Annotated in this window: 49 protein-coding genes (1 of these 49 running past the window's edge); 26 read left to right on the top strand and 23 right to left on the bottom strand. The window is 60.1% G+C overall.

Annotation, left to right across the window (positions count from 1 at the left end):
- Positions 1-1,263 carry the 5' portion of a tRNA (N6-isopentenyl adenosine(37)-C2)-methylthiotransferase MiaB gene (miaB, locus tag NMA52_RS16615; RefSeq protein WP_254828832.1) on the bottom strand. It extends 180 nt beyond the left edge of the window, so 1,263 of the gene's 1,443 nt are visible here — the first part of the coding sequence; its start codon is at positions 1,261-1,263; its stop codon lies beyond the left edge, outside the window.
- A gap of 194 nt (positions 1,264-1,457) precedes the next feature.
- On the opposite strand from miaB, the gene NMA52_RS16610 reads away from it, so the two are divergent.
- A complete protein-coding gene (locus NMA52_RS16610) occupies positions 1,458-3,437 on the top strand; it encodes an OmpA family protein (protein WP_254828831.1) in 1,980 nt (659 codons plus the stop codon).
- Here the strand turns inward: NMA52_RS16610 and NMA52_RS16605 are convergent.
- Positions 3,421-4,818 (bottom strand): HEPN domain-containing protein, encoded by a 1,398-nt coding sequence (locus NMA52_RS16605; protein ID WP_254828830.1) that lies wholly within the window; start codon positions 4,816-4,818, stop codon positions 3,421-3,423. The genes NMA52_RS16610 and NMA52_RS16605 overlap by 17 nt on opposite strands.
- Before the next feature lie 213 nt (positions 4,819-5,031).
- Between NMA52_RS16605 and NMA52_RS16600 the strand changes: the two genes are divergently transcribed.
- Complete coding sequence (locus NMA52_RS16600; protein ID WP_254828829.1) at positions 5,032-7,779, top strand: putative LPS assembly protein LptD; 2,748 nt, start codon at positions 5,032-5,034, stop codon at positions 7,777-7,779.
- Positions 7,780-7,837: 58 nt separating this feature from the next.
- On the opposite strand, the gene NMA52_RS16595 is transcribed toward NMA52_RS16600, so the two are convergent.
- From NMA52_RS16595 to NMA52_RS16575, 5 genes are all read right to left on the bottom strand, one after another.
- The gene (locus NMA52_RS16595; RefSeq protein WP_254828828.1) at positions 7,838-8,395 is read right to left on the bottom strand and encodes a PRC-barrel domain-containing protein; all 558 of its coding nucleotides are present in this window, start codon (positions 8,393-8,395) and stop codon (positions 7,838-7,840) included.
- A 43-nt stretch (positions 8,396-8,438) separates the two neighbouring features.
- Entirely contained in the window at positions 8,439-9,101 is a 663-nt protein-coding gene (locus NMA52_RS16590) for a hypothetical protein (RefSeq protein WP_254828827.1), read from the bottom strand.
- Between the two features lie 234 nt (positions 9,102-9,335).
- The gene (locus NMA52_RS16585) at positions 9,336-12,611 is read right to left on the bottom strand and encodes a carboxypeptidase regulatory-like domain-containing protein (protein ID WP_254828826.1); all 3,276 of its coding nucleotides are present in this window, start codon (positions 12,609-12,611) and stop codon (positions 9,336-9,338) included.
- Positions 12,612-12,745: 134 nt separating this feature from the next.
- The gene (locus NMA52_RS16580; protein ID WP_254828825.1) at positions 12,746-13,480 is read right to left on the bottom strand and encodes a DUF4197 domain-containing protein; all 735 of its coding nucleotides are present in this window, start codon (positions 13,478-13,480) and stop codon (positions 12,746-12,748) included.
- 78 nt (positions 13,481-13,558) lie between these two features.
- Positions 13,559-14,617 (bottom strand): trans-acting enoyl reductase family protein, encoded by a 1,059-nt coding sequence (locus tag NMA52_RS16575; RefSeq protein ID WP_254828824.1) that lies wholly within the window; start codon positions 14,615-14,617, stop codon positions 13,559-13,561.
- Positions 14,618-14,897: 280 nt separating this feature from the next.
- On the opposite strand from NMA52_RS16575, the gene NMA52_RS19255 reads away from it, so the two are divergent.
- The 5 genes from NMA52_RS19255 to miaA are packed head-to-tail and all read left to right on the top strand — an operon-like array spanning position 14,898 to position 19,867.
- Positions 14,898-16,337 (top strand): chorismate-binding protein, encoded by a 1,440-nt coding sequence (locus NMA52_RS19255; RefSeq protein WP_254828823.1) that lies wholly within the window; start codon positions 14,898-14,900, stop codon positions 16,335-16,337.
- 52 nt (positions 16,338-16,389) lie between these two features.
- Positions 16,390-16,986 (top strand): aminodeoxychorismate/anthranilate synthase component II, encoded by a 597-nt coding sequence (locus NMA52_RS16565; protein WP_254828822.1) that lies wholly within the window; start codon positions 16,390-16,392, stop codon positions 16,984-16,986.
- Complete coding sequence (gene trpB / locus NMA52_RS16560) at positions 16,983-18,185, top strand: tryptophan synthase subunit beta (protein WP_254828821.1); 1,203 nt, start codon at positions 16,983-16,985, stop codon at positions 18,183-18,185. Before NMA52_RS16565 ends, trpB begins: the two co-directional genes overlap by 4 nt.
- A 21-nt stretch (positions 18,186-18,206) precedes the next feature.
- Entirely contained in the window at positions 18,207-18,995 is a 789-nt protein-coding gene (gene trpA, locus NMA52_RS16555; protein ID WP_254828820.1) for a tryptophan synthase subunit alpha, read from the top strand.
- Positions 18,995-19,867 (top strand): tRNA (adenosine(37)-N6)-dimethylallyltransferase MiaA, encoded by an 873-nt coding sequence (gene miaA, locus NMA52_RS16550; protein WP_254828819.1) that lies wholly within the window; start codon positions 18,995-18,997, stop codon positions 19,865-19,867. Before trpA ends, miaA begins: the two co-directional genes overlap by 1 nt.
- A 100-nt stretch (positions 19,868-19,967) precedes the next feature.
- Here the strand turns inward: miaA and NMA52_RS16545 are convergent, their stop codons facing one another.
- Positions 19,968-20,555, bottom strand: coding sequence for a hypothetical protein (locus NMA52_RS16545; RefSeq protein WP_254828818.1), 588 nt, complete (start codon positions 20,553-20,555; stop codon positions 19,968-19,970).
- 214 nt (positions 20,556-20,769) lie between these two features.
- Between NMA52_RS16545 and NMA52_RS16540 the strand changes: the two genes are divergently transcribed.
- The 7 genes from NMA52_RS16540 (at position 20,770) to atpG (ending at position 27,480) form a co-directional block, all read left to right on the top strand.
- Positions 20,770-21,975: a saccharopine dehydrogenase family protein gene (locus tag NMA52_RS16540; protein ID WP_254828817.1), complete on the top strand. Its 1,206-nt coding sequence runs from the start codon at positions 20,770-20,772 to the stop codon at positions 21,973-21,975.
- A 106-nt stretch (positions 21,976-22,081) separates the two neighbouring features.
- Positions 22,082-23,431: a F0F1 ATP synthase subunit A gene (atpB, locus tag NMA52_RS16535; protein WP_254828816.1), complete on the top strand. Its 1,350-nt coding sequence runs from the start codon at positions 22,082-22,084 to the stop codon at positions 23,429-23,431.
- 40 nt (positions 23,432-23,471) lie between these two features.
- Positions 23,472-23,672 (top strand): ATP synthase F0 subunit C, encoded by a 201-nt coding sequence (gene atpE / locus NMA52_RS16530; RefSeq protein ID WP_116105365.1) that lies wholly within the window; start codon positions 23,472-23,474, stop codon positions 23,670-23,672.
- Positions 23,673-23,809: 137 nt separating this feature from the next.
- Positions 23,810-24,322, top strand: coding sequence for a F0F1 ATP synthase subunit B (atpF, locus tag NMA52_RS16525; RefSeq protein WP_254828815.1), 513 nt, complete (start codon positions 23,810-23,812; stop codon positions 24,320-24,322).
- A gap of 7 nt (positions 24,323-24,329) precedes the next feature.
- A complete protein-coding gene (gene atpH, locus NMA52_RS16520; RefSeq protein ID WP_254828814.1) occupies positions 24,330-24,902 on the top strand; it encodes an ATP synthase F1 subunit delta in 573 nt (190 codons plus the stop codon).
- 71 nt (positions 24,903-24,973) lie between these two features.
- On the top strand, positions 24,974-26,560 hold the full coding sequence (gene atpA / locus NMA52_RS16515) for a F0F1 ATP synthase subunit alpha (protein ID WP_254828813.1): 1,587 nt from the start codon (positions 24,974-24,976) through the stop codon (positions 26,558-26,560).
- A 14-nt stretch (positions 26,561-26,574) separates the two neighbouring features.
- Positions 26,575-27,480: an ATP synthase F1 subunit gamma gene (atpG, locus tag NMA52_RS16510; RefSeq protein WP_254828812.1), complete on the top strand. Its 906-nt coding sequence runs from the start codon at positions 26,575-26,577 to the stop codon at positions 27,478-27,480.
- A gap of 23 nt (positions 27,481-27,503) precedes the next feature.
- On the opposite strand, the gene NMA52_RS16505 is transcribed toward atpG, so the two are convergent.
- Genes NMA52_RS16505 through NMA52_RS16485 form a run of 5 tightly spaced genes read right to left on the bottom strand, consistent with a single transcriptional unit; the run spans position 27,504 to position 33,035 of the window.
- Complete coding sequence (locus NMA52_RS16505; RefSeq protein WP_254828811.1) at positions 27,504-28,838, bottom strand: MATE family efflux transporter; 1,335 nt, start codon at positions 28,836-28,838, stop codon at positions 27,504-27,506.
- Positions 28,839-28,862: 24 nt separating this feature from the next.
- A complete protein-coding gene (locus NMA52_RS16500; protein WP_254828810.1) occupies positions 28,863-30,809 on the bottom strand; it encodes a sialate O-acetylesterase in 1,947 nt (648 codons plus the stop codon).
- Positions 30,810-30,838: 29 nt separating this feature from the next.
- Positions 30,839-31,597: a shikimate dehydrogenase gene (locus NMA52_RS16495; RefSeq protein WP_254828809.1), complete on the bottom strand. Its 759-nt coding sequence runs from the start codon at positions 31,595-31,597 to the stop codon at positions 30,839-30,841.
- Between the two features lie 13 nt (positions 31,598-31,610).
- Positions 31,611-32,552, bottom strand: coding sequence for a DUF368 domain-containing protein (locus NMA52_RS16490; RefSeq protein ID WP_254828808.1), 942 nt, complete (start codon positions 32,550-32,552; stop codon positions 31,611-31,613).
- Positions 32,553-33,035 (bottom strand): hypothetical protein, encoded by a 483-nt coding sequence (locus tag NMA52_RS16485; protein WP_254828807.1) that lies wholly within the window; start codon positions 33,033-33,035, stop codon positions 32,553-32,555.
- A gap of 249 nt (positions 33,036-33,284) precedes the next feature.
- On the opposite strand from NMA52_RS16485, the gene NMA52_RS16480 reads away from it, so the two are divergent.
- The 4 genes from NMA52_RS16480 to NMA52_RS16465 all read left to right on the top strand — a co-directional run bounded on the left by NMA52_RS16480 (position 33,285) and on the right by NMA52_RS16465 (position 37,350).
- On the top strand, positions 33,285-34,136 hold the full coding sequence (locus NMA52_RS16480; protein ID WP_254828806.1) for a prephenate dehydratase: 852 nt from the start codon (positions 33,285-33,287) through the stop codon (positions 34,134-34,136).
- A 5-nt stretch (positions 34,137-34,141) separates the two neighbouring features.
- Complete coding sequence (locus NMA52_RS16475) at positions 34,142-35,371, top strand: pyridoxal phosphate-dependent aminotransferase (protein WP_254828805.1); 1,230 nt, start codon at positions 34,142-34,144, stop codon at positions 35,369-35,371.
- Positions 35,365-36,207, top strand: a complete 843-nt coding sequence (locus NMA52_RS16470; protein WP_254828804.1) for a prephenate dehydrogenase — start codon at positions 35,365-35,367, stop codon at positions 36,205-36,207. The genes NMA52_RS16475 and NMA52_RS16470 overlap by 7 nt, the downstream gene beginning before the upstream one ends.
- Before the next feature lie 63 nt (positions 36,208-36,270).
- Positions 36,271-37,350, top strand: coding sequence for a chorismate mutase (locus tag NMA52_RS16465; RefSeq protein ID WP_254828803.1), 1,080 nt, complete (start codon positions 36,271-36,273; stop codon positions 37,348-37,350).
- Positions 37,351-37,459: 109 nt separating this feature from the next.
- On the opposite strand, the gene NMA52_RS16460 is transcribed toward NMA52_RS16465, so the two are convergent.
- The 3 genes from NMA52_RS16460 to NMA52_RS16450 form a co-directional block, all read right to left on the bottom strand.
- Entirely contained in the window at positions 37,460-37,750 is a 291-nt protein-coding gene (locus tag NMA52_RS16460) for a putative quinol monooxygenase (protein WP_254828802.1), read from the bottom strand.
- Between the two features lie 65 nt (positions 37,751-37,815).
- Entirely contained in the window at positions 37,816-38,913 is a 1,098-nt protein-coding gene (gene ychF, locus NMA52_RS16455) for a redox-regulated ATPase YchF (RefSeq protein WP_254828801.1), read from the bottom strand.
- A gap of 87 nt (positions 38,914-39,000) precedes the next feature.
- On the bottom strand, positions 39,001-39,630 hold the full coding sequence (locus NMA52_RS16450; RefSeq protein ID WP_254828800.1) for a rhomboid family intramembrane serine protease: 630 nt from the start codon (positions 39,628-39,630) through the stop codon (positions 39,001-39,003).
- Positions 39,631-39,773: 143 nt separating this feature from the next.
- Here NMA52_RS16450 and NMA52_RS16445 point away from each other — a divergent pair, with 143 nt between their 5' ends.
- Positions 39,774-40,103: a Dabb family protein gene (locus NMA52_RS16445; RefSeq protein ID WP_254828799.1), complete on the top strand. Its 330-nt coding sequence runs from the start codon at positions 39,774-39,776 to the stop codon at positions 40,101-40,103.
- On the opposite strand, the gene NMA52_RS16440 is transcribed toward NMA52_RS16445, so the two are convergent.
- Genes NMA52_RS16440 through pyrR form a run of 3 tightly spaced genes read right to left on the bottom strand, consistent with a single transcriptional unit; the run spans position 40,095 to position 42,774 of the window.
- Entirely contained in the window at positions 40,095-41,282 is a 1,188-nt protein-coding gene (locus tag NMA52_RS16440; protein ID WP_254828798.1) for a 1-acyl-sn-glycerol-3-phosphate acyltransferase, read from the bottom strand. The two genes, NMA52_RS16445 and NMA52_RS16440, sit on opposite strands and share 9 nt — an antisense overlap.
- On the bottom strand, positions 41,282-42,226 hold the full coding sequence (locus NMA52_RS16435) for an aspartate carbamoyltransferase catalytic subunit (RefSeq protein WP_254828797.1): 945 nt from the start codon (positions 42,224-42,226) through the stop codon (positions 41,282-41,284). Before NMA52_RS16435 ends, NMA52_RS16440 begins: the two co-directional genes overlap by 1 nt.
- Positions 42,227-42,234: 8 nt before the next feature.
- On the bottom strand, positions 42,235-42,774 hold the full coding sequence (pyrR, locus tag NMA52_RS16430; protein ID WP_254828796.1) for a bifunctional pyr operon transcriptional regulator/uracil phosphoribosyltransferase PyrR: 540 nt from the start codon (positions 42,772-42,774) through the stop codon (positions 42,235-42,237).
- Between the two features lie 134 nt (positions 42,775-42,908).
- On the opposite strand from pyrR, the gene NMA52_RS16425 reads away from it, so the two are divergent.
- Genes NMA52_RS16425 through folE form a run of 3 tightly spaced genes read left to right on the top strand, consistent with a single transcriptional unit; the run spans position 42,909 to position 45,666 of the window.
- Complete coding sequence (locus NMA52_RS16425) at positions 42,909-44,606, top strand: GNAT family N-acetyltransferase (protein ID WP_254828795.1); 1,698 nt, start codon at positions 42,909-42,911, stop codon at positions 44,604-44,606.
- A 28-nt stretch (positions 44,607-44,634) separates the two neighbouring features.
- Entirely contained in the window at positions 44,635-45,063 is a 429-nt protein-coding gene (locus NMA52_RS16420) for a 6-carboxytetrahydropterin synthase (protein WP_254828794.1), read from the top strand.
- Positions 45,064-45,066: 3 nt separating this feature from the next.
- Positions 45,067-45,666, top strand: coding sequence for a GTP cyclohydrolase I FolE (gene folE, locus NMA52_RS16415; protein WP_254828793.1), 600 nt, complete (start codon positions 45,067-45,069; stop codon positions 45,664-45,666).
- Here folE and NMA52_RS16410 read toward each other — a convergent pair.
- A complete protein-coding gene (locus NMA52_RS16410; RefSeq protein WP_254828792.1) occupies positions 45,663-46,979 on the bottom strand; it encodes an aspartate kinase in 1,317 nt (438 codons plus the stop codon). The genes folE and NMA52_RS16410 overlap by 4 nt on opposite strands.
- 55 nt (positions 46,980-47,034) lie before the next feature.
- On the opposite strand from NMA52_RS16410, the gene NMA52_RS16405 reads away from it, so the two are divergent.
- From NMA52_RS16405 to NMA52_RS16395, 3 genes are all read left to right on the top strand, one after another.
- The gene (locus tag NMA52_RS16405) at positions 47,035-47,538 is read left to right on the top strand and encodes a DinB family protein (protein WP_254828791.1); all 504 of its coding nucleotides are present in this window, start codon (positions 47,035-47,037) and stop codon (positions 47,536-47,538) included.
- Between the two features lie 69 nt (positions 47,539-47,607).
- Positions 47,608-48,954, top strand: a complete 1,347-nt coding sequence (locus NMA52_RS16400) for a (Fe-S)-binding protein (protein ID WP_254828790.1) — start codon at positions 47,608-47,610, stop codon at positions 48,952-48,954.
- A 55-nt stretch (positions 48,955-49,009) separates the two neighbouring features.
- Positions 49,010-49,804: a (Fe-S)-binding protein gene (locus tag NMA52_RS16395; RefSeq protein ID WP_254828789.1), complete on the top strand. Its 795-nt coding sequence runs from the start codon at positions 49,010-49,012 to the stop codon at positions 49,802-49,804.
- Here the strand turns inward: NMA52_RS16395 and NMA52_RS19250 are convergent.
- Both NMA52_RS19250 and typA read right to left on the bottom strand, forming a co-directional pair.
- Entirely contained in the window at positions 49,791-52,307 is a 2,517-nt protein-coding gene (locus NMA52_RS19250) for a gliding motility-associated C-terminal domain-containing protein (RefSeq protein WP_254828788.1), read from the bottom strand. The genes NMA52_RS16395 and NMA52_RS19250 overlap by 14 nt on opposite strands.
- Positions 52,308-52,391: 84 nt before the next feature.
- Complete coding sequence (typA, locus tag NMA52_RS16385; RefSeq protein WP_254828787.1) at positions 52,392-54,197, bottom strand: translational GTPase TypA; 1,806 nt, start codon at positions 54,195-54,197, stop codon at positions 52,392-52,394.
- Positions 54,198-54,596: 399 nt separating this feature from the next.
- Here typA and NMA52_RS16380 point away from each other — a divergent pair, with 399 nt between their 5' ends.
- A complete protein-coding gene (locus NMA52_RS16380; protein ID WP_254828786.1) occupies positions 54,597-55,724 on the top strand; it encodes a tyrosine-type recombinase/integrase in 1,128 nt (375 codons plus the stop codon).
- Between the two features lie 700 nt (positions 55,725-56,424).
- Here NMA52_RS16380 and NMA52_RS19245 read toward each other — a convergent pair.
- Complete coding sequence (locus NMA52_RS19245) at positions 56,425-56,919, bottom strand: transposase (RefSeq protein WP_371930984.1); 495 nt, start codon at positions 56,917-56,919, stop codon at positions 56,425-56,427.
- Positions 56,920-57,671: the final 752 nt, after the last annotated feature.

Raw genomic sequence — 57,671 nt, 5'->3', positions numbered from 1 at the left:
AAAGGTTTTACCGATGTCCTGTTGGTTCAGTTCGTGGCTGATGCCGGTCTGCAGGTCAATGATCTCCTGGAGCCGCCGTTTCTTGACGGCCAGGGGTACGTCGTCGGTGAACTTGCGCGCCGCCGGGGTGCCGGGTCGTTCGGAGTAGTAGAACATATACGACATGCTGTAGCGAGCGTAGTCGATCATCGACAGCGTATCTCGGTGTTCCTCCTCGGTTTCGGTACAGAAGCCGGTGATCACGTCGGAGCTGATCGCGCAGTCGGGCATAATCTCGTAGATACGGTCGACCTTCTTCCGGTACCACTCCCGGTCGTAGGTCCGGTTCATCAGGTCCAGGATGCGGCTGTTGCCGGACTGCACGGGCAGGTGGATGTATTTACACACGTTGGCGTGGTCGCGCATGGTGTAAAGTACCTCGTCGGTGATGTCCTTTGGGTGGCTGGTACTGAAGCGAATACGCAGATCGGGATGAACCTCCGCGGTAAGCCGGAGCAGTTGGGCAAAGTTGACCACCGCGCCCGTCTCCGGGTTCGTCCATTTGTAGCTGTCGACGTTCTGGCCCAGCAGGGTGACTTCGCGAAAGCCGCGGTCGAAAAGGTCCGTGGCTTCGGCCACGATGCTGAAGGCGTTACGGCTGCGCTCCCGTCCCCGGGTGTAGGGGACTACGCAGAAGGAGCACATGTTGTCGCAGCCCCGCATAATGGAGATGAAGGCCGTTACGCCGTTGCTCTGCAGGCGCAGGGGGTTGATGTCGGCGTAGGTTTCTTCCCGGCTGAGGAATACGTTCACGGCCTTGTCGCCCTCCTCGGCGCCCGCCACCAAATTCGGCAGATCGCGGTAGGCATCCGGGCCCACCACCAAGTCTACCAGCTTTTCCTCCTCGAGAAACTTGGCCTTCAGACGCTCGGCCATGCATCCGAGTACGCCCACCATGGTGCCGGGCTTGCGCTGCTTCACCTTGTCGAAGACCCGCAGGCGCTTGCGCACGGTATCCTCCGCTTTCTCCCGGATGGAGCAGGTATTGATCAGAATGAGGTCCGCCGCTTCCAGGTTACGCGTAGGTCCGTAGCCCGCTTCTCCCAGGATGGACGCCACGATCTCGGAGTCGCTGAAGTTCATCTGACAACCGTAGCTCTCGATGTAAAATTGCTTGTCCCGGGGCGCTTCGGCAACGGCGGCTTCCCCGTACACTTGACCCTGGGCGGACTCGTCGATCGTTTTGGCGTTCAGATCCTGAAGGGTCGGATTATCGTTGTACATGCTTCTATCCGGTTAGACCCGCAAAGGTAAGCGGAATGGCTGACATATTGTCAGTAAACCGAACATATTTTGCTCCTTCGGGCGTAGATCGCTTTACCGCATTACCTTGCTCTTGGTCACGACCACGGCACCCGCGGCCCCGCCCCCCGGAAACAATGGTCGGTGGCAATCGTTTTTTTGCAAATCCTTCCTCCATGTTGCGCCTGACTCTCCTTGCTTCGATTCTGCTCACCCTGGCCGGATGCACCTATACGGCCAAGATTACGGACGGATCAACCGCCGTGGACCGCAAGCAGTACGACGTAGCGATTCCCATGCTCGAGCGCGAGTACAAGCGGGCGAAGTCGCGGGGACAGCAGGGGGACATCGCGCTGAACCTCGCCGTCAGTTACCGGGAAACCGGCCGGGACGCGGAAGCGGAGGCCTGGTTCCAGACCGCCTACGACAACGGGGCCGGCCCCGACGCCCTGCGGGAACGGGCGGCCGCGCTCAAGCGACTCGAACGCTACGAGGAGGCCATACAGGTGTACACCGATCTCGGCTTCGAAATCGGTTCTCGCTACGAATTCCGCCGCGACATTGCCGGCGCCGAACTGGCCATGCGGCAGAAAGCCCGGCTGGAAGCCATGGAAGTTAAGGAGTTCGACGTCAGTCCGGTAGCCTTCAACAGCGCGGGAGCGGACTACGCGGCCGTGGCTTACGGGGATGAACTGATATTCACCAGCGATCGCAGCTCCGCGACGGGAGACGAAACCTACAAGTGGACGGGCCGCAACTTCAGCGACCTCTTCCGCGTGGACCCCCGGGCCGCCTCCGTCGAAGGCTTCAATGCCGGACTCAACACCGCCGATAACGAGGGGACCGTGAGCTTCAGCGCGGACGGAAACACGGTCTACTTCACCCGTTGCAGTCCGCCGGCCAAGCGTAGCGATGCCTACTGCGGCCTGTACCGCAGCGAGCGGGTGGGCGAGGGTTGGGCGCCCGCGGAAAAACTCCCCTTCGTCACCCCGGAAGCCAATTACATGCACCCCGCCCTGAGCGCGGACGGAAAGACGCTCATCTTTTCGGCAAACCTGCCCGACGGCTGGGGCGGCTACGATTTGTACAGCGTTACCCTGGGCGCCGACGGCAAGTGGAGCGAACCGGACCTGATGAACCGCGCCATCAACACCGAAGGCAACGAACAGTTTCCGACCCTCGACGGCGACACCCTATACTTCTCCAGCGACGGACTGGAAGGACTCGGCGGGCTGGACATCTTCCGCACCTGGCCGCTCGGGGACGGACGGTACAACGCGCCCAAGAACCTGCGCATGCCGATCAACAGCGGCGCCGACGATTTTGCCTACACCATCCTCCGGCGCAACGGCACGGGCGTAGGCTCTACCTCTACCGGATACTTCAGCAGCGCGCGACCGGGGGGTGCCGGCGGGGACGACATCTACGCCTACACCCGCACCGTGCTGCCCCCACCGCCGCCCGATACGACCCCGATCGCGTACCGCAACGTACTGGACGTCACCGTCGTGGAGAAAATCTACGAAGACCCCACCAACCCCGCCAGCCGGGTACTCGGCCTGCGGCCGGTGCCCAACGCGAGCGTTATCGCGCAGGTCGGCGAGCAGAGCCGGACGGTCACCACGAACGAAGAGGGTCAGCTGAGCCTGGTCCTGGTCGACGACCAACGCTACGAATTCCGGGCCGAGCGACCGGAGTACCTCGCGGCGGAGGGACGCTTCAGCAGTCGCAACCTGCCCCGCGACCCGGAGGCGCCCGAGCAACGCTACGAACTCGAACTGGAGATCGAAAAGATCTTCCGTAACCGCGAGATCGTCCTGGAGAATATCTACTACGACCTTGACGAAAGCTTCATCCGCGAAGACGCCAAGCCGACCCTGAACGAGCTGACCGACCTGCTGACCCGCAACCCGGACATTCGCATCGAACTCGGCAGCCACACCGACTGCCGGGCCACGGACGCCTACAACGATCGCCTGAGTCAGGCCCGCGCCAAGTCGGCCGTAGACTACCTCGTCGCCCAGGGCATCAGTCCCGACCGCCTCACCGCGAAGGGCTACGGCGAATCCCAGCCTGTAGCCGAATGCATCTGTCAGCGGTGTACTGAGGAGGAGCACCAGCGCAATCGCCGGACGACCTTCAGGATCCTGAACTAGGCAGCCTGACCGCCTTGATCATGTAGCCCTCCGGGCTTTCCCAGTCGTAAAGCTCGATGTGGGTCTGCTCGATGAGGATATTGACCAGGGAATAGGTGGTGCCGATGGCGTAGCCCTTATTGGCCAGGTACTGGGTGACGAACCACTTCAGTCCCACGTAGGTCGTGAAGTTGAGGTGTAGGGCCTCGTGCAGCTCATCCATAATTTCCTCCGCCGTGATGACCCGGTAGCCGGGGGGAGCGGTATCCCGGTAGGTGTTCGTCTTATGCTCGAGTTTGATCTTGCCGATGATCTTCGGGCCGGTAAGTTTCACCCGGTGATCGTGATCCTTCGGGGTCGTGGAACCGGCGGTCAGCACTGTCGGCTCCTCCACGGTCTGGTGGGGGCGGCCGCCGGCGATGTCCTGCGCCTGCTGTACGGCGGCTTCCTCCTGTTCCTCGCGCACCACTTCGGCCGCCGCCTGGTGAATGGCCTGCTTTTCCTTCAGGGAGAGCACGATCTCGTCGATGTGGTATTCCGCCTCCTTGATGATGGAGGTGAGTTCGGCCGAAAGCTCGATGCCCTTGCGTAACTCACTGTGGAAGAAGGTCGCCTGGTGGGCCACCTTGTTGCGGATCTTCGACATCTCCTTCCACAGTCGCTCGAAATTCTTGTCGCGGAAGAAGGTCTTAAAGTACTTGGTGTAGTTGCCTTCGAGGTTCGACTTCAGCTCCTGCAATTCCTCCAGGGTGTCAATGGTGCTGAGGCGTTCGAGCACCTTCTCGGGCTCGTTGAAGCCGGTGGACTGCTTGTAGATGAGTAAGCCCAGATCGTCAAAGTCGGCAAACTCGATGTCGCTGTTGATGAAATAGCTGAACTGATTGGAGCGGTTGCGCTGCCGGGCCTTGACCTTTTCGATCATTTTCGGCGTGGCCGTCACTTCCCACCAGGACATACCTACCCGCTGGAAGAAGAACTTGATGAGGTAGCGGCGGAGCAGGTTCTCCACGGCATTGATCTTGGGGTAGAGCTGGTTGGCGATCTCGCTGCTGATGTCGTCCTGCAGGACCCGGAGGTGGGCGAAGCGCAGTTTATCGCTGAGGTGCCGCAACAGGCGTTGACGGAAGGGCTCGAGGGGTTCGAAGAGTTGACTTTCGACGCGGAGTACGAAGGCGGCCTCCACGAGGTCGGTTAATATTTTACTGGTGTCGACATTGATAACGGTGACGGTAAGTCCGCTTTCCCCCTTGATGTAGTCGTTGCCGTTCTTGTCTTTCGTAATGATGGGCGAACGTCCGTTCCATACGTCGTTGCTGTAACTGATGGCGTGAATAAAGCCCCGCTGATCGTTGATGTCGTCGGGGTCGATGCAGAGCAGTTCGAAGATGAAATTGGATGGCATATCATAGATAATTGACTAGAAATTGCTAGAAATGGATTCCCGGAAATATACCCAAATTCGTCCTGGAGACCTAACACGGACCCAAATAGATGCCCCATCCGCGGCCAACTGTCGTACTTTTGCCGCCCTTACTTAATGAACCGTTAAAGGCCCCGCTAACGAACCACGGATGAGCCGCCCGGGTCGTTAGTCCAAACGGAGACCTACACCGCATTGACCAAGCTTTTTTCGCACCCGCGCACCGCCGCCCTGCTTTACTGCCTGCTCTTCGTAGCGGTTCGGGCGGGGGCGCAGGTGGATAGTATTCCGGAAAGAGCCGTCTTTTCGGGAAGCACGGCCGATTACCGGATGAGCCCCGACAGCCTGGACGCGCCGGTCGAGTACAGCAGCGAGGACAGTATGGACGTCGACCTGGTCAACCAGCGCATCCACCTGTACGGAAACGCCCGCGTCAACTATCAGGACGTCAGCCTGGAGGCCAACCACATCGTACTCGATTACGGGCAGAACGTCGTCTCCGCGGAACCCTGGCCGGATAGTTCGGGAACCCAAGTAGGCGATCCTAAATTCAGTGATGGAGGTCAGGAGTTTACGGCCAAGGGATTAACCTATAACTTTAAGAGCCGAAAGGGGATCGTGACCGAAACGGTCACCACCCAGGACGACGTGTACGTCCGGGGCGGCAAGTCCAAGTTCGTCAGCGGCGGTATCGCGACCAACGACAGTACCCGCTCCGACGTGATCTATACCGAGGGAGCCATCTTTACCAGTTGCTCACTCGATCATCCCCACTTCGGCATCCGCACTCAGCGCGCGAAGGTAGTACCCAACAAACTGGCCATCATCGGGCCGTCCAACCTGGAGATCATGGGGGTCCCCACGCCGTTCTGGCTTCCCTTCGGCTTCTTCCCCCTCAAGAGCGGCCGGAGCAGCGGACTGCTTTTTCCCAGCGACTACCAGTACAGTCCGCAGTGGGGCTTCGGGTTTCAGGGCATCGGCTGGTTCTTCCCCCTGGGCGAACACGTGAATCTGACGGCGACCAGCGATATCTACCTCAACGGCACCTTTACCGTCAACGCCGCCTCCAGTTACCGGCGTCGGTATAAGTACAGCGGCAGCGCCAATTTCAGCTACCGGCGGCTGGTAGACGAAACCTCGGTATCCGAAGGATTGCAGCCGATCGTCAACCAGGGCATCACTCTGGGCTGGAGTCACCGCCAGGACCAACGCGCCCACCCGACCTTCAATTTCGGCGGAAGCATCAACTTCCAAACAAACCTGGCCGACCAGCGGTACCTGAATACCTACGAATCCGCGAGCACCAACATCATACGCTCGTCGATGAACATCACCAAGTCTTTCCCGAAACTGAAATCCACCCTCACCGCCGGACTCACCCACAGTCAGAACAACCAGACGGGAGCGATCTCGGTGAGCTTCCCCGATGCCAGCTTCCAGACCCAGACCATTTATCCTCTGCGCAATCTGCCGGGCAGTCAGCGGGCCTGGTACAAGAAATTGAGCTTCCGGTACAACAGCCAACTGAAGACGGAATTCGCGGGGCAGGATACGAGCTTCTTCACGCAACAGACCTTCGACGAGGCGCGCTACGGCTTTCGGCACGACGTGAGTACCGCCCTCAGCCTCAACGTGCTGAAGTACTTTAACGTAAGCCCCAACGCCAGCTACGCCGAAGTCTACTACGGCAAGACCCTCGAGTATTTCCTGGATCCGTCGACCATCGATACGGAGCCCGGCATCGACGAGGACGGTAACGTCACCGTCGACACGATCTCCTTTGCCTCCATCAACAGCCGACTGAACCCCGGGCTGGCCAGTTACCGGACCTACAGCGCGGGGGTGAGCGTCAGCACCCAGCTGTTCGGAACCGTGCGGCTCGGCGAACGCGGCCTGTTCGGCCTGAAGGGACTTCGCCACGTCATGAAACCCACGGTAACGGTGGGATACTCGCCGGACTACCGTAACGCAACGGACTTTATCAGCGGGACGCCCTACTTCATCCGGGAGACGGACATCGATCCCGTCCGGGGCAACGCCAATCGTTTCGTGACTCCTTTTCAGGGGCAGATCTTCGGAACGCCCAGTTCATCTCAGGAGAGTTTCGGGGTGAGCTACTCCATCGCCAACCTCTTTGAAGCGAAAGTCTATAACCGCAAGGACAGCACCGATAATATCGTCAAGCTATTCCAGAACATTGCGGTCAGCGGAAACTACGAACTCACCGCCGACAGTCTGCAGTGGAGCGCCATCAACGTATCGGGGGGTACCAGCTTCTTCAAGGGCCTCACCCAGGTGAGCCTGCGGGCCAACTTCGATCCCTACGTGAGCCGCTACGATCCGGTGACCGATCAAGTGGACCGGATCGGGATCACCACCCTGCGCGACCGGGGGGCACCCGTGCAATTGAACACCTTCAACGGAACGATATCGACCAACCTGACGGTCGCGAAAATCCGGGAATTGTTCCAGGGGCAGGAGGAAGAATACGTCACCGACGTGGTCGAGGAGCGCCGTCGCCGTCGGGAAGATGAGAATACCCTGTTTGAGGAAACGGACATCCTTAGTCTCTTCGAGAAGTTCAGTATCCGGCACACCCTCAACTACCGCCTGGACCGGGAAGTCTCCGCCGTGCCGGGCACTCGCGACACCCTGCGCTTCAACACCCACGCTAACAGTATCGAACTGCGGGGGGCACTGCAGCTCACCGAGAACTGGAGCGTCAACATCGGCCAGATCGGCTATGATTTTACGAGCAAGAGCATCACCTACCCCTACCTCAGTTTCGCCCGCGACCTACACTGCTGGGAGATGCGTTTCAGCTGGGCGCCCCAGCGCAATACCTACCAGTTTAGCATCGCGGTCAAGCCCGGTACCTTCGACTTCCTGGAAGTGCCGATTAACCAGAACCGGTACGACGGACAAAACAGGTTCGGAAACTAAAACGACCCGTAACGCGCGGTGCGGTACGGGTCGTTGGATCCACTAGCGTAAAACCGGACTACGGCCGATCGTGGGCGGATGGGTTGCGGTAGAAGTTACTGTCGTAGAAGGCATCGTCCAGCCGATCGGCGTTGCGGAAGTTATCGGTAGCGTAACGGCTGCGATCGTGGTTCTTACCGAACTCGTGGAAATCGGAAAGGTAGTCCGTCGTATCGATCTCGTGGCTGGTCGTGTACCCCCGGTCGCGTTCGTACCTCGGATAGTTGTTGAAGCGATCGTAGGGAATGCCGGATACGACGACCGACCGGTCGTCCTGGTCGATCCGGATAAGCCCGACGGGCACCAGCACGTGGCGGTCCTTCTCGTTGTACAGGTCGCGGTCGTGGCGCTCGATGATGTCGTCATCGATCTCCACTTCCACGTAGCGGACCAGTTTAGCATCGGTATCGGCCAGCAGGCCTTCCACTTCACCGATGGACTCGCCCGATTGCAGTTTGACGGTATATCCTCGGGGATCTACATCGTCGTGGTGCACCTTATAACCGGAAATTTCGTCGAGAAACTTCAGGCGGCTGTTGGCGCGGATGCGGTCATCGTCATTTACTGTGGTGTTCATATCTGAGTATTTTGTGGGTTAGGGAGGGTAGGAGAGGGCGTGTTTAGCTCATCCGCTGCAGCACCATGCGGGCCTGACGGAAGAAGGTGCGTACGTCCTCTTTCTGGTTTAGGGTGAGCGTTTCGGCGCTCATGGCCTGGGCCTCCTGCCGGAGCTTAGCGAGGTCGGCGGCACTCTGACCGTCGTAGGCCTCACTATCGATGTCCTCCAGAACTTCGGTGATCAGCAGGGCGGCCATTTTGATCTTATCGGCGTGATCACCGGCCATGGGGTCTTCCATGATCTCATTGGCCAGGCGTTCGATGCGGTCGGTCTTTTCCTTGACCGAAGCCTCGCTCGTGAGCCCCTTATCTTCGGCGATCGCCCGGGTGGCCATTGCCAGTTCGGTCAGCGCCCGGTGGCTAAACTCATGATCGATACCCATTTCCCCCTCCATATTTTCGGTGGTGGATAGGTAGGTCGTGACGGCGCCGGTGTAGTCTTCGTCGGGCGTTTCGTAGTCGTTGTAGTTGTTATTCTCGTCGATGCCGGTAGCGACGCCGGCTACGCTGTCGTCATCCTCCAGGACCTCCTCGGTGTACACCTCTTCGGATTCGTCGAAAGCTTCGGCTACTCCCCAGATGATGACTCCCAGGAGCAGGAGGCCGATGATCCACGGCCAGATCGGGGTGCCGCTTTTTTTCTCTTCAATACGTATTTGTGCCATGGTTACTTGGTTTTTGTGGTGATGGTTGCGGGGAGACTAGCCGGCGTCCGTGGCGTATGCTACCCACGACTCAGGAGTTACCCCATCACCTATAGATGTTTCCCGGGGTGGTCGATGTTCTAAAACCGGTCAGAAACCGCCGTACGGGGGAGACGAAAAAAGAAAAGCCCCCGACCGTTTGACGGGTCGGGGGCTCTTTACGAACGGGCGCCGGTGATGGCGCGGCCGAACGGATTACTTGAAGGTATAGCGTACCCCAAGCTGCATGGTCCAGCGGCTGCTGCGCAGGCCGGAGTCGTCCAGGTTGTCGTCGAAGATCTCGTCGGGCTTAGCGCCGTTCACGATCTCGCTGTTGACGGTGTAGGTCGGTACGCCGTCGTCGGAGATGTCATCCAGATTCACCAGGGAGTAGGTACCGAAGCCGAGGCTGTTGATCTGTCCCCACTGCTTGTTCAGCAGGTTGTTCAGGTTGAACACGTCGAGGGACAGCTGCAGGGTGTTGCGGTGACCGTTCTTGGTGTTGATGTAAAAGTCCTGCAGGAAGCGGGCGTCGAAGATGGTTTTGAAGGGCGACCAGTTGCTGTTGCGCTCGGCGAATTGGCCGCGGTTGTCCTTCAGGTAGGGATCGTCCTCAATGAATGCTTCCAGGGCGGCGTACTGAGTGGCGGGAGAGTTGCCGTTACGGTCTTCCACCAGATTGATCTCGGAAGCGTTGGCCGGAATGAAGGCCACTTCGTTGAAGCTGAAACCGAAATCGTTCACGAAGTCGCGATTTGAAGCTCCGACCACGTAGGTGTAGGCTCCCCGGCTGTCGCCGTTCATAAAGATCGAGAAGGTCTGCTTGGTATTTTCGGTACCCTCGAAGGCGTAGCTGGCCGATCCGAAGATACGGTGGCCGGCGGCGAAGGCGGAACGCTGTACGGGGCCTTCGTTGTTACGACCCTCCGGGTTGTAGTAGCTCCGCCACTGGGAGGAGTTCTGGCTGGAGGTGCCGTCGAACAGGCTGTAGCTGTCGCCGTAGGAGTAGCCCAGGGTTCCGATGAATCCGTTGCTGAACGGCTTCTGCAGTACGGTGCTGAAGTTCCAGCTGTACCCCTTGTCGGTGTTCGTACCGAGATAGATACCCGTGTAGGTGCGGTCGAGCGCGGAGGAACTGGTGTAGTACACCCGGTTATCGGGAGTGCCGGTCAGGCGCGCGATGTTGCTCGGATCGAGGTTGAGGCTCTGGTAACGAACGTAGTTGTTGAACTTGGTGTAGAGTCCTTCTACCGTTAGGATGAAATTGTGGGGCAGTTGGTAATCCACGGCCAGGTTCACCTTGGTGGTCTGGGGCAACTTGAAGTTCTGAGCGAAGAGGTCGATCTGACCCGAGGGGGCGGGGTTGCTCAGGTTGATGTCACCCGGAGGCTGGCTGTTGACGTCGGGGTTGAACATCACCTCGTCCCGGAGGCGGACACCGCCGATGTTGAAGCCGTAGTTGTTGTAAGCTCCACCGGGCCATACCAGGGGAATGCGGCTGGTGAAGATGCCGATGCCGCCGCGGAGTTGCAGGGTCTTATCGCCCAGCACGTCGTAGTTGAACCCTAAACGGGGGCTAAACAGGATGCTCGACTTGATGAACTGACCCGTGCGGGCACCCTCGAGGTCGTAACCGGCCTGGTCCAGCAGGGGGATGGTCTCGCTGTTGAACTGATCGTTTTCCGGCACGTCGTTGGGCCACACGGGCACGTCGATCCGCAGTCCACCGGTCAGGCGCAGCTGATCGTTGACCTGGAATTCGTCCTGTACGTAGAAGCCGATCAGGGTCTGCTTGATGGTGGCGATGGCCGCGCTGCCGTCGCCCGTGATGTTATCAACCTGGCTGTAGCTGCGATCGAACTGATCGGCGGGTTCGCCGGCCAGGAAGCGCTGCACGCCGGTGAGCGAATCGCTGTCGAAGTACTGGTAGGAACCGAAGTTTTCCCGGATAAAGAGGTTACCCGCCTTGAAGTATTCGAGGTTGGCACCTACGAGGACGTTGTGGCGACCGGCGTAGATGGTGTAATCGTTCTTGATCGTGAGGATGTCCTGGTTCAGCAGGTTGGCCGTGGAGAAGCGCTCGGCTCCGAGTTCGATGTTACCATTATTGCCGTCCTGCAGACGCAGGGTGGGGAAGTCGGGTCCCAGGGGGTCGCGGTCGTCCCGCACGCTGGTGAATCCGATCGTGAGGTTATTGGCGGAGTTGCCGAAGAGGCTGTTGAGTTCGACGGCCGAGCTGTTGGTCTTCGAAATGAAGAATTCCGATCCGTTGAGGAAGTTAATGTTGCGGCTGCCGGAGTTGCGGGCTTCCAGGTTCTCGGCGGTAACGTAGCTGTGCCGTACGGAGAGCTTGTGGACGTCACTCAGGTTGAAGTCGAGCTTACCGAGCAGCTTGTCGCTGTTCAGGTAGGCGGTATTATTGTCGTACGCACCGGGGTCGTAGCCGTAGGTATTCCGGATCGTGTTGGCCAGCGCACTCAGGTCGCCGGCGCTGCTGTTGCCCTGGTAGTTAGCGATGCTGAAGGGTTGGGGCGTCTCGTCGCGCTGCAGTTCGGCGTTGACGAAGAAGAACACCTTGTCCTTAATGATCGGTCCGCCGAGACGGGCGCCGTAGGTCTTGGCCGAAAATTCGGCAATGGGGTCGAAATCGAAGCCGACATCATTCGTAAATCCGGCGTCACGGGTAAGACCGTCGTTGCGGAAGAAGTAGTAAGCCGATCCCTCCAGGTTATTGGTTCCCGACCGGGTGACCGCGCTAATCGACCCGCCGGCGAATCCGCTCTGACGGACGTCGAAGGGAGCCACCGCAACGGTGAACTGCTCCACCGCGTCAATAGAAATGGGCGAAACGCCGGTCTGGCCACCGTTCGTGCCCGATCCGGAAAGACCGAAGGCGTCATTATTTACGGCTCCGTCGATGTAGATGCTGTTGAAGCGGTTGTTCTGACCGGCGATCTGAATGGCGAAACCGTCGCCCTCTTCGATCTTGGCCAGCGGGTTGAGGCGGGCGTAATCGGCGATGTTCCGGTTTACGGTGGGTAGGGCGTCGATCTGCTGCTCGCTGATGGTGGTCTCCTGACCGGTACGCTTCCCGTCGAAAACGGCGCCCCGGGTGGAGGTCACGGTAATTTCTCCCAGGTCGACCGCTCCCTCGCTGAGGGACTGGCTGAACTGGAAGGCCTGACCGAGGGACAGGAAAATGTCGTCCTGTACGATCGGGCTGAAGCCGGTGTAAGTAACCGAGATGGTGTAGGGGCCACCGACGCGCAGGCCGGGTAAACGGAAAAAGCCCTCCAGGTCGGTTACGTTACCGTAGGTCGTACCCGAGGGGGTGTGCACGGCCTGCACCGTAGCGCCGATCAGGGGTTCCCCCGTCCCGGCCTCGGTAATTTGCCCGTAGATGGAGGAAGTGGTCACCCCCTGGGCGGCTACCCCAAGCGGCAGTAGCATCAGCACCAGGCAGATGGTGAGAAGGTTGGTAAAAAACCTCATACTTAGAAGGATTTGGTTGATTAGGTTCCGGGGCGAGACCCCCTAAAGTTGGTGCAAAGGTCTATTGATTTTTTCACCTTCACGTTAACCCAATGTTAACCTTTCCAGAATCCTCCCGCCCGGCGCGGGCTAAGCTACTTGTCCTGGCGGGCGAAGACTTTACGCAGCAGTTCGGTGTTCCGCAAAGCGGGGTTCTCGCGTAATTCCGTTTCCTTGACCTCGATCAGACCGAACATTCCTTCCAAAGCCCGCGCGGTCACGTAACGGTCCAGTTCGGGCTCGGTTTTTTTGACCAGGGGAATTTTGTTGTAGGCCGTAACCGCCTGAAAGTAGAGTTCATTGGCCTTCACCTCGTCGAGCGCGTCACGAATCACCGGCCGGAAGGCACCGGTCAAACCGGTGGTCGTACTCGTCTCCAGGTAACGGGTCGCGGCATCTTTCTCACCCATCAGCAGGTTGAGGGCATCCTTGAAGGTAAGTCCGCGGATAGCGTCCACGAAGATCGGACCGGCCTGCTTAGCCGCCAGTTCGGCGGCGCGGTTAATGCGCTCGACGAGGTCCCGCTCAAGATTACCAAAGCCCGGGAGCGCGCTGACGCGGCTGACGACCGTGCGGGCCTCCTCCGGCAGAAGAATCTTATACGGACTGGCCAGGTATCCGTCCTGCGCCGATAGGGATGTGACGGCCTGCCCGACCCCCTGATCGAGGGCTTCCTTCAGGGCGGTACCGATCTCGTCCTGCGACAGGGGAGTCTGCCCGGTGACGATACCCTGTGCCTTATCGGCCAGTTTGCCCAAATTGCCGAACTGGGCGGCGGCGGGGAGGGCAAGTCCCAGGGCCATAAATAGAATGAGGCAAGAACGGATCATACGGTAAGGGCTTTGTTCCCCTAACAACGCCTGCGGGCGGCGGAAGATTTGCGCCGGCGGGTTAAGGGAAGCCTAAGGTTAGGCCAAGTCTTCCCGGGTCACGCCCGCGACTTCCATGATCAAGTCCGGACCGTATACCCCGGCCGGGGTGCGGTAGCCGGGCTCCATCTCCCCGTCGAGGACCCGCCGGACGATCATCAGGGCGGTTATCGCCGTGAGGGTATAGCCCTCCGGGGTGCGCAAGCGGGCGGCCACCGTTTTTCCACTCACGTCCTTCACTTCTCCGTAGACGTAGGCTTCGGCGCGTTGCCGCTGCTCGTCGTCGGGACCCGCGGGACGGGCCTCGATCTTTTTCGCCAGAAACTTCTGCACGATCCCCAGGCGTAGTATCGGCCCCAGGTAGTTGCTGCGTTTCATCATTTTGATCTGCGCGGGCGGCACCGCGAAGTAGGTCCTGATGTTCGGGATCCCCGTCGTAAAGTAGGCCGTGAAAACATCGCCCCAGGGAATGGTGACGGCGTTTAGGGTAGCCTCTTCCGTAAAGGGGAACGACCGTTCGTCGTGGGCGGCCGGCACCGGTACGATCTTGCCGTTGCGCCGAACCGCCCCGCCCCTGCCCAGGCCGCCGAGCATGGTTTTGGAGGTGCCGTGACTGATCATGCCACCCTTCCAGGCGAAGGCGAGCACCAATTCGGTTGCTTCGGGCATGCACCGCTTCAGATAGGCGGCCAGGCAGTCGGTAGGGACCACGTCGAAGCCCACCCCCGGCATGAGCATCACCCCGGCCCGCTCGGCTTCCGGCCCGCGGCGGGCGGAGGCCGCGAATACTGATATTTCCCCCGTGATGTCCAGGTAGTGTACCCCGGTCGCTAAACAGGCTTTCTGCATGGGGGCCGCCGTCTCCGCGAAGGGACCCGCCGCGTGCAGGACGACCTTATATCCTTTCAGCAGATCGTGCAACTCGGTCCGGTTTTTCAGGTCCACCGCCCGGTAGTCGTAGCCGAATTCCAGGCTCATGGCTTCCAGTTTTTGCGCGTTCCTCCCACTGAGCAGGGGGCGTAGGCCATATTCGGCGGCGGTGCGGGTAATGAGCCGGCCGGTGTAGCCGTAGGCGCCGTAAAGAATGAAATCAGCCATGGAACCGAATTTTTAGTGGGGGTAGGGGAGCGGCAAGTTGCTAACTCCCCGCCCCGGCGGAGGTTCGCCGGTGTCGAAATTGCAAATTGCCGGCGGGAAATTGAAATTTCTTCCTACCTTTCCGCCATGCAAATGAAAACCTCCTTCAGCTGGTGGCTCAACCGTACTCTCCCCTGAGCACGCGCTAGCCCTTTTGCAAAGATTTAAAGGCTCGTCGGTTGCTCCGGCGGGCCTTTTTCGTTAGCGCCCGCCCGGCCACCGTTCCAAACATCGTTTATCCGTGTCCACATCCACCCTCACTCAGGAAACTACCCGGCTCCGCGTCATCACCCGGCGGCTTACGGCCGACCAGTTAACGCCGGTCTCCCTCTACCTCTCCCTCCGGGATAAGTTCACCGACCCCGTCCTGCTGGAATCCAACGAAACTCGCCACAACGAACACTACTTCAGCGTAATGGGACTGGAAACCCTGGCCTATTACCGCGTGGACGACGGGATGATCCGCCGCGGTCGGGCAGGGGGGGCGGGGACGCAGGTGCCGTGCAACGACGCCCAGACCGTCAGCCGCGACCTCAGTGTCTTCCTCCGGTCCTTTGAGCTGGACTACGGCGACACCACTCCCCTGATCCGGCAGTTCAACGGACTGATCGGCCACACGAACTTCGAGGGGGTTGCCTACTTCGATACGCTCTCCTTCCGCAATCCACGGCTCCTGCGGGCCCCCGCCCTCCGCTATCACCTATACCGCTTCGTCCTGGTGTTCCACCACTACCGCGACGAGCTCCTGCTGATCGAAAACCTTCCCGAAGGCGAGCAAAGCCGGTTGGATGAAGTAGAGAACGCCATTCGCGCGGGTGGCACCGTGCACCCCTTTCGTACGGATGGCGACGAAAGCAGTAACCTGACCGACGACGAATACCGCGAACTGGTAGCGCGCGGCAAGCACCACTGCCGGATCGGCGATGTCTTCCAGATCGTTCTCAGCCGCCAGTTCCGCCAGGGATTCACCGGCGACGAATTTCAGGTGTACCGGGCCCTGCGCAGCATCAATCCCTCCCCCTACCTCTTCTACTTCGACTACGGCGATTACCGCATCATGGGGTCGAGCCCGGAAAGCCAGATGGTCATTCGCGACGGCGTGGCCCGCCTTAATCCCATCGCCGGCACCTACCGCCGCACCGGCGACGCCACACGTGACCGGGAGGCCACCGAACGCCTGCTGGCCGACCCCAAGGAAAACGCCGAACACGTGATGCTGGTCGACCTGGCCCGTAACGACCTGAGCCGCCACACCCGGGACGTCACCGTGCGTAGTCTGCGCCAGGTGCACTACTACAGCCACGTTATTCACCTGGTGAGTACCGTGGACGGTAAGCTGGGACGCGAGGATCAAGCCGTCCGCATCTTCGGCGACACCTTTCCGGCGGGCACCCTCAGCGGGGCGCCGAAGTACCGGGCCATCGAGCTGATCGATAAGTACGAGAATCAGCAACGCGGCTTCTACGGCGGCGCGATCGGCTTCATCGACTTCGACGGGGGCATGAACCAGGCCATCCTGATCCGTTCCTTCTTCAGCCAGGACAACGTACTCTACTACCAGGCGGGGGCCGGCGTGGTGGCGGCCAGCGACGAGGAGAGCGAACTGCAGGAAGTCTACCACAAACTCGGCGCCCTGACCAAGGCGATCACCAAGGCGGAAACCTACTCCGCGAGCTTTTGAACCCGTTGGACGGTGTCACCCCGTTGGACCGCTGTAATAAAAAAGTTCCGAAATGAAAATTCTGATTCTCGACAATTACGATTCCTTCACCTACAACCTCGTTCACTACATCGAGGAGGAACTCGGGCAGTCCGTAGACGTGTTCCGCAACGACGAGATTGATCTGGCCGCCGTAGCCGCTTACGACCTGGTCGTGCTGAGCCCCGGACCGGGACTGCCCGCAGACGCCGGCATCATGCCGGACCTGATCAAGCAGTACGCCGGCCAGACCGTCATCTTTGGGGTGTGCCTCGGTCACCAGGCGATCGGCGAAGCTTTCGGGGCTTCGCTGCACAACCTGGAGCAGGTACACCACGGAGTGGAAACGGACATGCAGCGGACCGTAGCGGAGGACGACATTTTCACCGGCGTGCCCGCCACCTTCCGCGCCGGCCGTTACCACAGCTGGGTGATCGATCCGGCCACCCTGCCCGCCGAGCTGGAGATCACGGCCACCGACGACCGGGGCGGAATCATGGCCATGCGCCACCGCAGCTTACCTATTTTTGGGGTGCAATTCCATCCCGAAAGCATCATGACCGAGCACGGCCGGCTGATGATCAAGAATTTGCTCAACTACGTTAAATCTCGACAAGCCACTACGGTATGACCAATATTGCTATTGACGAGCGCGGCTACTACGGCCGCTTCGGAGGAGCCTACATCCCCGAGATGCTCCACGCCAACGTCGAGGAACTTCGGCGCAGCTACGTGACCATGATGGGCGATCCGGAGTTCCGGCGGGAGTTCGACCTGCTGCTGCGCGACTACGTCGGCCGGCCCAGTCCCCTGTACTACGCCGAGCGCCTGAGCAAGCACTACGGGACGAACCTGTACCTCAAGCGCGAAGACCTGAACCACACGGGGGCCCACAAAATTAACAACACGATCGGACAGATCCTGCTGGCCGAACGGCTGGGAAAGAAGCGCATCATTGCCGAAACCGGTGCCGGCCAGCACGGCGTAGCCACCGCCACGGTCTGCGCCCTCAAGGGCCTGCAGTGCATCGTCTACATGGGCGAGGTAGATATCGAGCGGCAGGCCCCCAACGTGGCCCGCATGAAGATGCTCGGCGCCGAAGTGAGGCCCGCCCGCAGCGGTAGCCGCACCCTAAAGGACGCGACCAACGAGGCGATCCGCGACTGGATCAGCAATCCGGAGGATACTCACTACATCATCGGATCCGTCGTCGGTCCTCATCCCTATCCCGACATGGTTGCCCGCTTTCAGGCCATCATCTCGGAAGAAACCAAGTGGCAGTTGCGGGAGAAGATCGGTCGCGACTACCCGGATGCCATCGTCGCCTGCGTGGGCGGGGGCAGCAACGCGGCCGGAGCCTACTATCACTACCTCAACGACGAGCGGGTGCGCCTCATCGCCGTGGAGGCCGCCGGACTGGGCGTCGACAGCGGTGAATCGGCCGCTACGAGTCAGCTCGGCAGCGAAGGCATCATCCACGGCAGTCGGACTCTGCTGATGCAGACCGAAGACGGACAAATCGTCGAGCCCTACAGCATCAGCGCGGGTCTGGACTATCCGGGTATCGGACCGCTACACGCCTTCCTCATCGACAGCAAGCGCGCCGAAGCGATCAGCGTAACGGACGACGACGCCCTGGCCGCGGCCCTCTTCGTCGCCCGGCAGGAGGGCATCATCCCGGCCCTGGAAACGGCCCACGCCTTCGCCGCCCTCGATCAGATGAACTACGGTCCCGACGACGTGATCGTGGTGTGCCTGAGCGGGCGGGGCGACAAGGACTTGGCGGCCTTCTCCGCCTACCTCGATTCCGAACCCCTCAAACCGGCATAACGCCCCGCGCAAGCAGCAGCAATGAACAGACTATCCCGGCTCTTCGCCAGTAAGCAGAAGGACATCCTTAATATATACTTCACGGCCGGCTACCCGACACTGGACAGCACCGTACCGATCATTCGCAGTCTGGCCGAGTCTGGTGCCGACCTGATCGAAATCGGCATGCCCTACTCCGACCCCATGGCCGACGGGGAAACCATTCAGGAAAGCAGCTCCGTCGCCCTCCGCAACGGCATGAACCTCAAACTCCTCGTGGAACAGATCGAGGAAGCCCGGCGACACACGCAAATTCCCCTGGTACTCATGGGCTACTTCAACCAGGTCATGCAGTACGGTATGGAGCGTTTCGTGGGCGCGGTCGCGGGAGCCGGCATTGACGGACTGATCCTGCCGGATCTCCCGGCCTATGAGTACGAGCGCGACTTCCGCCAACTGGCCGAGAGGGCCGGCCTGCAGGTCAGTTTTCTCATCACGCCGCAGACCTCCGACGAGCGCATCCGGGAGATCGCGGGCAGCAGCACCGGCTTCCTGTACGTCGTATCGAGCAGCTCCATAACCGGGGGCAGCGCGGAGATCAGCGACCGTCAGCGGGCGTACTTCAACCGGATCGAGCGGCTGAATCTTCCCAACCCGAAGCTCATCGGGTTCGGCATCAGCGATGCCGCCAGCTTCCGCACGGCCTGCGAATACTTCAACGGCGCCATCATCGGCAGTGCCTTCATCCGTTCGCTGGCCGGACAGGAGGATAGGGTAGCGGAAGCCTCCAGAGAATTCGTCGACGCCATTCTGCAAGCTGAAATACGGTGATGGGAAAACGGGTGCTCGTCATCGGCGGTCCGACGGCCAGCGGAAAGACCCGACTGGCCATCGAGGTGGCCCGGCACTACGGCACGGAGATCGTGAGCGCGGACAGCCGGCAGTTCTACCGGGAAATGCGGATCGGGAACGCCCGCCCGACCCCGGAGGAACTATCGACCGTTCCTCACCACTTCATCGCCGACCGGTCCCTGACCAGCCCCCTGTCCGCGGGCAGGTACGCGGCAGAAGCACGGAACCGACTGGACGGGATATTTTGTAATCACGATATCGCCGTGGTCGTGGGCGGCAGCGGCCTTTTCATCCGCGCCCTCTGCGGGGGGCTCGACGAGTTTCCGGAGGTTTCGGAAAATGCCCGACGCCGGGTGATGGAAATCGAATCCCGCGACGGACTCGAGGGCTTACGGACTGCACTCGCTCAGCACGACCCCGCCTACTACGACCGGGTAGACCGCCACAACGGTCGTCGGCTACAGCGCGCGTTGCGGGTCTGCTTCACGGAAGGGAAGCCCTACAGCAGCTACCTCGGCAATGCCGCCGCGCCCGACTTTTCGCCCCACTATTTTTGTCGCAGTCCCGCACGCGATGAACTGTACGCCCGCATCGAACGGCGGGTCGATCAGATGATCAACGAAGGACTGGAAGCGGAAGCCCGGCAACTCTTACCTCACCAGGACTTACCGGTGCTGCGCACGGTCGGTTACCAGGAGTGGTGGCCCTACTTCGCGGGGGATTACGGCAAGGACCGGGCCATTGAACTCATCAAGCGCAACAGCCGCCGGTACGCCAAGCGGCAGTACACCTGGTTCCGGGATTACGCGAGCGTGGCGAGCGTGCGGGACATTCAGGACAAGTTGGGATAGCCTGATGCGGCGGTCTCCCAGCGCACGCAATCTCATAAATGCGGAATGCCCCCGCCGACTCGGGTCGGCAGGGGCATTCCAAAAATATTTCATGCTCCGTTTAGTCGCGACTGTAGATGGACTGGCCATTCTGTAGCATGTCCGCAATGTCGTCCCGATCGGCAATGTAGCGGTAGCGGGTATTGGTTGCGCCGTTGGGGCGGTCACCGATGATGTAGTAGCGAACGTCCATGTCGGGTGCGTTGACGACGACCTGGTCGGAAACGCGCATCATTTCCCCGTCGCTTAGGCGTTCCCCATCCTTGTCGAGGCGGGCCAGGACGATCATCCGCTTGCCGGTAGTATAGATCTCTTCGATCTCCAGTTCCGCCTCCTGGTCCACGTCGGCTTCGACCATAAAGGTCGTCTCCTCGGCATCGCCGTACTCATCGGGCCAGGACACGTCCAGTACGGGCACCTCCACGGGTTCCTCCACCATTTGTACGGTGACCTTGGGTACTTCGACCATGCGGGTGGTCGTATTTACGTCTACGTCGACCCAGTCCACATCATACTCCGGCAGTTGACCGGCTTCGGTATCGACGTCCACGTCGATTTCCGGGAGGTCGCCTTCCTGCGTTTGGTCGACGTCGCAGGCCGTGAAAAGGAGGGAAAAGAATAAGAGGATAGGTAAAAATCGGAAGGTCATTTCGGCGTATTAAATTAGGAAATCGGGGTGGACGAGGGCCACGCTTCCCTGTTGCAACGGTGTGCGGGCGGGGGGATGTTCGATTGTCCCGGACGTGCGCCCCTGCCGTAAATTCCGAATCCGGAGGGGGGGAGGCTACCGCCGGGACAGGTTTTCTCTACGAACATTGCACCTGCGGCCCCGCCCCGCGTTAGCTTTGCAAAAAAGCAACAGCATGTCTAGAGTAATGATCATCGGCGCCGGAGGTGTCGGACGCGTGGTAGCCTATAAGTGTGCCGAAAACCCGGAAGTGTTCACCGAATTTATGCTCGCCAGCCGTACGAAGAGCAAGTGTGACGAGATCGCCGCCGACATCAAGGCCGACCTGGGCTACGATAAGATCACTACCGCCGCCGTGGACGCCGAGGACGTGCCCGCCCTCACCCAACTCATCCGCGACTACGATCCCTTCATGGTCGTTCACGTCGCGCTGCCGTACCAGGATCTGACCATTATGGACGCCTGCCTCGAAGCCGGAGTACACTACCTCGACACGGCCAACTACGAGCCGAAGGAGGAGGCCAAGTTCGAATACAGCCACCAGTGGGCCTACCACGATCGCTTCAAGCAGGCGGGACTGACGGCCATTCTGGGCTGCGGTTTCGACCCGGGGGTCACGAGCATTTTCACCGCGCGGGCCGCTACCCACTTCTTCGACGAGATCCACTATCTCGACATCGTGGACGCGAACGCCGGCGACCACGGCAAGGCCTTCGCGACCAACTTTAATCCCGAGATCAACATCCGCGAAATTACCCAGCCCGGTAAGTACTGGGAAAACGGAAAGTGGGTCGAAATTCCCGCGTTCAGCATCCGCAAGGACCTTACCTACCCCGACATCGGCCCCAAGCCCAGTTACGTACTCTACCACGAGGAGCTGGAGAGCCTGGTCAAGCACTTCCCGACCCTCAAACGCGCCCGCTTCTGGATGACCTTCGGCGATGAATACCTCACCCACCTCCGCGTCATTCAGAACATCGGCATGGCCGGCATCGAACCCGTCAACCACAAGGGGGTCGAGATCATCCCGCTGGAATTCCTCAAGACCGTCCTGCCCGATCCCGGCGGGCTAGGCGAAGGTTACAGCGGACAGACCAGCATCGGATGCCGCATCCGGGGCATCAAGGACGGAGAGGAGCGCACCTACTACATCTGGAACAACTGCAGCCACGAACGCGCTTACCGCGAAACGCGGGCGCAGGGCGTTAGCTACACCACCGGGGTACCCGCCATGACCGGCGCGATGATGCTCATCCAGGGCAAGTGGGACGGCCACGGCGTGTACAACGTGGAGCAGTTCAATCCCGATCCCTTCCTCGACGTGCTGGGCAAGCACGGCCTGGAGTGGCACGAGGAAGTAGGGGTGGATCTGGAGGTATAGGCCCCGTAAGCTTCCCCGGCCAAAAAACCGAATCGCCGCCTATAATAATAACGGCGGTTGTGTTACCTTTGCGCCTCATTTGAGGGACAGCAAAACTTCCCAACGCATGACGTCCAGCGCTCGCTACCTTTTTCTGTTCTTGTTCTGCTTTGGTTTTGGCCTGATTTCCGCACAGGAAGTCAACGATCACGGCACCGCCGCGGATCACGGTACGGCAGGTGACGAAACCGACGTACATCAGAGCTGCGACGCCCACGGCGACGACTACGATCCGGCCGGCGTGATCCTGCACCATATCGCCGACGCCAACGAATTCCACGTTTTTGGCGACGTGTCCATTCCGCTGCCCGTCATCCTGTACGCTCCCGAGCACGGCTGGACGGTCGGACTGAGCAGCATGTTCCACCACGGCGAAACCGCCGTTGATGGTTACGTAATGAACCACGGACGGGTGAACCGCATCGCCGACGCCCGGGCGACCGTACTGGAAGGAGAGCACCCGGTCGAGTGCATTGCCCACCGGCAGGAAACGGTCGACGGGAAGACCAGCGACATCTACTACGCCAAGGTCAACGGCGAGGAGTACCTGCTCGACGCACCTTCCGTCGGCGACGGCGGACTGCTCGGCGGCGGCATCACCAGTTTCTACGACTTCAGCATCACCAAGAACGTCTTTACGATGCTCCTGGCCGCGCTCCTCCTGATCCTTCTGTGGGGGGCGGTAGCGGCGGGCTACCGGAAGAACGAGGGTAAAGCCCCTTCGGGTGTGCAGAGCCTGATGGAGCCCTTCTTCGTGTTCCTGCGCGACGAGATCACTATCCCGATGATCGGGGAGAAGCACTACGAACGGTTTCAGCCCTTCATCATGACGGTGTTCTTCTTCGTCCTCTTCTGTAACCTGCTCGGGCTGGTGCCCATCTTCCCCGGCAGTTCGAACGTAACGGGCAACATCGCCGTGACCATGGCCCTGGCCGTCATCGCGGCCTTCGTGGCCTACTTCCACGGCAATAAGCACTTCTGGGCCCACACGCTGTGGATGCCGGGCGTACCCGCCGCCATCAAGATCTTCATTCTCACGCCGGTCGAGATTCTCGGGCTGGTCATCAAGCCCTTCTCCCTGATGGTACGTCTGTTCGCCAACATTACGGCGGGCCACATCATCATTCTGAGCCTCATCAGCCTCATCTTCATCTTCGGCGCGAACGGAGAGAACGTGGTGGGCGCGGGCGCGGGAGCCGTGGTTGGGGTAGCCTTTACCCTGTTCATGAACTGTATTGAATTGCTGGTTGCCTTCGTGCAGGCCTTCATCTTCGCGATCCTTTCAGCCAGCTACATCGGTGCGGCCGTGGAGGACGCTCACCACCACGACGAACTCGGCCACCACGGCGAGGAGAAGATCGCCGAAGGCGGAGCCATGGGAGGTGCCGTTACCGGTATGCACACCGCCGCAAACTAACTGATAGTAAGAATTTTATTTACCCATAAAATCATTCAACATGGGAGCTCTTGGAGCAGGTATCGCCGCCCTCGGCGCAGGACTTGGAATCGGACTCATCGGTAGCAAAGCCACCGAAAGCATCGCCCGCCAGCCTGAGGCAGCCGCCGATATCCGTAGTGCAATGATCCTTACCGCCGCCTTCGTTGAGGGTGCCGCGCTGTTCGCGATCATCGTAGGTCTTCTGGACAAACTGCTCTAGTCAGCAGTCTGGCCCAGGCCACAACACCAGCCGGTGGCGAACTGCGCTTGGCAGCGCCACCGGCTACTTTCGTCTGATGAATTTGCCTTCGCCAGTACGAAAACCACCGTTCGTCCGACGAATAAATAATATCAACCATGTCCACCCTTTTTCTTGCCGATTTCAGTGTAATCAAACCCGACTTCGGACTGATTTTCTGGACCGTCGTCATCTTCCTCATTCTGTATGCGATCCTGGGTAAGCTCGCCTGGAAACCAATCCAGAAGGCGCTGCGCCGCCGCGACGAGGAAATCCAGACCAGCATCGACGAGGCCAAGCGCGCCCGCGCCGAAATGGAAGCCCAGGCCGCCGACAACCAGCGCCTACTGATGGAGGCCCGCGAGGAGCGTACCCGCATCATCGGGGAGGCCGAGCGCCAGAGCAAGGAGATGGTCGCCGCCGCCAAGAACGAGGCCCGCGAAGCCGCCCAGAAGGTAGCCGCCGACGCCAAGCGCGACATCGAGAATATGCGCAAGGCCGCCATGGTCGACCTGAAGAAGGAAGTAGGAACCATGGCCGTCGAAATCGCCGAAAAGATTCTCCAGAAGGACCTGCGCAGCGACGCCAACCAGGAAGCTTTCGTCCGCGAGCTCGTGAGCGACCTAAACTAAGCCCCGCATGACCAACCCGACGGTAGCGACCCGCTACGCACAATCCCTGATCGAACTGGCCCAGGAGCGCGGCCAGCTCGACCAGATCAAGGCCGATGTGGATTCCATTCTCGCCATGGGAAAGAACCGCGACTTCGCCCTGCTCCTCAGCAGCCCGGTCGTCAATCCCAGCAAGAAACAGGCCATCCTGAGCCAACTCCTCGACAAGGCCGGGGTAGACAAACTCGTGCGCCTCTACGTCAAATTGCTGATCGATAAGGGCCGGGAAGTGGACATGCTCGGCATCCTGAAGGAATTCAACGAGCAGTACAAGAAGATCAAGCACATCTCCACGGTGAAGCTCACCAGCGCCGCGCCGCTCTCCGCCGACACGCTCGCCGCCGTGCGCCAGCAACTCATCGCGAGCGGCAAGACCGAAAGCAAGATCGATATGGAGACCCGCATCGATCCCGACCTCATCGGCGGCTTCGTGCTGGAATTCGACGGGCAGGTCTACGACGCCAGCGTCGCCCACAAGCTCAAGAACATCAAGTCCGAGCTGAGCAAACCCAACCTTTACGTAAACAAAATCACGGACTAGCCGCCGGCCGGTCCTCCCCCCACGGAATCACCCCGCTGGTTCCGACTACAACAATAAGTAATCAATAAGCCATGGCTGACGTAAAACCTGATGAAATCTCCGCAATCCTGAAGCAACAGCTCTCGGGATTCGACACAGCGACCGAACTGGAGGAGTACGGCACCGTCCTTCAGGTAGGTGACGGTATCGCCCGCGTCTACGGTCTCAACAACGCCCAGGCGGGTGAGTTGGTGACCTTCGAGACCGGTACCGAAGCGATCGTACTGAACCTGGAGGAGGACAACGTCGGTGTCGTACTCATGGGCCCCGCCGCAGGCATCCACGAGGGCAGCCGTGTTTCCCGTACCGGCCGGATTGCCTCCATCGAAGTCGGGGAAGGGCTCGTCGGCCGGGTGGTGAACTCCCTCGGTCAGCCCATCGACGGAAAGGGCGACATCACCGGCACCACCTACGAGATGCCGCTGGAGCGCAAGGCCCCCGGCGTCATCTACCGTCAGCCAGTGAACGAGCCCCTGCAAACGGGCGTAAAGGCCATCGATGCCATGATCCCCATCGGCCGCGGCCAGCGGGAGCTGATCATCGGTGACCGCCAGACCGGCAAGTCGGCCATCGCCATCGATACCATCCTTAATCAGAAAGAATTCTACGATCGCGGAGAGCCCGTCTACTGCATCTACGTAGCCTGCGGACAGAAGGCCTCGACGGTCGCCCAGGTAGCTAAGACGCTGGAGGAGAACGGAGCCATGGATTACTCCATCGTCGTTGCGGCCTCCGCCTCCGAGCCCGCACCGCTCCAGTTCTACGCTCCCTTTGCCGGAGCCGCCATCGGCGAGTACTTCCGCGACACCGGTCGTCCCGCCCTCATCATCTACGACGACCTCTCGAAGCAGGCCGTCGCCTACCGTGAGGTATCGCTGCTGCTGCGTCGTCCTCCCGGACGTGAGGCTTACCCCGGTGACGTCTTCTACCTGCACAGCCGCCTCCTGGAGCGCGCCGCTAAGGTGATCAACGACGACACCATCGCGCAGAGCATGAACGACCTTCCGCCCAGCCTGAAGGATGCCGGCATCGTCAAGGGCGGTGGTTCGCTTACGGCCCTACCCATCATCGAAACCCAAGCCGGTGATGTTTCCGCCTACATCCCCACGAACGTGATCTCGATCACCGACGGGCAGATCTTCCTCGAATCCAGCCTCTTCAACAACGGTATCCGCCCGGCCATCAATGTCGGTGTATCCGTATCGCGGGTAGGTGGTTCGGCCCAGATCAAGCCGATGAAGAAGGTATCCGGTACGCTTAAGCTCGACCAGGCTTCCTACCGCGAACTCGAAGCTTTCGCTAAGTTCGGTTCCGACCTGGACGCCTCCACGATGAACATCCTGGAGAAGGGTAAGCGCAACGTAGAGGTCCTGAAGCAACCCCAGTACAGCCCCGTGGCGGTGGAGAAGCAAACGGCCATCATCTACCTCGGTACCAAGAACCTGATGCGCGACGTCCCCGTCGAGCAGATCAAGGATTTCGAAAAACTCTTCCTCGGAGAACTCGGTCGTAAGTACCCCGAAGTTCTGGAAAATTTCCGGGCCAAGAAGTACCAGGACGAAGACCTCCAGAAGCTGGAGTCCCTGGCCGCCGAACTGACCCCCCAGTTTAAGAAGTAACCCCCACCCGCACCATGGCAAACCTCAAGGAAGTACGCGAACGCATCCGCTCGGTAAAGAATACCCAGCAGATCACCAGCGCGATGAAGATGGTATCGGCGGCCAAGCTCCGCCGCGCCCAGCAGGCCATCACCGAACTGCGGCCCTACGCCGATAAGCTCGACGAAATGCTGCGCAACATCCTCACCAACCTCGAGGGAGATGCCGATACGGTGTTCAACAAGGTGCGGCCCGTTACCGGTGCCTGCGTCGTCGTCGTCACCTCCAACCGGGGGCTCGCCGGAGCCTTCAACACGAACGTGATCAAGGCCGCCGAGGCCACCATCCGGCAATTGGGCACGCTGTCCGGCCCGCTCGACATCATCTGCATCGGACGCAAGGGCGCCGAGTACTTCCGTAAGCACTACGGAAAGCGCGACAACGTCAAGGTGGTAACCGACTTCCAGTCCCTGTTCGACGACCTGAGCTTCGATAATACCAAGGAAGTCCCCGAGCTGATCATGCAGCGGTTCAAGTTCGGTCGCTACGATCGCGTATACATCGCCTACGCCCGCTTCAAGAACGCCGCCGTCCAGTACGCCACCAGCGAGCAGTTCCTGCCCGTGGAGGAACAGGTCACCGAGGAAGTGGCGGACGCGAATCGCTCCCACTACCGGGCCGACTACATTTTCGAGCCCGGTAAGGAGGAACTGCTTGCCTACCTGGTACCCAGTATCCTGGAGACCAAGTTCCAGGCAGCCCTGCTCGATACCCACGCTTCCGAGCACGGTGCCCGGATGACGGCCATGGATAAGGCCACCGAGAACGCTCAGGAGCTGCTGCGCGAACTCAAGATCAGCTACAACAAGGCCCGCCAGGAAGCCATCACCAACGAGATCCTCGAGATCGTCGGCGGTGCCGCCGCCCTGGAATCCGCCTAGGCTACCCGCTACGCAGTCGCGCTTCAGTACCGGCCGCGCCACCGCGGCCGCCGGAAGTACCGGAAGCTCAGCCCGAACATCGCCACCCAGTACACGATCTCCACGCTCCACGCGAGGGTAAGATTGCCCCATCCGCTGCGTACTACCACGAAGATGAGCACCATGTAGAGCACGGCGCAGCTGGTCTGGTAGATCAGGGCTTTCTTAGTCTGCCCGGCGCCGATGAGCCCGTTGAAAAAGATACTGCCGAAGCTGAATGTGACCAGAATGCCCAACAGCACCCAGAACACCGGGTACGCTGCTTCGATGAGGTAGGCCCGCCCGTCCCCCAGAATGGGGTAGAGTACCTCCCGCGGAAATAGGATGATCGGCAGGCCCATCATCAGGGTCACCCCCAGGCACATGTAGGCCGTTTTCCAGAGCACGATCTTCACGTTGTACCGCTCCCCCCGACCTACGAAGTAACTCACCAGGGTATTGATGCCCGTAGAGAAGCCCCAGGCGGGGATGGAAAAGATGAGGTAGGCGATGCGCACGATATTGGTCACCGCCAGCGCACGCTCGCCGAAGTTTTCGACCAGGCCGAAGAAGAAAAATGCACTACCCAGTCCCACCACCGACATGGTTACGATGGGTACCGATAAGCCGATGATCTCCCGGATAATTTTACGGTTCCACCCCGGCAGCCGGTTGATTTTGTACACCCGGTTCTTGCGGTCGACGAGCATGTACACCAGAAATATACCCAGGGCTACGTACTCCGAAATCGTACTGGCCAGCCCCGCCCCGGCAATCCCCATCTCCGGAAACCCGTACTTCCCGAAGATCAGAGCGTGATCCAGGAATATGTTGGTGATCGCCAGGATTACGGTATCGACCACGATGAAGACCGGGCGGGCGATTCCGGTGTACAGCGCGATACAGGCAACCCCCAGATAGCTGGCGAAGACCCCCCACTTGCGCGTTTCCAGGTACTCCAGCGACTTATAAAAAATGATGTCGGAATCGACCAGGGAAGCAAACAGCCAGTAAGCGCCGTAGGTCATAAACAGAAAGACGCCCAGGGCCAGGGCCAATTCGAAGTAGACGGTACTGTAGAACGACCGACCCACGGCGGCCGGCTTGCCCTGTCCGGCACAGTGGGCAATCATGATCTGGCCGCCCCGGCTGAACCCGAAGCCGATGGCGGCAACGATGATGTAGAAGGTCGCGACGAAACCGATGGCCGCGAAGTCGTCTTCGCTGCGGTAGTAGAGGAAGACCGAATCGGTCATCGCCACTACGTTCTGGGCCGCGCTACCGATGATGATCGGTATACTAACTTTCCAGATGCTGCGGTATGAGGTACCTAGTTCCAAGGGCGCCAAAGCTACGACAAGCGCCTAGTTACCGGCCCATAATTCGAAGGGCGTAACCGGCAGTCCCTCCTTACTGTAGAGATTCGCGTCGTCCGGATTGCTGGACCAGGCATACCGCACCGCCGTGATCGTACTTCCCGTCGGATTGACCACCGTGATCGTATGGTCCGCGGCGTGCAGGGTGCCCACCGCCCAGTGCCAGTTTCCGTCCTCGGCCCGCACGGCCAGGGCCTTCACCAGCGGGTACCGTTCCCCGGATTCCTTCAGCATCAGGCCCCCGCCTACTTCAGTAAACCGCACGGTGGCTATGGGTCCGTCGACCGTCAGTTCGTCCGCCACCGGGCTACTCGCCTGTACTCCCTTGCCGTATATGTTCTTCAGGGCGTGCAGGGATAATCGACGACCGACCTCCCACTTGTTTTTGGGATGAATGTCGCCGGCCTCCCCAATGTCTAAAATGACGGCCTGCCCCGTCCAGGGTACGTCAAGGGCAGCCGTTTGGCTGCTGCGTAGGATGGCCCATCCCGGCTCGTCGGGCCCCACGGGCGGCGCCTGGAAGTTCGCCAGTTGCACCCAGTAGAAGGGAAGTTCCGGCCGTTCGAAACGTTCGCGCCAGGACCGCACCAGGGTACGCATCCGGTCGGCGTAGGCCACCGCGTCGTCCGGTCCGGCGTTCGACTCTCCCTGGTACCAGAGCACGCCGGAGAGCGGCAGGTTGCGCAGGGGAGCGATCATGGCGTTGTACAGCAGGGTAGGGGTCTGGTTGGCCTGACTGGCCGCGGCGGTCGACATCTCCCCGATACGGTAGTGAAAGGTGCCGGCCAGGGCCACCTTCCCGGCGGAGGTTGCGAGGTACATGGCTTCCGGCGATCCCGTAAACCCTCCGCCACCGCCACCGTCGGTCACCCGCACCGCCAGACTGTTCCGCCCCGCCCGCAGCACCCCCGCGGGGACCGCGTATTCCCGGTGCTCGGCGTAGGCATTCGGCGTCTCGCCTACCTGCTGGCCGTTGATGTAGGTCAGGTCCCCGTCGTCGATGGGTCCGAGGTACAGAGTAGCCTCTCCCCGGGCCTGCGCCTCCGTGAGGTCGAAGGTCCGGCGGTAGTAGAACACCCCGTCGACGTTCGCGTAGCCACGACTTTCCCACACGCCGGGTACCTCTACCGTAGCCCAGTCAGTGAGGGGAATTTCGTCACCGAGGTAGCCCATCTCCCGTCCGCGATCCTCGGTGGGTGGCATCGCGCCGGCAAATTCTTTAGCGTAAAATTCGGAGGCTTGTCGGGTAACCCGCTCGTGCTCGGCCCGGCGGTTCTCGGTGATCTGCTGCATGTCGACCCCGAGTTTCTCGGCACTGATCCACGGCTCGATCCGGCTACCCCCCCAACTGGAGTGGACCAGTCCGATGGGAACCTCCACGCCTCCATCCCGTAGATAGTGAGCGAAGTAAGCACCCACCCCGCTGAAGTCGGCGATCTCCCGGGTCACCCCCGGCCGCCAGCCTTCGTCCAGTTCCACGTGATCCTGCGGCGCCTCGGCATGGGTTTTGGCGACGAGCACCTGCCGGATGAGGGGATCCGCGATGGCCCGGGCGCGACTACTGTCGGGATCGGAGTTCGCCAGCTTCCATTCCATATTCGACTGGCCGGAGAGCAGGTATACGTCCCCGAAATAAATGTCTTGAAGCTCAATACTCTTGCGTCCGGTGGAGATTGACAGCGTATGGGGTCCGCCGGCGGGCACGGGGGGCAGCGTAGCCGACCAGTTGCCGTCCCGGTCCGTTTTTACCTTCACGGACTTACCGGCGATGGAGACTGTTACCGTCCGGCCCCTGCGGCCCCACCCCCAGATGGGGTGTTCTACGTCCCGTTGCAGTACGGCGTGGTCGGTGAACAGTTCGAAGACGGCAAGGTCCTGGGCGGCGAGCGCGGGAGCCAGGCAGAGCAGGAAAAAGCAAAGGATTTGGGTGCGCACGATCGGGGGTTTGACCGGGAATATCGCAATTATTCTCCGGTCCAGATTCGCCAGCTGGCTTCCGCCTGTTTGTATAGCATTCCCAGGCCGTTCGCCGCTCCCGCGCCCGCGCCCCGGGCCGTCCGCAAAAACTTCGTCTCGGCCGGGTTATACACCAGATCGTAGCAAAAATGACGCGGGGTCAGGTGATCGTAAGGCAGGGGAGGAGCGGTATCCACTTGTGGACTCATCCCCAGGGGCGTCGTATTTACGATGAGGTGGCAGGCGCGCAGGGAATCCGCCGTGAGCTCGTCGTACACCACACGGCCCTCACCGCGGCGCCGACTGACGTAGGTCACCCGGACACCCAGGCTTCGCAGGGCTTCGCGTACCGCGAGAGAGGCACCCCCGGTCCCGAGGATGAGTGCCTGCCGCCCCGCAAGATCCCGTTCGTAACCCTGGGCGGTCATCTGCTCGAGGAGATCCTCCCGAAAGCCGGTGAAATCGGTGTTGTATCCCTTCAGGCGACCGTTGCGCACGACGATGGTGTTGACGGCACCGATCCGCTCGGCTACCGGATCCAGCTCGTCCATCAGCGTCATTACGTTGCGCTTGTGCGGGATAGTCACGTTACAACCCAGTAGATCAGGATACTCCTCCAGCTTTTGCTTTAATTGATTAACGTCGGCCAACTCAAAGTTCACGTACTGGTGGCTACCGCTCAGACCGAGCTCGGCGAATTTCTCCGTGAAGTAGCCCTTACTGAAGGAGTGGGAGAGAGGATAGCCGAGCAGGGCGAAGGTGGGCATGCGAAACGATTGATCAGGGGGTGGTTTGCTCCTTGCGTTCGGTGGCAGTGGCTTCCAGCAGGAATACAACGGCCAGACCGGCCAGCACCGCGAGAACGACGGCAATAACGTAGGGTTCTCCCCCCAGGTAGTGGGCGGGCAGCACGTTGGCTTCGAGCACCGGGACCACTTCTCCGCTGCTGTTGGTGCGCGTGGTGATGGCGTTGCGCCAGGGCCACAATTTATTGAGCGAGCCGATCATGAAGCCCGTGAGGAGGGCGAAGGTCCGGTTGGGGTAGGTCTTGAAGGTCCAGGTAAGCAATTTGGCGAAGAGGGCCAGCCCCACCAGGCAGCCCGCCGCGAAGCAGGCCACGATGAGGAGTGCGCCGTCCTGTCCCGTCGTCAGTCCCTGCACTGCCCCGAACACCACGGTGTACATCCCCAGCAGGACCAGGATGAAGCTGCCCGACACACCGGGAAGAATGAGGGCCGAAATAGCGATCATCCCGGAGAAAAACACGAGTAGGGGAGAGGTGCTCCCGGCCAGGGGATTGATGGTCGTGAGCATATAGGCGACCACCGCCCCGACAATCAGAAAGGTGACGGTCGAGGAGCGCCAACCCTGAATTTGCCGACCGACGTAGATCGCCGAACTGATGATGAGGCCGAAGAAGAATCCCCAGACCACCGTTGGATAATGCTCCAGCAGATAGGTGATTACCTTCACCGCGAAGGCCAGGCCGATCAGCATCCCCCCGAACAGTTGCAACAGGAAGCCCCCGTCGGCCGCGTGCCAGGCCGGCCGAAAACCCTCCCGCCGGAAGGTGCCGGCCACCCGCGTACCCAGTATGGCCCCGATGGCGGTCAGCAGGCGCTCGTATATACCGGTTATAAAGGCGATGGTACCGCCACTGACACCGGGTATGGCCTCGGCAATGCCCATGGCCATCCCCTTCAGGATTAGACTGATCTTCATCTACCGGGCGGGTTTTACGCTGTTGTACATCGTTTCCACTTCGGGTAGCGTAAATACGCCGTCGAAGGAGTTCTGAAACACGATCTCCCGGTCGCCGCGGTAGACGATGTAGCGGAAGCCGTAGGCGGAAATGCTGTCGATCTTGTTTTCGAACACGAAGCCCTGGGGCTCCTCCGTGACGATCCGCTCGAAGTAGCGGTTGTCGCGCACCAATTCCAGTTCCTCGGCCTTCAGGCGAGCCATATCGTTGGTGGCGGCGGTACTGGCCAGAATTTGTACGGCGAAGCGATCGGCGGGACTTTTGACCGTGATATCATCGATCACGCCGGAGAGGGTGCCGGAAACCACCTTCGCACTGTCGGGTGCCTGAATGGTGACGGGAATATTATAGGCCGTAAGATCGAGGTCGCGGTAACCGCTGCGACCGTCGTTTCCGCAGGCGGAGATGATGAATAGGGTGATTAAAAGTAGGGGCAGACGCATCCGGAGAAGTTTAGCGCGCAAAGATACCCCGCCGCCCGTAACCCTTCATCGGTAAGCACTTGCCATAACAACATTTTGTTGTTCCATTCGGGTGCCATAGCTTTGTCGCATAATGATGAATTCCACCTTCTATTTCTGGTTTAGCTTTTACTGCCTACGCGAGTAGGGGGGCGCTGAACACACGAAACAGAAGTAACAGCACGAGCGGTCCCCCACTGATGGGTACCGCTTTTTTATTTTAATCCTTCCATGCCTCCAGCTACCGCAACCCAGCAAATCCGCGTCAGTATCCAGGGCTACGCCGGAGCTTTTCACGAAGCCGCCGCCCGGGAACATTACCGCGACCGCGAGGTCGTAACGGTACCCGGCCACACCTTCGCCGACGTGATCGGACAGGTCGAAAGCGGGGAATCCGACGTGGCCCTCATGGCCATCGAGAACACCCTGGCCGGTAGCCTGATGGCCAATTACGATCTGCTCCACCGATCCAATGTCCGCATCACGGGAGAAGTCTACTTACGCATCCGCCAAAACCTGATGGCACTGCCCGGCGTGCGCATCGACGAACTGCGGGAAGTCTATTCCCACCCCATCGCCCTGGTACAGGTGCGGGAATTCTTCAAGGCCTGGCCGAAGATCAGACTCGTGGAATCGGTCGATACGGCCCTCAGCGCCCTCCACGTCCGGGAAAGTAACGACCGCACCCGCGGAGCGGTAGCCCACACCCTGGCCGCCCGCCTCTACGGACTGGAAATCCTGGCGAGCGGCATCGAGACCAATAAGCTCAACCATACCCGCTTCCTCGTCCTGGAGCGCGGCCGCGAAACGCAGCAGGATGAGGGTAACAAGGTAAGTATGAGCTTCTCGGTAAGCCACGAGGCCGGTAGTCTGTCCCGCGTGCTCATGGTGCTGGATGCCTACAAGATCAACCTGACCAAAATCCAGAGTGCCCCCATCGTCGGTCGCCCCTGGCAGTACCGCTTCTACGTCGATTTCCTGCTCAACGGCTCGATTACCCTGACCGAAGCTCTCGCCGGAATCCGCCCGATCACCAAGGAACTACGCATCCAGGGAGTATACCCGGCCGGCGAAAAACCCTGATTCCCATGAAAGATACCGCACCCCCCCCGGCCGTACGCCCCGTGATCCCGGTCAGCGACCGACTAGGCGACACCCAGGAATACTACTTCAGCACCAAACTGCGGGAGATCGCCGCGCTGCGCGCCGCCGGTAAGGACATCCTCAACTTAGGCATCGGGAGCCCCGACCTGCCCCCGGCACCGCAGGTGATCGCCGCCCTAACCGAAAGCGCGCACCGCCCGGACAGCCACGGTTACCAGCCCTACGTCGGCACTCCGGAGCTGCGCGCCGCCTTTGCCCGTTGGTACGCTAACTATTTCGGCGTTCCCCTCGACCCCGCCACCGAACTCCTCCCGCTGATGGGCAGCAAGGAGGGTATCATGCACATCAGCATGGCCTTCCTCAATCCCGGCGATGAGGTGCTGGTCCCCAATCCCGGATACCCGACGTACCGGTCGGCCACCGAGCTCGCCGGTGGGGTAGTGCGCGACTACCCGCTCAACGAAGCCGGCGGCTGGCTGCCCGATCTGGAGGCGCTGGAAGCCGCCGGCCTCGAGCGCGTCAAGATCATGTGGATCAACTATCCGCACATGCCGACCGGTGCCACGGCCCCCCCCGAATTCTTCGGCCGGCTCGTGGACTTCGCCCGCCGCAACGGGATCCTGTTGGTCAACGATAACCCTTACGCGTTCATTCTCACGGATTCCGTGCAGAGTATCCTCTCCGTGCCCGGAGCCCGGGCGGTAGCCCTGGAGCTTTCCAGCCTGAGCAAGGCGCAGAACATGGCCGGTTGGCGCGTCGGCGTGCTGGCGGGCGCGGAAGCTTACCTGCGGACCGTACTCCGGTTCAAGTCCAATATGGACAGCGGCATGTTCCTGCCCGTACAGCGGGCCGCGACGGTCGCCCTGGGCCTCGACCGGGACTGGTACGACGGACTGAACGACACCTACCGCGACCGTCAGGCCGCAGCCTTCCGAATCATGGACGTCCTGGGCTGTACCTACGACCGGCAACAGGTCGGGCTGTTCGTCTGGGCCAAATGCGCCGGCTCTTCCGATGGATACGGGACCTGCGACCGCGCCCTCTACGACCACGACGTTTTCATCACGCCGGGAGGCATCTTCGGTTCCGCCGGAGAAGCTTACGTACGCATCAGTTTGTGCAGCCCCGTAGCGGTACTGGAGGAAGCCCTGCGGCGACTTTCGCCCCGGAGTGCCGTATCCGGCGATGTCTCCAAAAGCGAGCGATCATGGTAGTCGGCATTATCGGAATCGGCCTGATCGGCGGATCGTTGGCCATCAGCCTGAAGGAGAGCGGACTGGCCAGCCGGGTGATCGGCATGGACGCCAGTCAGCATAATCTGGACAAGGCGGTACGCCGGCGGCTCATCGACGACGATATGCCCCTGGAAGCCGGCGTCGCGGAGGCCGATCTCCTCGTACTGGCAACGCCCATGGACGCCATGCTGACCCTGCTCCCCCGATTGCTGGACCGCATCCGGCCGGATCAGACGCTGGTAGACGTGGGCTCCACGAAGGAGAGTCTCCTCGACGGGGTATGCGGCCACCCGAACCGCGGACGCTTCGTGGCCTGTCACCCGATGGCGGGCACGGAGTTCAGTGGGCCGGAAGCTGCGGTACCCAATCTGTTCGCCGGCAAAACCTGTGTCATTGTAGACGCTCAGGACAGTGATCCGGACGCCGTGGATACGGCCAAGCGGGTGTTCAGTTGCGCGGGCATGAACTTCACCCACCTCGATCGATCGGCCCACGACCTGCACTGCGCTTACGTCAGTCACATATCCCACATCGCCAGTTTCGCGCTGGCCCTGACCGTGCTCGAAAAGGAGAAGGACGAGCAGCGCATTTTCGAGCTCGCGAGTTCCGGCTTCGGTTCCACGGTGCGGCTGGCGAAGAGCTCCCCCGATATGTGGGTGCCGATCTTTCGGCAAAATCGCGACTACGTACTCGACGTACTCGACGAACACATCGAGCAACTCGCCCGCTTCCGCACCCAGCTCATTAAACGTGACTTCGACGGCTTCTACGAACGCATCCGTCGCGCCAACCAAATCGAAAAGATCCTCAAGTAACTTTGAACTATTCCTGCCGGAAGCTCAGGCTACACTACTCAAAATCAGTAAAATAACTCTACCATGGAAATGAATATCAAACAGGTCATCCCGCCTACACCCGGACGGGGTATCGTGATCGCCGGACCTTGCAGCGCGGAAACCGAAGGGCAGGTCATGCAGTGCGCCAAGGACCTGGCCAAACTCAATCAGGTCGATCTGTTCCGCTCCGGGATCTGGAAACCCCGCACGCGTCCCGGCAGCTTCGAGGGCGTCGGCACCGAAGGACTCTCCTGGCTCAAGCGGGTAAAGGAAGAAACCGGACTGAAGACAACGACCGAGGTAGCCAAGGCCAGTCACGTATACGACTGTCTCAAGGCCGGTATCGACGTCCTCTGGATCGGCGCCCGCACCACGGTGAATCCCTTCAGCGTGCAGGAAGTGGCGGACGCCCTGAACGGAGCCGACGTGCCCGTTCTCATCAAAAATCCCATCAACCCCGATCTCGGACTCTGGATCGGCGCCGTCGAACGGATCTACAAGGCCGGTATCACGCGCATTGGCCTGATTCACCGCGGTTTTAGCTACCACGGGGAAACCATTTACCGCAACGTACCGCGCTGGCAGATGGCCATCGACATGAAGCGCCGCTTCCCCGATCTGCAAATGGTAGTCGACAACAGCCACATCTGCGGGAACCGCCACATGCTCGCTGAAGTCGCTCAGGAAGCCCTGAATCTCAAGTACGACGGTCTGATGACGGAAGTCCACCCCCGTCCCGACGAAGCCTGGTCCGATGCCTCCCAGCAGATCACCCCCCAGGTTTTCGGCGAACTTCTCCAGAACCTCCGCCTGCGCAAACCCACCGTCGACGAGATGGAAATGGAACCGCTCACCGAGCTCCGCCGGCAAATCGACGAGATCGACAGCGACCTGATCGGCATGATCGGCCGCCGCATGAAGTTGTCCGACCAGATCGGGGAGTTCAAAGCCGAACGTAACATCGCCGTCCTGCAGGAAAACCGCTGGGAAGCCATCCTTCAGGAAGCCTCCCGCGCCGGAAAAGCCCACGGACTCAGCGAAGCCTTCATGGAGAGATACCTACGGGCCATTCACCAGGAAAGCATCGATCATCAGGACGCGATCGTGAATAAGGTTAGGTAGCAATGTGGTAGTATGGTAGAGTGGTAGGGTGGTAATATGGTAGGGTGGTAGTATGGTACCACATTACCACCCTACCATACTACCACCCTACCACCCTACCACCCTACCACTACTCCACTACATCCGCTTCCATCACCTCCGGCTCACCTTTCCAGTACCGCTTGATCTGACTGTGAAAGGCGGCGTGCTCGTCATCGGCGACGTGTTGCTCGAAGTGTTCGTAGGTTTCCCAGCACTCCATCGTGGCGAACTTGGCGGGATTTTCCCGATCACGGATCAGGTAGAAGAATCGGCACCCGGGCTTATCCCGACTGGCTGCGGCGTGGGCGGCAAACGTAGGGGCGAACTCATCCGGCTGGTTCAGTTCAAACTGGGCGATAAGGTACAGGGGCTTAGACATAAGGCAACGTTTCCCACCTAACCCGGCCCCCCGACTCAGGTTCAACATCCACTCACCCAACCCCTCTACACATTAAACCTAAAGTGCATCACGTCACCGTCCTGCACCACGTATTCCTTACCCTCCACGTTTAGTTTTCCGTTGTCGCGTGCCGCCGCTTCGGAACCGTAGGTGACGTAGTCCGCGTAGTGAATGACCTCGGCGCGAATGAAGCCCTTCTCAAAGTCGGTGTGGATGACCCCGGCGGCTCCGGGTGCTTTCGTGCCGCGGTGAATCGTCCAGGCGCGTACCTCCTTTTCGCCCGCCGTGAAGTAGGTGATCAGGTCGAGTAGCTCGTAGCTGGCCCGGATGACCTTGTTGACGCCCGGTTCGGTGAGCCCCATCTCCTCGATGAATTCAGCCCGCTCCTCCCGGGTTTCCAGTTCGGCAATGTCGGCCTCGATGCCCGCGGAGATCAGGATGACTTCGGCGTTTTCCCCGGCCACGGCCTCGCGGAAGGCGGCGGTGTGGGCGTTGCCCTCCTCGATGCTGTCGATGTCGACGTTGCAGACGTATAGAATGGGCTTGGCGGTCAGCAGCAGCAGTTCCTTCACGACTTGCTCCCCGTCCTCCGTGGTTTCGAAACTGCGGGCGGGCTTTTCGCTTTCCAGGTGGGCCAGCAGGGCTTCCCCCACGTCGACGACGCGGCGGGCTTCCTTGTCGCCACTCTTGGCAGTCCGGCGGAACTTATCTACTTTCTTCTCGACGGTCTCGATGTCCTTAAGGATCAGTTCGGTGTCTATGATCATCTTGTCGCGCACCGGATCCACGTTGCCGTCTACGTGCACGACGTTGTCGTCCTCGAAGCAGCGTACGACGTGCAGGATGGCGTCGGTCTCGCGGATGTTGCCCAGGAACTGGTTACCCAGGCCCTCGCCCTTGCTCGCGCCCTTGATGAGGCCGGCGATATCTACGATATCGACGGTGGTGGGGATGACCTTCTGCGGATTGACGAGCTCTTCCAGCTTATCCAGTCGGGGATTGGGGACGGTGATGACGCCCAGGTTCGGATCTTTCGTCGCGAAGGGGTAGTTGGCCGCGAGTGCCTTGGCCGATGTCAGCGCATTGAACAGCGTTGATTTGCCCACGTTCGGCAGGCCCACGATGCCACACTTAAGTCCCATATCTTCTCAGGTTTTGCTAAAGGACCGCAAAGGTACGAAGCAGGCCGGTGGTATAGGACCCCCGGAATCCGGGAAGAAGGCGAACCCCTAGAAATTAGGCCCCTGCGGCTGCAGCAGACGCGCTATGAACTCGATCATGAGTCCGGGCTCGTAGGCAAGCGAGAGCGATACGTAGGCCACGAGTCCAAAGACGGCCCCCCACAGGTGAGCGTTGTGCCCGACGTTGCTGCCGCCCCGTTTGTCGGCATAGTGGGAGTAGGCGATGTACCCGATGCCGATGAATATGGCCGGCAGGGGCGGGAAGATGAACCAGGCCCACGGCATCCACATGATGTAGGGCCAGATCATGGCCGCCACGCCCCCCGAAGCGCCCAGGCTGGCGTAAGCCCGATTGTCCTGGTGCCGCAGGTAGTCCGGAACGCTCGCCGCTACTATCGCCAGACAGTAGAACAGCAGATAAGCCACCTTCCCGAAGGCCGGACCGAAGAGGTACAACTGAAAGATGTCCTCGGCGGCCTGCCCGAAAATGTACAGCGCCCACATATTGAACAGCAAGTGCTGAAAATCGGCGTGCACGAAGCCGTGGGTCAGAAACCGGTAGTATTCCCCGCGGTCCTTCACGGCGGTCGGAATGAACATCAGCCGACTCCGCAGCTCGGGATTGTTGAAGGCCTGCCAGGAGACGAAAACGGTGATGAGAATGATGATAACGGTCATAGCAACGGGTTGGCGCGGGGGAAGTATCTTGGCCGCGTACTTAAGCTAACTCAATGATCTACCCAGCGCAATTGTTGCCTTTCCTGCTTATTATCGGACTAGCCGCAAGCGGCTGCGTAGCCCAGAACGCCCAACAAACCCCTATGTCCCAGTCCACCGATCCCGGCATGGCCCATACCGTGTACTTCTGGCTCAACGACGGCCTTTCCGCCGCCGAGCTGCAGTCCTTCGAGCAGGGTGTCCGCGACCTCAAGAACGCCCCCACCGTCCGCCGCGTGTTTCTCGGCAAACCGGCTACGACGCCCTCCCGCGACGTGGTTGACAATTCCTTCGATTACTCCCTCGTCCTCTGGTTCGATGACGTCGCGGGCCACGATGCCTACCAGGTCTCGCCGACCCACCTCAAATTCGTCGAGGACCACGCCGCGAAGTTCCAGACCGTCAAGGTGTTCGACAACTTCGTCTTACCCTAGTTTCTCCCGCATTTTCAACAGCAGCGCGCGCTCGTCGGCGCTCAGTTTAGCGGCCAGTCGCGCCCCCCGCCACCGCCGAAAATCGTCGACCCGTTCCAGCGACCACCGCGTCAGCAGGGTGGAAACTACCAGATAAGCGGTCATCCAGAAGGGCAGGATAAAGAGTAAAGGCAGGTACAGCAGCGTGCCGATCGCTACCGCCGCGAAACGTACCGAGCTGTAAAATTCAATCGTTTTAGGTCCCCGCAGGGCGATCACCTCCGCCAGCGTCCAGAGCGGGAGTTGGGGCAGGAGTAGAATGACCGCCGGAGTAACGGCCCGGGGAAAACCAGGCTGCCCCGCTACCAGGTCGCGGTCCGCAATACCGTGTTGCGCCAGTCGGACGGCGTAGCGCAGGGAGCCATCCTCCCCGGAACAGCCGGCCACCGCCGCAAGCTCCCGCCCGACCCGGTCCGCTTCCCCGGCCCCCGCGTCTTTGTCGCGCAACACGCGTACGTGTGCCTCGTAGAGATGGTCCGTCACCCGGTCGGGAAACTGCACCACGTGGGCGGACAGCGCATCCGTCAGATCCTCGGTCAGCGCGCGGATGCCATTGGCCTCATTGCGCCGGTATTCGGCCAGGTAGCGACTGGCCAGGAGGGGTTCGCCGCAGCGGATGTACACCGACGACCGGACGCGGGCCGCGGCGGTGAAGTTGATCCCTACGGGGACGATGTACACATCCGGGATGGCGGCATCGGTGTCCAGGGCTCCCAGCGCGATCCGGGCGGTACCCTTGCGGAGGCCGCGCAGACGTTTCTCGTGAATACACCGCCCCTCCGCCATAATCATGAGGGCTTTGCGCTGCCCCAGTGCCGCGTAGCACTCCCGGAAGGTGGCGTAGTTCTCGGTCAGCCGGCCGTACCCACCGTCCTGGATCCGGTACACGGGAAGCATGTGCAGCCCGCGCAGCACGGCGGTCACGAAGCGGTTCGCGAACAGATCGCCCCGCGCCAGGAAGTGCAGCGAGCGGGACTGGAAGCAGGCCATGATACTAGGCTCCAGGAAGGCCGTCGGGTGGTTGGCCGCCAGGATCACCGGCGCGCCGGCGGGGATCCGGTCGAGCCCCGAGATATCGATTTCGCGGAAGTAATAAGCGAGCACGTGACGGGCAACCGGGCGTACCAGATAATACAGCATCAGGCTTCGTTGCGCCGCGCCGCCAGCAGGTACAGTACGGACATACGCACCGCCACCCCGTTCTCGACCTGTTGCAGAATGATGCTGTGGGGAGAATCCGCTACCTCGGTATCGATCTCCACCCCGCGGTTGATGGGACCGGGGTGCATGATGACGATCTGCTTATCCAGCCGGTCCATCCGGGCCCGGGTGATGCCGAAGTGGCGGTTGTACTCCCGCAGGCTGGGGATATATTTCGTGTCCTGCCGCTCCAGTTGAATGCGCAGCACGTTAGCCACGTCGCACCACTGCAAGCTGTCCTGGACATCATAACTCACCTCTACGCCGAGGCTCCCGATGTGCTTGGGAATCAGGGTGGGAGGGCCGCACACCCGCACCTTTGCGCCCAGCCGCTGCAGACAGAAGATATTCGACAGGGCCACGCGCGAGTGGGTGATGTCCCCGAAGATGCAGATTCTTTTACCCCGCAATTCTTCCCCCAGGGCATCCCGCATGGAGTAGGCGTCGAGCAGCGCCTGGGTCGGGTGTTCGTGGGTGCCGTCACCGGCGTTCACGATGCTGGCGCCGATCTTGCCGGCCAGGAAGTGGTGGGCACCGGGTGCGGGATGGCGCATGACGACCATGTCCACCTTCATCGCCAGGATGTTATTCACGGTGTCCAGGAGGGTTTCCCCCTTCTTGACCGAGGAACTGGAAGCGCTGAAGTTTACGGTATCCGCGCTAAGGCGCTTCTCCGCCAGCTCGAAACTGATGCGTGTCCGCGTGGAGTTTTCGAAGAATAGGTTGGCGATGGTAATGTCGCGCAGGCTCGGAACTTTTTTGATCGGCCGGTTGATGACGTCCTTGAACTCGCGGGCGGTGTCCAGAATAAGCTCCACGTCGGCCGCCGTGAGGTACTTGATGCCGAGAACGTGTTGGGTAGATAGTTGCTGAACGGAGGCCATCGCGGAGTTTAGGAGCCGGTGAGGATGATCTGATCGGTACCGTGGGTTTCGGCCCACTGCACGTCGACGTATTCATCGGTAAGGGTGTCGACGACGAGGCCGCGGTAATTCGCTTGTACGGGGAGGGTACGCCGGAAACGCCGGTCGACCATGACCAGCAACTCCACGGCGGCGGCCCGGCCGAAGTGATTGAGCGCCGTCATGGCACTCAGCACCGTCCGCCCGCTGAAGAGCACGTCGTCGACCAGGACTACGCGCTTGTTCTCCACCAGAAAATCGATCTCGGTGGGGTGGGCGGTCAGCGGACCGGCCTTGGTGCGAAAATCGTCGCGGTAGAAGGTGATGTCGAGCTTACCGTAGGGCAGGCTGGTGACGCCGAGCTCCGCCAGCCGGTGGTGCAGGCGCTCGGCCAGCTGCACGCCGCCGGTCTGGATGCCGATGAGGCAACTGTCCGAAAAGTCGCCGTGCTCCTCAATCAGGTGGCGGCACAGCCGCTCGATGGTCAGGCCGAAGCGGGCGCTGTTGTGTATGGTGCGGGTATCGGGCACGGGGCGAAGGTAGCGGTTTCGGTGAACGGATCGACGAATTAGCCGGCCAGATTTACGCGCGGCCGGGAAGACGGACGAACTACACCCTGGCCGGGTCGTTATCTTAATCGCTAAAGTAAATCTTCTCTACGCACATGCAGTACCGTCCCGGCAAGGAAAGCGATTTCGATCACCTGGAGACCTTCGTCTGGCAGGCCATCTTTCCGGCCTTCGACGTGCCGGGCTTGTCCGAGGACCAGCGCGCCGAAAACGATCAGCTGGTCGCCGAAGCCCGCAACGAGGCCATCGCTTCCCTCCACCGATCGGACCGCCTGGTACTGACGGCCTGGGACCACCGGCGTCGCAGCCTGGTCGGCTACCTGATTCTGTCGTGGGGCACCGGCAGCTACAGCGAGCTCGTACGCCTGATCGTCAAACGGGGTGCGTGGGGAGTGGGCGTGGGCCGCGAACTACTGATGAAGGGCCTGGAGCAGGTCAGTGAGCGGCAGTCGGTCGTGCTCGCCATCCGTCCGTACAACCAGCGCGCCATTGCCTTTTTCACCAAGCACGGCTTCGTCGATTCCGGGGAAGCCGCCGGAGACGCCCGCGGCACGGACCGTATCCTGATGATCCGGGAGGCCGGACTGGGCACGGGCGATGGGGCATCTGTAGCGGTCGAAGCCGATCCCCCGGAGGACGATTTTCCCACCGAGGCCGACGAACCCTACTTCGAGGCCCTGCCCGATTACCGCCTGGCCACCGAAGAACTGTCCGAACCCGTCTTCGACGCCGAGCATTCCTCGCTGGACCGGGAACAGTTTACGGAGCTCGAGGACTTCATCGCCCGCGCCAAGGCCCAAAAGGCCCGGCAGGCGGAAGGAACCCCGGAAAAAAAAACGACCGCCCGAACGGCTAGGCCGACCCCCACTACTCGCCATCCGGAGATCGAGCTGGAAATCGACTACGGCGAAGCTTCCGCGCCCCGGGAGAAAACCATCACGGAGCCTACCGGATTCAGCTTTGCTTTTGACCCGGAAAATGCCGCTCCCGCGTCCCCGCCAGACGAAGAACCGCCAACGACGGAGGGCGGCGGCGCGCAGGAGCCAACGGAGGAAACTCTGGAGCTGAAGGACATCCCCCCGGAGATCACCGTGGCCGAATTACGGGAGGAACTCGAGGATCGACTCGGCGATCGGCTGACGGCATTCTTCGGAGCCGATGCTCTTCCCGATTACCTAAATCTGTACCGCAACGACGACAATTTTCACCGGATCCGCGACGTGAGTCTTACCGCCTTGAGTACCTGGCTGAACGCTCATCCCCGCAATGCCCGCTCCGCCCGCCGTCGCCGCGGCGTGCTGGCCGACCTGACGGAGTATTTCATGGTGGAAACCGGGGCCGGGCTGCACGATAACCTCTTTCCCCAGCGGCTGCTCCGCTACCAAGGACGCGACTGGCGGGAGATCGACCTGTTCCGCCTCGTGATGGCCTACCTGGACCTGGACATCGATGCGGAATCCGTATACACCGACTTCGTCGCGATGCCCGCGCGCATCCTGAAGAACGCCACGGCGAGTTACCTCCGGGCGGGGCGGGACGAGCGGGTGTTCTTTATTTTTGATCAAAGTCTGTTCGGTAATGGTAAACAGGGCTTTGCGCTGACCGACAGCGCCCTGTACTGGAAGAACGTGCTCCAGCCCCCGGGGGCGGCCACCTACACCACCGTCCGGAGAGTAGACGTACACGGCGATCACCTGATGATCGACGGGCAGTACTTCGACGCGGGCCGCCGGCTCAACCTCCGCGTGGCCCTGTTGTTGGATAAACTGCGCGGGATGGACCTCTCGGATTGATTACCTTTGCGCGCCCAAACGAGCCGACATGCATTACCTGACCCGTCGTGAGACCTTTAATGCCGCCCACAAACTGGCCGTCAGTGAGTGGCCGGACGACAAGAACCGTGAGATCTTCGGAAAGTGTGCCAACCGCAACTGGCACGGGCACAACTACGATTTACGTGTAACCGTTAGCGGCACCCCGGACCCGATCACCGGCTTCGTACTGGACGCGAAAAAGCTCTCGCAGCTCATCAACCGGGAGATCGTCGACCACCTCGACCACGCCAACCTGAACATGGACATCGACTGGTTCGCCGACGGAAAGCAACCCACCACCGAAAATCTGACCAGTCAGATCTTTCAGCGGCTGGAGGCCGGCGTGACCGCCCTGGGTGCCACCCTGCACCGGGTCCGTCTCTACGAAACCGAAAACATTTACGCCGACTACTACGGTCCGGCCGGAATAAAATAATCTATGCAGCCCAATACTCTCCTTGACCAGCAAGCGGATACCACCACCGAATCCCTGAGCGACCACTACGCCGAAATCATCACCGGACTCGGCGAGGACGTTCAGCGCGACGGCCTGCTTAAGACCCCGGTCCGGGCCGCCAAGGCCATGCAGTTCTTCACCCAGGGCTACGGCATGGACGCGGAGAATATCCTGCGCTCCGCCATGTTCGCCGAGGACTACTCCGAGATGGTCATCGTGAAGGACATCGAGCTCTATTCCCTCTGCGAGCACCACCTGCTGCCCTTCTTCGGGAAGGCCCACGTGGCCTACATCCCCGACGGCTACATCGTGGGACTGAGCAAGATCCCCCGGGTGATCGAGGTCTTTTCGCGCCGCCTACAGGTACAGGAGAGACTGACCGACGAGATTTTGCAGTCCCTGCAGAAGACCCTCAATCCCCTCGGCGTGGCCGTGGTCATCGAAGCCCAGCACATGTGCATGATGATGCGGGGCGTGCAGAAGCAGAGCAGCGTCACCACGACCTCGGCCTTTACCGGTGCCTTCAAGTCGGAGCGTACCCGCAACGAGTTTCTGAAGCTCATCACGAGCAACCTACACTAGCCCCTGGCGCCTTCTTCCTTTCTGCGCATCACCGGCACGTCCTTGACGACCATCTGTAGGGTCAGGGGAAGCCGGCCCTCCAGCATATTCACCTTGCCGCGGCGCAGGCTCTCCACGACGTCAGGCGTGTAGTGCCGGATAGTGATGAGTTCGAGATCGCGGTCGACCGTGGTCTTGAAGTTCTCGTCGATCAGGGTGCAGAAGCGGGCTACCCGGTCGTCGATGTCGTTGACGACCACGTTAAAGCTGATGGCCGTATTCTGCATCATATTGACCTGCAGGCGGGTAGTGGTGATGTGCTCGAAGAGTTCTTTAATGTGGTGCTCGGCTACAAAGCTGAAATCGCGGGTGCTGATGTTGATCAGTGCCTGGTCGCGCTCCACGGCCACCATCGGCGGGTAGGCATCACCGGCATCGTCTGTGACCAGCGTGCCGCCGAGTTCGGGCTCGATGAAGGAACGCACGTACAGGGGGATGCTCTTGTTCTGCAGCGGCTTGATGGTCTTAGGGTGGATCACCTTGGCTCCGTAGTAGGTCATCTCGATGGCTTCCCGGTAGCTGAGGCGGTCAATCTTCGATACGTTCTCGAAGATGCGGGGGTCGGCGGTAAGTACGCCCGGTACGTCCTTCCAGATGCTCATGGCCTCGGCGTTGAGGCAGTAGCTGAAGATGGCGGCCGAGTAGTCGGAGCCCTCCCGCCCGAGAGTAGTGGTATAATTTTCGCTGGTGTTACCGATGAAGCCCTGGGTGAGCACGAAGTCGGTCTCGGCGAGGAGGGGGGGCAGCAGGCGCTCGGCGCGCTCCTCTGTTTCCGGCCACTTGACCCATCCCTCACGGTAGGTATTGTCGGTTTGAATCACGTCCCGGGCATCGAGCCAGCTGGTGGGTAGCCCCACGGCATTTAGGTGGGCGGCTACGATGTGGCTGCTGATCAGCTCGCCGAGACTCACGATCTGGTCGTAGTCGAAGTCGTACTCTTCGTTGGGGGTTTCGTCCAGTGCCCATTCGACGGAGACGAAGAGGTCGTTGATGGAAGCGGTAAGCGATTCGGGCACCTCGGTGAAGAGATCGCCGATGATGGTGGTAGCGGAGGCGTGAATCGCGCGCAACTTCTGCCGCGCCTCTTCCGGATTGCCGTGCCAGTACGCGTGGGCGACCTCCTCCAGCGCATTCGTGGTTTTGCCCATCGCCGAAACCACGATTACCAGCGACTGGCCGGCAAAGGATTGCATGATCTTTCCGACGTGGCGGATCGCATCGGCGTCCTTCAGCGATGCACCACCAAACTTGAATACATTTACCTTCTTCTGCATAGTCGCGCAAAGGTAACTTTACTGACTTTTTATCGGTAATCCAATCCCCCGTTTTATGCCCGCCGTTCGTCAATCCTTCCTTGCCGCCGCCGTACACTTCCTTCAGTGGAACCGGGACAGGATCGCCATCTGCCTGCAGGAACTGACGGAGGAGGAAGTCTGGCTGCGCCCCAACGAGCAGTCCAACAGCGTAGGAAACCAATTGCTTCACCTCAACGGCAACATCCGGCAGTGGATCCTTACCGGACTGGGGGGCAAATACGATGACCGCATCCGGGACGCGGAGTTTTCGGCCACGGAGGGGAAGAGTAAGGAGGAGTTGTATAGCGCGCTGAACGCGACCATAGCCGAGGCCATTGGGGTCGTGCAAACTCTGGACGAGGCTACCCTGACGACGGTGCGGCCGGTACAGGCCTTCGTTCACGACGGAACCTTCATCGTTCTGCACGTCGTCGAACACCTGAGCTACCATACCGGACAGATCGTTTTCTGGACCAAGCAACTTCGCAACAAGGACCTCGACCTCTACGGCGGAGTAAATTTGAATCAAACGAACTAGCCCGACCATTCAGCGAATTTTCGCTACCAATCTTTGGAGTGCCCGGCGCGACCGGTTACCTTTGGCCGTATGGTACAGTCGATCGTATTTGCGGTGGTGGCCCTGCTGGCACTGGGTTTTGCCTATTTTCAGTTCAGCAAGGTCCGGGCCAATATCCTGCTGGGGAAGGATGAAGAAGTGAAGGGACCGGTGGCCGAACGGGCCAAAAACACCCTGCTCGTGGCCTTCGGACAGAAGAAAATGTTCAAGCGCATCGTGCCCGCCGTCCTGCACTTGATGCTTTACGTTGCCTTCGTCTTCACTCAGATCGAGCTCATCGAGATCTTCATCGACGGTATCTTCGGCGTCCACCGCTGGTTCCTCGGTCCGCTGGGCGGCATGTACAACTTCGTGATCAGCACGATTGAGGTGCTCAGCATTCTGGCCTTCGTGGCTACCGTCATTTTTCTGATCCGGCGCAACGTGCTCTTCATTCCCCGCTTCCACAAGCCCGAGATGCAGGGGTGGCCGAAACTCGACGCCAACCTTATTCTGGTATTCGAATTGATCCTGCTGGCGTGCATTTTCACCATGAACGGCACCGACGTCGTCCTCCAGGATCAGGACCCGGATCACTACCGGGCGACGAACTTCGCCGTCAGCGGCCTGCTGGGTCCCGTCGTCTTCGGCGGCATGGATGCCTCTACGCTCTACGTACTCGAGCGGGTGGGCTGGTGGGGCCACATTCTGATGGTCTTCGTGTTTCTGAATTACCTGCCGAAGTCGAAGCACCTGCACATCCTGCTGGCCTTCCCCAATACCTACTTCGCCCGACTCAAACCGAAGGGTCAGATGCTCAATATGCCGGAGGTGATGAACGAGGTAAAATCCATGATGGGCCTCGGCGACCCCAACGCGCCGGAACCCGACATGACGGCGGAACTCCCCGAATTCGGAGCCGACGACGTCACCGAAATGAGCTGGATCGACGTACTCGGCGCTTATTCCTGCACCGAATGCGGCCGTTGCACCGCCGTGTGTCCCGCCAACATCACCGGCAAGAAGCTTAGTCCCCGTAAGATCGTAATGAACGTGCGCGACCGAGCGGAGGAGATCGGGGATAAGATCCGCTCCGGCAACACCGAGTTCGCCGAGCGGGCCGACGAGCCCCTGAGCCGAACCAACTTCCAGGACGGCCGCAACCTCTGGGACTATATCACCCGCGAGGAAATTCATGCTTGCACGACCTGTAACGCCTGCGTGGAAGCCTGTCCGGTACTGATCAACCCCCTGGAAATGATCAACAAAATGCGCCGCCACGAGATCCTTACCGAAGCGGCCGGCCCGGCGGACTGGCGCCCCCTCTTCAATAGCATCGAAAATCAGCAACGCGCGTGGAGCGTCGGAACCTCCCGCACCGAGTGGGTAAAGGGATGATCTGCATATTTCAATCTCTTCTGCTTCCCCTAACCCCCCAAATCCTTCCTGACCTATGACCGTAAAGACCATGGCCGAATTTGCCGGCGAAGACAAGGCCCCGGAGATCCTCTTCTGGGTAGGTTGTGCCGGATCGTTCGATGACCGGGCCCAGAAGGTGACGCGCGCCTTCGCCGAGATCCTCAACGCGGCGGGGATCGAGTTCGCCATCCTGGGCGATGAGGAAGCCTGCACCGGCGATCCCGCGCGGCGCGCCGGCAACGAATTCCTGTACCAGATGGTGGCCCTCCAGAATATTGAGACGCTGAATATGTACGGGGTAAAGAAGATGGTCACGGCCTGTCCGCACTGCTTCAATACCATCAAGAATGAGTATCCCGCCCTCGGGGGGCACTACGACATCGTGCACCACACCCAGTTGCTGCAGCAATTGATCGACGATGGCCGCATCAAGCTAACGGATACGACCACCTTTAAGGGGAAGCGCATTACCTACCACGACAGTTGTTACCTGGGTCGGGCAAACGGCATCTACGAGGCGCCCCGCGAGGTGCTCCGCTCACTGGACGGCCAGCTCGTGGAGATGAAGCGCAGCCGCCAGAACGGACTCTGCTGCGGTGCCGGCGGTGCCCAAATGTGGAAGGAAGATGAACCCGGGGATAAGCGCGTCAACGTAGAGCGGACCGACGAGGCACTCAGCTTGCAGGCGGACGTGATCGCCGTCAATTGCCCCTTCTGCCTCACTATGATGACCGACGGCGTGGCGGCCCGCGAAAAGCAGGGCGAGGTGATGGTCTACGACCTGAGCGAACTCATCGTGAGCGGCCTGCGCACCGCTACCGGAGAATAAGCACCTCTCCGGTTCGGGTAATAAGCTCGCCGCTGATCAACCGAAGAGTAATGGTATACAGGTAAACGCCCGCTCCCGCGTTCCCGCCGTCCCAGTGATTTTGTTCTTCACCGGCGTAGCTCCACACTTCCGTCCCCCAGCGGTCGTACACCCGCCAGTCCGCGATGGCGGACACCTCCCCGCCGAAGCCGGGAACCCACCGGTCGTTGGTCCCGTCCCCGTTCGGACTGAAGGCCGTGGGAATGAACGAGCGGGGCGTCGAATCATCTACCCGCACGTACAGGCTATCGGAAGCCACACACCCCGCCGCTGAGGTAAGCGTGAGCGAAATCAGCGTATCGTATGGCAGCAGTATACCGTTCACCGCGCAGGATGGACAATCGCCGTAGGTGGCCGGTGACCACCGATAAGATTCCCCCGCGGCGTTGGGAGATGTCATGATCGTATAGCCGATCCGATCTCCCAGTCGGACGACGGACGGGCCCACGATACCCACCGTAAAGGGCGGAGGATCCGGAAGTCGAACCTCCCGGTACACCTCGCAACCCGTGTCGCTGCGCAGGATGAATGGATATACCCCCGCCGGAAGCCCGTCCCGTCGGTCGGCGGTGAAAACCGTATCGGCGAGCAGGCGCAACGATCCGCTTCCCACGGGCGAGAGTACGATGGCACCGTCCGTACCTCCGGGACAGCTCGGTGGCTCCACCGCGACCGTGGCGACTACGTTAGTTGTCGCGCTTACGGTGACGGGCAGTACGAAGGGACTGCAGCCGGCCCGATCGGTAACCGTAACGGTATAGGTGCCGGCGGCCAGCAGGGGAGAGCTGCCCTCGATCCGGGCTTGCGACCAGCGATAGGTATAGGGAGGTACGCCGCCGGTCGGTCCGATCGTGACGCGGGCGCTGTCCTGTCCGCAGGAGCGATCTTGCTGGTAAGTGGCGGCGGGGCCGGCCGAATGCAATACCTCGGTGATCGCTACCGAATCGCAGTTCGATCCCCGTCCCGGGATGGTATCGACGAAAATTCCGGGCCGATCGATCCACCGACCGGCCACGAAGACTGAATCCCCGTCACAGATAGCCCGACTGGAGAAGGCAGTCGTACGACAGCTTTCACAGGGAACGTCGCAGTCGTCGAAGGTCACGATCGACGGCTCTCCTACGGTCGCGGACATTTCTTCCCAAGGAGCGGTGAACTCGTCGGCGCTAAGTATAACATCCGTCCAGATGGCGGGAAGGACACTGGGCGACGCGGTTAGCGGACCGTACTGCAGACACGCATTATTGGAATTCCCGCTCTCATTTAGCCGTAGCAAAAGACCCTCGTGGGGTCGGCTGCCGGAAAAACTGTAGGTGGCGCTCAGGAAAATGGCCCCGGCCCGATTAACCGCCAGCTGCTGACTCGCCCGCTGGTATACTTGCGCACGACCCGGCAGAACGTAACGGTTTGTCCACCGGACGATACCCTCGCGGGTGAGGCGGAGGAGAAATACGTCCCGTTCGCCGTCGAGGCTGAAGCCGTGGATCAGTAGGTCGCCGTCCTGAACCACCATTTCCACCCCCGCTTCGCCCGTAAACTCATTGATGTCCAGCCGGCGGGTCCAGCGCGGCTCCCCGTCCAGGGTAAAGGTCGAGAGAATGACGGAAGTGTTGCGTGCTCCGGTGATCACGCCGATATCACCCCACTGAAGTAGGTACACGGTGCGGTCGACCACCTCGACGTCAAATCCGAAAAGTCGAGCATTTTCCGCTCGGGATACCGGTCCTGATTTGGCCCACAGGGTATTGCCCTGCGTATCGGTACGAAGTAAGAGGGCCCGGGTGGAGCCGGCACCGCTGCCCTGCGAAAGGTTCCCGGCAATCAGGTATCCACCATCTGGATGGGGTAGGAGATCGAGGGCATTCTCCTCCCCGTCGAGATCCAGCAGTGTGCCGGGGGCGGTGGGCCTGCCGCTGCCGCGATCTACCCGTTGCACCAGCAGGCGGGAAAAGAGGGGAGACGGAAGATCCAGTATGGCGCCGGTGAGGAGATAATCGTTTCGGTCGCCTTCCCGGATGCCCGTCAGTTCGCTCTCCACGCTAGGGCGAATCAGGTAATGCAATTCATCCTGCAGGGGATCGTACCGGAACAGGAAGCCCCGCTGGCGGTTGGCGTTGAAGGTATTGCCGACACCGGCAATCATGCCTTCCCCGTCGATCAGTACCGAATTCAGGGTCGTTAGTTCGCTTCCTTCGCTCCCGGTCACGAAGCCACGCCGCCACCGGACCTGCCCCTCCGCGCCGATGCGGGACAGGAAGACCTCGCCGTCCGCCATCCCCCCGATCAGCAGGTCGGAAGCACTCCCCCGGTAGGGGAGAATTACGGTGAGCCGAACGTTCTTGCCCGTCGTGTCCTGGTATAACTGGGCGAAGGTCGGGCCCGTACATCCGTTATCCTGGGCGACGAGCACGACGCACGGACTTAGGATAAAAAGGAGGAGGCCAAACAGGAGGAACGGGCGCACCCGAACAAGTTAGCATCTCGGGGGAAATGAAAAAACCGGCGACGAACACTTGGTCCGCCGCCGGTCGATCTCTTTCCCTGTCTTCTAGAACAGGATCTTCTCGCCGCGCTTACGCTCGGCCTCACGCAGGAGGGTCTTCCGGAGGCGAAGGCTTTCGGGGGTTACCTCGACGTACTCGTCGGCCTGGATATACTCCAGTGCTTCCTCGAGGGAGAACTTGCGGGGAGGCACCAGACGGGCCTTATCGTCGTTGCCGGAAGAGCGCATGTTGGTGAGCTTCTTCGTCTTCGTCACGTTGATCACCAGGTCAACGGCGCGGCTGTTCTCGCCGATAACCTGACCTTCGTAGATCTCTTCGTTCGCGTCGATAAAGAAGCGGCCGCGGTCCTGCAGGTTGTTGATGGAGTAGGGGATGGCCTTGCCGTTCTCCATGGAGATCAGCGATCCGTTGAGACGACCGGGGATCTCCCCCTTGTGGGGCTGGAACTCCTTAAAGCGGTGCGTCATGATGGCCTCGCCCTGGGTAGCGGTGAGCATATTGGAACGCAATCCGATGATGCCCCGGCTGGGGATCTCGAATTCAAGCACCACGCGTTCTCCCTTAGGAGTCATGCTCAGCATCATGCCTTTCCGCTGGGTGATCATATTGATGGCGGTGCCGGACAGTTCTTCCGGCAGGTCGACCGTCAGTTCTTCCACCGGTTCCTGCTTCACGCCGTCGATTTCCTTGACGATTACCTGGGGCTGACCGATTTGCAGTTCGTAACCCTCGCGACGCATGGTTTCGATGAGCACCGAAAGGTGCATGACGCCCCGGCCGAACACGCGGAACTTATCGGCGCTGTCCGTCTCCTCCACCCGCAGTGCCAGGTTCCGCTCAAGTTCGGCGGTCAGGCGATCCTTGATGTGGCGGCTGGTGACGTACTTGCCCTCCTTACCGAAGAAGGGGCTGTCGTTGATGGTGAACACCATGCTCAGCGTCGGCTCGTCGATGTCGATCGTCGGCAGGGCTTCGGGGTTCTCGCCGTCGGCGATGGTATCCCCAATCTCGAATCCTTCCACGCCGAACACGGCACAGATGTCGCCGGCCTGTACTTCCTCGACCTCCACGCGGCCGAAGCCTTCGTAAACGTAAAGGTTGCGGGCACGCGCCCTGGTTTGTTCTCCCTCGCGGTTGATCAGCGTCAGGGGCTGGTTGGCGCGCAGTGTGCCCCGGCTGAGTTTACCGATGGCCATCCGGCCGATGTACTTGCTGAACTCGATGCTGGTGACCAGCATCTGGGTATTTCCCTCCTTGATGCGCGGTTCGGGGACGTGCTCCAGGATCGCGTCGAGCAGGGGCAGGATGTTGTCGGTTTCCTCGCGCCAGTCGGTGCTCATCCAGCCGTTCTTGGCCGAACCGTAGATGGTGGGGAAGTCGAGCTGCTCCTCGGTGGCATCGAGGCTGAACATCAGATCGAAGACCATTTCGTGCACCTCGTCGGGGGTACAGTTGGGCTTGTCCACCTTGTTGACGACGACCAGCGGGTTGAGGCCGAGCTTCAGGGCCTTATCCATCACGAAGCGGGTCTGGGGCATCGGGCCCTCGAAGGCGTCGACCAGCAGGAGTACGCCGTCGGCCATGTTGAGTACGCGTTCTACCTCACCACCGAAGTCGGCGTGACCGGGGGTGTCGATGATGTTGATCTTCGTGCCCTTGTAGTTAATGGACACGTTCTTGGCCAGGATGGTGATGCCGCGCTCGCGTTCCTGGTCGTTGCTGTCCATGATGAGCTCGCCGGGGCGCTCGTGATCGCCGAATAACTGGCCGGCCAGCAGCATTTTATCCACCAGTGTGGTTTTGCCGTGGTCGACGTGAGCGATGATGGCGATGTTCCGAATTGACTGCATACCTAAGGATTTTCCGCGGGGGCCGCGTTTAAGCGCGCAAAGGTACGGGTTTCTGGATGGATAGGCTCCGTTATTTTGTTAAGGGAAAGTTTTCGTCCGGCGGCGGCGCGCAGGAGCCAGGCAATTACGGTATCCAACGGGGCTTGGTAGGGAGTGACTTTGGTTCCCGGGAGCGGCGAATCACTGACCGGCGCCCGGGAATCCTTGCCGGATATATTAAGAAGTTTATATTGCGTTGTGTCGCGGTCGCACCCACATCGACATGGCTGAACTGAACGGGCATTCCCGACACAGAAAGGGCGAAGCCGTAGGGCTTTGTAAACATCTATATTCGATTATAAACGGTTAAGTTGCGACTATTGGAGAATGTTTTCCGTGTATTGGCGGTAAATATTCTCCATGACCCCCATTCTTATCCAGAAAGTCACTGGACGTACCACGACCCGGTACGTGTTTTGTCCTCAGGAATACCTGCCGCACTTTACCTCTCGTTGCCGGGGGGTGCCGGACATCCGCTACCACGGCGAGGAAAAATACTGGTCCGCCCCGGCGGTGCCTGAGACCTTGGTTGCCTTATCCGCCAGCTTTGGCCGGCGGTCCCTGCAGTGGACCTATGATCTTATTTCAACGGAAAGGCGCGCGCGGGGCTTTGGTGGCTCTGTCCCGAACGAGCCGGCTTCGGACCCGCTTCCTGATTACTGGGCGGACAAGCTCATCCTCGTCGAACAGGAGCTGCGCGTGCTGCGCTATAGTTGGCGAACGGTGAAGAGCTACGTTTCCCACCTGCGCTCCTTCTTCTCCGCTCACCGTGATCAGGAGGTGGATGCTATCGACACGGAAATCGTCAAGCAGTACATTCTTGATCGGACTGAACGGAGGCAATGGTCAGCGGCGACGCAGCACCAGTTGCTCAACGCGCTGAAGTTCTGGATGGAACACGTGGAGAAGCGCGACAAGACCTTCATCGAGTTACGTCCGCGCTCACCCAAAAAATTACCACAGGTGCTGAGTGTACAGGAGGTGAAGCGGCTGTTCGAGGCCGTCGATAATCTCAAGCACCGGTGCATCCTTAAACTCCTCTACGGCGGCGGGCTCCGGCTCGGGGAAGTGTGTCAGTTGCGCGTTGGCGACATTTTGGTTGATCGCCTGCAAATATTCATTCACTCAGGAAAGGGAAAAAAGGACCGATACACTACGCTCCCGCGGGCGCTGCTTACGGAGCTTGACGACTACCGCAGGCAGTACCGTCCGGATCATTGGTTGTTCGAAGGGCAGAGTGGCGGACAGTATTCCCGGCGAAGCGTACAGGCGATCCTGAAACGGGCGGTTCAGCAGAGCGGGATCAATCCGCACGCCACCGTCCATACGCTGCGTCACAGTTACGCGACTCACTTACTGGAGCGGGGCGTGAGTTTGCGCCACATCCAGGAACTGCTGGGTCACGCGAGCAGTAGGACGACGGAAGTGTATACCCATGTTTCGAGCAAGGAGAAGCGACGAATCATTAGTCCGCTCGATGATCTGTAGGGAGGGTAGGGGATTTGCTTGGTCATTTGAGACCCTGACCGAAATTGATAATGGACAGATTCGGCAGTGCCCCCTCCGCAATATGCCTTCCGTGCCGAAACCCTGACTGAATGTGTTCCACGATAGGAGTCAATAATAGACGATCATCCACAAGCCCTGGGAAACGAGGAATGTCATTTATTGGCCCTCCGTGTGAACGCCACCGAGAAGTTACCAGCGGACGATGGCTTATAGCGTGTCTGAAAATTTTAGGGACTCAAATTAGCGATCGACGATAGAACCAACTGTATGTTGGCTACGAGAACATAGCCAGCGGAATTTTCTACCGTCCCCTCGTAATCCTTGACGACTCCGCGGTACCAACTCAACCAGGCGAAGGTCCTTTTGACTACCCAACGCTGGGCTTCTATTAGCCTTCCGTGTGAACGCCAACGAGAAGCAACCAGCGGACGATGGCTTATAGCGTGTCTAAAAATTTTAGGGACTCAAATTAGCGATCGACGATAGAACCAACTGTATGTTGGCTACGAGAACATAGCCAGCGGAATTTTCTACCGTCCGCTCGTAATCCTTGACTACTCCACGGTACCAATTCAACCAGGCGAAGGTCCTTTTGACTACCCAACGCTGGGCTTCGACTACAGAACCCCGCTGGGCAGGATCACGTACCGGACACTAAAAAAAACTCGGTTTACGCGAGTCATGGTTTGGGCAAACTGCCCGGCATAGGCACTATCGGCCAGTAGCTTGCATGCGCGCAGCAATGTCCGTTAAAGTCCGGGTAGATTAAGTCCAGCCCCGCCACCCCATCATGCACATTGGCGGCATGTACCTCGACGCGCCTGATCCTGCCCCGGGTGTCGGTCAGGATGCTCCGCTTACGTCCGTTGATCCATTTGCCTCCATCGGTGCCCCGGTCTTGACCGATCCGGGGTAGCAGTCGAGCACTCTGTGCATCAACCAGTAACAGGCTGGGAGTGGTCTGCCGCTCCGGCAAAAGGTCACGTTCGCGTCGGTTGACCGCATCGTTAAGCGTTTCCAGAGTATGGTCGCGCGACCACTTGCTAAAGTAGTAGTGGACAACCTTCCAGGGGGGAAACTGACGGTCCAGGTTGCGCCACTGGCACCCGGTCCGCGTTAGCCAGAGAATGGCATCGAAGACCGCCCGTAAGTCGTGCTTGCGTCTGCTAGAAATAGGTAGCTAGACTTTAACTTCATCTGACTGGCTGTCGGTCAACCGAGCTTCCTGCTGGGTCATGTTCTGTATAGTTTGGCGACTTACAAAACAAGACTGACAGCCTTTCATCCCATCACATAAAGAGGATCATAATTTTTGACAAGCTCTTAATGACCTACGGGGAGAGGGTAGAGCCTTCTCGCTCTTATCGGGTCCTTTTTAAACCAGGTCCCGGACAGTAATTAGCGCTCACTTATTAAGAAAGACAAACCGATCGAAAAGTTAACTGGAAGATGCGCATCAACCCCTCGCTGAGTGTAGTGAAGATTTTTATGTTCCAAGACTGCGGGGGAAATTTCAAATCTCAAATGACTGGAAAGCGACTGGATGGCTGACTATATGCGTGGTAACTACATGTTAAACGCGCAATCACGTCAATTGTATGTTTTCCGCATGCCTTCGGTAGGTCACCACTGGATCTGCGGGCTGGCAAGAGATTAGATGCGCAATCACGTCAATTACGGTGTTCCCGTCAATTGGTCCTGGCGATACGTCACGCTACTTCGGATAGATAACACGAAGGATGATCAATCACGTCAATAATTTCACAGCCATTGTGGTTGGAAGTGCAATGCGGGGAGGGTGATGCTGGGCGCAAGCTTCACCAGATCAGAATAGTAGGCTATGCTGGTTAGGTTTCCTTAAGCAATGCAAGCGAGTCTTATTTCCTCCCGATCCGTGAAGTTGTAGTGCTAGTGAATGGTCCTTGG

The sequence above is a fragment of the Lewinella sp. JB7 genome (assembly GCF_024297185.1).
Classification (GTDB): domain Bacteria; phylum Bacteroidota; class Bacteroidia; order Chitinophagales; family Saprospiraceae; genus Neolewinella.
This window is presented reverse-complemented; position numbering and strand designations above follow the sequence as displayed.

Excerpts from the sequence above, each read along its gene's own strand:
- folE (WP_254828793.1), top strand. The coding sequence starts at position 45,067 with ATGCAGCCCAATACTCTCCTTGACCAGCAAGCGGATACCACCACCGAA.
- NMA52_RS16470 (WP_254828804.1), top strand. The coding sequence starts at position 35,365 with ATGGTAGTCGGCATTATCGGAATCGGCCTGATCGGCGGATCGTTGGCC.
- NMA52_RS16475 (WP_254828805.1), top strand. The coding sequence starts at position 34,142 with ATGAAAGATACCGCACCCCCCCCGGCCGTACGCCCCGTGATCCCGGTC.
- miaA (WP_254828819.1), top strand. The coding sequence starts at position 18,995 with ATGGGAAAACGGGTGCTCGTCATCGGCGGTCCGACGGCCAGCGGAAAG.
- NMA52_RS16545 (WP_254828818.1), bottom strand. The coding sequence starts at position 20,555 with ATGACCTTCCGATTTTTACCTATCCTCTTATTCTTTTCCCTCCTTTTC.
- atpE (WP_116105365.1), top strand. The coding sequence starts at position 23,472 with ATGGGAGCTCTTGGAGCAGGTATCGCCGCCCTCGGCGCAGGACTTGGA.
- NMA52_RS16565 (WP_254828822.1), top strand. The coding sequence starts at position 16,390 with ATGAAAATTCTGATTCTCGACAATTACGATTCCTTCACCTACAACCTC.
- NMA52_RS16405 (WP_254828791.1), top strand. The coding sequence starts at position 47,035 with ATGCCCGCCGTTCGTCAATCCTTCCTTGCCGCCGCCGTACACTTCCTT.
- NMA52_RS16585 (WP_254828826.1), bottom strand. The coding sequence starts at position 12,611 with ATGAGGTTTTTTACCAACCTTCTCACCATCTGCCTGGTGCTGATGCTA.
- NMA52_RS16495 (WP_254828809.1), bottom strand. The coding sequence starts at position 31,597 with ATGCCCACCTTCGCCCTGCTCGGCTATCCTCTCTCCCACTCCTTCAGT.
- NMA52_RS16540 (WP_254828817.1), top strand. The coding sequence starts at position 20,770 with ATGTCTAGAGTAATGATCATCGGCGCCGGAGGTGTCGGACGCGTGGTA.
- trpA (WP_254828820.1), top strand. The coding sequence starts at position 18,207 with ATGAACAGACTATCCCGGCTCTTCGCCAGTAAGCAGAAGGACATCCTT.
- NMA52_RS16610 (WP_254828831.1), top strand. The coding sequence starts at position 1,458 with ATGTTGCGCCTGACTCTCCTTGCTTCGATTCTGCTCACCCTGGCCGGA.
- NMA52_RS16460 (WP_254828802.1), bottom strand. The coding sequence starts at position 37,750 with ATGTCTAAGCCCCTGTACCTTATCGCCCAGTTTGAACTGAACCAGCCG.
- atpG (WP_254828812.1), top strand. The coding sequence starts at position 26,575 with ATGGCAAACCTCAAGGAAGTACGCGAACGCATCCGCTCGGTAAAGAAT.
- NMA52_RS16590 (WP_254828827.1), bottom strand. The coding sequence starts at position 9,101 with ATGGCACAAATACGTATTGAAGAGAAAAAAAGCGGCACCCCGATCTGG.
- NMA52_RS16480 (WP_254828806.1), top strand. The coding sequence starts at position 33,285 with ATGCCTCCAGCTACCGCAACCCAGCAAATCCGCGTCAGTATCCAGGGC.
- NMA52_RS16450 (WP_254828800.1), bottom strand. The coding sequence starts at position 39,630 with ATGACCGTTATCATCATTCTCATCACCGTTTTCGTCTCCTGGCAGGCC.
- atpA (WP_254828813.1), top strand. The coding sequence starts at position 24,974 with ATGGCTGACGTAAAACCTGATGAAATCTCCGCAATCCTGAAGCAACAG.
- NMA52_RS16400 (WP_254828790.1), top strand. The coding sequence starts at position 47,608 with ATGGTACAGTCGATCGTATTTGCGGTGGTGGCCCTGCTGGCACTGGGT.
- NMA52_RS16595 (WP_254828828.1), bottom strand. The coding sequence starts at position 8,395 with ATGAACACCACAGTAAATGACGATGACCGCATCCGCGCCAACAGCCGC.
- ychF (WP_254828801.1), bottom strand. The coding sequence starts at position 38,913 with ATGGGACTTAAGTGTGGCATCGTGGGCCTGCCGAACGTGGGCAAATCA.
- NMA52_RS16445 (WP_254828799.1), top strand. The coding sequence starts at position 39,774 with ATGTCCCAGTCCACCGATCCCGGCATGGCCCATACCGTGTACTTCTGG.
- atpH (WP_254828814.1), top strand. The coding sequence starts at position 24,330 with ATGACCAACCCGACGGTAGCGACCCGCTACGCACAATCCCTGATCGAA.
- trpB (WP_254828821.1), top strand. The coding sequence starts at position 16,983 with ATGACCAATATTGCTATTGACGAGCGCGGCTACTACGGCCGCTTCGGA.
- NMA52_RS16605 (WP_254828830.1), bottom strand. The coding sequence starts at position 4,818 with ATGCCATCCAATTTCATCTTCGAACTGCTCTGCATCGACCCCGACGAC.
- NMA52_RS16485 (WP_254828807.1), bottom strand. The coding sequence starts at position 33,035 with ATGCGTCTGCCCCTACTTTTAATCACCCTATTCATCATCTCCGCCTGC.
- NMA52_RS16575 (WP_254828824.1), bottom strand. The coding sequence starts at position 14,617 with ATGGCTGATTTCATTCTTTACGGCGCCTACGGCTACACCGGCCGGCTC.
- NMA52_RS16580 (WP_254828825.1), bottom strand. The coding sequence starts at position 13,480 with ATGATCCGTTCTTGCCTCATTCTATTTATGGCCCTGGGACTTGCCCTC.
- NMA52_RS16490 (WP_254828808.1), bottom strand. The coding sequence starts at position 32,552 with ATGAAGATCAGTCTAATCCTGAAGGGGATGGCCATGGGCATTGCCGAG.
- NMA52_RS16420 (WP_254828794.1), top strand. The coding sequence starts at position 44,635 with ATGCATTACCTGACCCGTCGTGAGACCTTTAATGCCGCCCACAAACTG.
- NMA52_RS16465 (WP_254828803.1), top strand. The coding sequence starts at position 36,271 with ATGGAAATGAATATCAAACAGGTCATCCCGCCTACACCCGGACGGGGT.
- NMA52_RS16395 (WP_254828789.1), top strand. The coding sequence starts at position 49,010 with ATGACCGTAAAGACCATGGCCGAATTTGCCGGCGAAGACAAGGCCCCG.
- atpF (WP_254828815.1), top strand. The coding sequence starts at position 23,810 with ATGTCCACCCTTTTTCTTGCCGATTTCAGTGTAATCAAACCCGACTTC.
- NMA52_RS16435 (WP_254828797.1), bottom strand. The coding sequence starts at position 42,226 with ATGGCCTCCGTTCAGCAACTATCTACCCAACACGTTCTCGGCATCAAG.
- atpB (WP_254828816.1), top strand. The coding sequence starts at position 22,082 with ATGACGTCCAGCGCTCGCTACCTTTTTCTGTTCTTGTTCTGCTTTGGT.
- typA (WP_254828787.1), bottom strand. The coding sequence starts at position 54,197 with ATGCAGTCAATTCGGAACATCGCCATCATCGCTCACGTCGACCACGGC.
- NMA52_RS16425 (WP_254828795.1), top strand. The coding sequence starts at position 42,909 with ATGCAGTACCGTCCCGGCAAGGAAAGCGATTTCGATCACCTGGAGACC.
- NMA52_RS16440 (WP_254828798.1), bottom strand. The coding sequence starts at position 41,282 with ATGCTGTATTATCTGGTACGCCCGGTTGCCCGTCACGTGCTCGCTTAT.
- NMA52_RS16410 (WP_254828792.1), bottom strand. The coding sequence starts at position 46,979 with ATGCAGAAGAAGGTAAATGTATTCAAGTTTGGTGGTGCATCGCTGAAG.
- NMA52_RS16380 (WP_254828786.1), top strand. The coding sequence starts at position 54,597 with ATGACCCCCATTCTTATCCAGAAAGTCACTGGACGTACCACGACCCGG.